This window comes from Streptomyces ardesiacus, assembly GCF_003112575.1.
GTDB lineage: Bacteria > Actinomycetota > Actinomycetes > Streptomycetales > Streptomycetaceae > Streptomyces > Streptomyces ardesiacus.
The window spans coordinates 166216-222302 of sequence record NZ_BEWC01000010.1; the positions used below are offsets into that span (position 1 = coordinate 166216).

At 72.8% G+C, this 56087-nt stretch carries 53 protein-coding genes (2 of these 53 only partly in view); 24 read left to right on the top strand and 29 right to left on the bottom strand.

The genetic code is table 11. The features are described 5' to 3' along the window. Positions 1–365: the 3' portion of a carbohydrate kinase family protein gene (locus tag Sdi02f_RS30695; protein WP_030404543.1), read on the top strand. Its footprint begins 544 nt before the window's first position; the window shows 365 of its 909 coding nt (coding positions 545–909); its start codon lies beyond the left edge, outside the window; the stop codon is at positions 363–365. Between the two features lie 69 nt (positions 366–434). Here Sdi02f_RS30695 and uvrA read toward each other — a convergent pair whose 3' ends face one another. Next, on the bottom strand, positions 435–3434 hold the full coding sequence (gene uvrA / locus Sdi02f_RS30700; protein ID WP_108934392.1) for an excinuclease ABC subunit UvrA: 3000 nt from the start codon (positions 3432–3434) through the stop codon (positions 435–437). A gap of 223 nt (positions 3435–3657) precedes the next feature. On the opposite strand from uvrA, the gene Sdi02f_RS30705 reads away from it, so the two are divergent. Further along, positions 3658–4344 carry a maleylpyruvate isomerase family mycothiol-dependent enzyme gene (locus Sdi02f_RS30705; RefSeq protein ID WP_108934393.1) on the top strand — a complete coding sequence of 229 codons (687 nt, stop codon included), beginning with the start codon at positions 3658–3660 and terminating at the stop codon, positions 4342–4344. 53 nt (positions 4345–4397) lie between these two features. Then, entirely contained in the window at positions 4398–5054 is a 657-nt protein-coding gene (locus Sdi02f_RS30710) for an MBL fold metallo-hydrolase (RefSeq protein WP_031083811.1), read from the top strand. Between the two features lie 312 nt (positions 5055–5366). On the opposite strand, the gene aroQ is transcribed toward Sdi02f_RS30710, so the two are convergent. Continuing rightward, positions 5367–5840, bottom strand: a complete 474-nt coding sequence (gene aroQ, locus Sdi02f_RS30715) for a type II 3-dehydroquinate dehydratase (protein WP_030404539.1) — start codon at positions 5838–5840, stop codon at positions 5367–5369. A 105-nt stretch (positions 5841–5945) separates the two neighbouring features. Here aroQ and Sdi02f_RS30720 point away from each other — a divergent pair, with 105 nt between their 5' ends. Then, positions 5946–6992 carry a S66 family peptidase gene (locus Sdi02f_RS30720; RefSeq protein WP_108934394.1) on the top strand — a complete coding sequence of 349 codons (1047 nt, stop codon included), beginning with the start codon at positions 5946–5948 and terminating at the stop codon, positions 6990–6992. A gap of 11 nt (positions 6993–7003) precedes the next feature. On the opposite strand, the gene Sdi02f_RS30725 is transcribed toward Sdi02f_RS30720, so the two are convergent. The 6 genes from Sdi02f_RS30725 to Sdi02f_RS30750 all read right to left on the bottom strand — a co-directional run bounded on the left by Sdi02f_RS30725 (position 7004) and on the right by Sdi02f_RS30750 (position 15486). Next, positions 7004–8104, bottom strand: a complete 1101-nt coding sequence (locus tag Sdi02f_RS30725; protein WP_030404537.1) for a calcium:cation antiporter — start codon at positions 8102–8104, stop codon at positions 7004–7006. A 146-nt stretch (positions 8105–8250) separates the two neighbouring features. Continuing rightward, positions 8251–9252 carry a TerC family protein gene (locus Sdi02f_RS30730; RefSeq protein WP_030404536.1) on the bottom strand — a complete coding sequence of 334 codons (1002 nt, stop codon included), beginning with the start codon at positions 9250–9252 and terminating at the stop codon, positions 8251–8253. Positions 9253–9501: 249 nt separating this feature from the next. Beyond that, entirely contained in the window at positions 9502–11538 is a 2037-nt protein-coding gene (locus Sdi02f_RS30735; protein ID WP_108934395.1) for a TerD family protein, read from the bottom strand. 166 nt (positions 11539–11704) lie between these two features. Continuing rightward, positions 11705–12283 (bottom strand): TerD family protein, encoded by a 579-nt coding sequence (locus Sdi02f_RS30740; protein WP_030404534.1) that lies wholly within the window; start codon positions 12281–12283, stop codon positions 11705–11707. A gap of 142 nt (positions 12284–12425) precedes the next feature. Beyond that, complete coding sequence (gene uvrB / locus Sdi02f_RS30745) at positions 12426–14567, bottom strand: excinuclease ABC subunit UvrB (protein WP_108934396.1); 2142 nt, start codon at positions 14565–14567, stop codon at positions 12426–12428. A 40-nt stretch (positions 14568–14607) separates the two neighbouring features. Beyond that, a complete protein-coding gene (locus tag Sdi02f_RS30750; RefSeq protein WP_030404532.1) occupies positions 14608–15486 on the bottom strand; it encodes an MHYT domain-containing protein in 879 nt (292 codons plus the stop codon). Between the two features lie 290 nt (positions 15487–15776). Here Sdi02f_RS30750 and Sdi02f_RS30755 point away from each other — a divergent pair, with 290 nt between their 5' ends. Beyond that, on the top strand, positions 15777–16646 hold the full coding sequence (locus tag Sdi02f_RS30755; protein ID WP_030404531.1) for a glycerophosphodiester phosphodiesterase: 870 nt from the start codon (positions 15777–15779) through the stop codon (positions 16644–16646). A 38-nt stretch (positions 16647–16684) separates the two neighbouring features. After that, positions 16685–17239: a methylated-DNA--[protein]-cysteine S-methyltransferase gene (locus Sdi02f_RS30760; protein WP_031083798.1), complete on the top strand. Its 555-nt coding sequence runs from the start codon at positions 16685–16687 to the stop codon at positions 17237–17239. 35 nt (positions 17240–17274) lie between these two features. On the opposite strand, the gene Sdi02f_RS30765 is transcribed toward Sdi02f_RS30760, so the two are convergent. Beyond that, positions 17275–17703, bottom strand: a complete 429-nt coding sequence (locus tag Sdi02f_RS30765; protein WP_030404529.1) for a VOC family protein — start codon at positions 17701–17703, stop codon at positions 17275–17277. 135 nt (positions 17704–17838) lie between these two features. Here Sdi02f_RS30765 and Sdi02f_RS30770 point away from each other — a divergent pair, with 135 nt between their 5' ends. Together Sdi02f_RS30770 and Sdi02f_RS30775 are read left to right on the top strand one after the other, a co-directional pair. Beyond that, positions 17839–18747, top strand: a complete 909-nt coding sequence (locus Sdi02f_RS30770) for a pseudouridine-5'-phosphate glycosidase (protein WP_167458281.1) — start codon at positions 17839–17841, stop codon at positions 18745–18747. Continuing rightward, positions 18744–19682 carry a carbohydrate kinase family protein gene (locus Sdi02f_RS30775; RefSeq protein ID WP_108934398.1) on the top strand — a complete coding sequence of 313 codons (939 nt, stop codon included), beginning with the start codon at positions 18744–18746 and terminating at the stop codon, positions 19680–19682. The genes Sdi02f_RS30770 and Sdi02f_RS30775 overlap by 4 nt, the downstream gene beginning before the upstream one ends. Positions 19683–19688: 6 nt before the next feature. Here Sdi02f_RS30775 and Sdi02f_RS30780 read toward each other — a convergent pair whose 3' ends face one another. Further along, positions 19689–20483, bottom strand: coding sequence for a methyltransferase domain-containing protein (locus Sdi02f_RS30780; RefSeq protein ID WP_108934399.1), 795 nt, complete (start codon positions 20481–20483; stop codon positions 19689–19691). 64 nt (positions 20484–20547) lie between these two features. Then, positions 20548–21180: a nucleoside/nucleotide kinase family protein gene (locus Sdi02f_RS30785; RefSeq protein ID WP_108934400.1), complete on the bottom strand. Its 633-nt coding sequence runs from the start codon at positions 21178–21180 to the stop codon at positions 20548–20550. A 192-nt stretch (positions 21181–21372) separates the two neighbouring features. Between Sdi02f_RS30785 and Sdi02f_RS30790 the strand changes: the two genes are divergently transcribed. Beyond that, positions 21373–21849, top strand: a complete 477-nt coding sequence (locus Sdi02f_RS30790) for an anthrone oxygenase family protein (protein WP_031083790.1) — start codon at positions 21373–21375, stop codon at positions 21847–21849. Between the two features lie 68 nt (positions 21850–21917). Here the strand turns inward: Sdi02f_RS30790 and Sdi02f_RS30795 are convergent, their stop codons facing one another. From Sdi02f_RS30795 to Sdi02f_RS30805, 3 genes are all read right to left on the bottom strand, one after another. Next, positions 21918–22724, bottom strand: coding sequence for an SAM-dependent methyltransferase (locus Sdi02f_RS30795; RefSeq protein ID WP_030404523.1), 807 nt, complete (start codon positions 22722–22724; stop codon positions 21918–21920). A gap of 93 nt (positions 22725–22817) precedes the next feature. Beyond that, positions 22818–23093: a DUF397 domain-containing protein gene (locus Sdi02f_RS30800; RefSeq protein ID WP_030404522.1), complete on the bottom strand. Its 276-nt coding sequence runs from the start codon at positions 23091–23093 to the stop codon at positions 22818–22820. After that, entirely contained in the window at positions 23094–23954 is an 861-nt protein-coding gene (locus Sdi02f_RS30805; RefSeq protein WP_031185795.1) for a Sco1979 family transcriptional regulator, read from the bottom strand. 268 nt (positions 23955–24222) lie between these two features. Between Sdi02f_RS30805 and Sdi02f_RS30810 the strand changes: the two genes are divergently transcribed. Together Sdi02f_RS30810 and Sdi02f_RS30815 are read left to right on the top strand one after the other, a co-directional pair. After that, positions 24223–24873 (top strand): ATP-binding protein, encoded by a 651-nt coding sequence (locus tag Sdi02f_RS30810; RefSeq protein WP_030404520.1) that lies wholly within the window; start codon positions 24223–24225, stop codon positions 24871–24873. After that, positions 24864–25304 (top strand): hypothetical protein, encoded by a 441-nt coding sequence (locus tag Sdi02f_RS30815; RefSeq protein WP_037800069.1) that lies wholly within the window; start codon positions 24864–24866, stop codon positions 25302–25304. Before Sdi02f_RS30810 ends, Sdi02f_RS30815 begins: the two co-directional genes overlap by 10 nt. A 17-nt stretch (positions 25305–25321) precedes the next feature. Here Sdi02f_RS30815 and Sdi02f_RS30820 read toward each other — a convergent pair whose 3' ends face one another. From Sdi02f_RS30820 to Sdi02f_RS30835, 4 genes are all read right to left on the bottom strand, one after another. Continuing rightward, a complete protein-coding gene (locus Sdi02f_RS30820) occupies positions 25322–25507 on the bottom strand; it encodes a DUF8839 family protein (protein WP_030404518.1) in 186 nt (61 codons plus the stop codon). 143 nt (positions 25508–25650) lie between these two features. Beyond that, a complete protein-coding gene (locus tag Sdi02f_RS30825; RefSeq protein ID WP_031185793.1) occupies positions 25651–26352 on the bottom strand; it encodes a DUF899 domain-containing protein in 702 nt (233 codons plus the stop codon). Positions 26353–26516: 164 nt separating this feature from the next. Next, complete coding sequence (locus Sdi02f_RS30830; RefSeq protein WP_167458289.1) at positions 26517–28286, bottom strand: FUSC family protein; 1770 nt, start codon at positions 28284–28286, stop codon at positions 26517–26519. A 277-nt stretch (positions 28287–28563) separates the two neighbouring features. Continuing rightward, on the bottom strand, positions 28564–29346 hold the full coding sequence (locus tag Sdi02f_RS30835) for a nucleotidyltransferase domain-containing protein (protein ID WP_030404515.1): 783 nt from the start codon (positions 29344–29346) through the stop codon (positions 28564–28566). Positions 29347–29495: 149 nt separating this feature from the next. On the opposite strand from Sdi02f_RS30835, the gene Sdi02f_RS30840 reads away from it, so the two are divergent. Continuing rightward, positions 29496–29909 (top strand): RidA family protein, encoded by a 414-nt coding sequence (locus Sdi02f_RS30840; protein ID WP_030404514.1) that lies wholly within the window; start codon positions 29496–29498, stop codon positions 29907–29909. Positions 29910–29918: 9 nt separating this feature from the next. Here Sdi02f_RS30840 and pip read toward each other — a convergent pair whose 3' ends face one another. Beyond that, positions 29919–30890, bottom strand: a complete 972-nt coding sequence (pip, locus tag Sdi02f_RS30845; protein ID WP_031185791.1) for a prolyl aminopeptidase — start codon at positions 30888–30890, stop codon at positions 29919–29921. A 39-nt stretch (positions 30891–30929) separates the two neighbouring features. Further along, on the bottom strand, positions 30930–31643 hold the full coding sequence (locus tag Sdi02f_RS30850; protein WP_031083780.1) for a uracil-DNA glycosylase: 714 nt from the start codon (positions 31641–31643) through the stop codon (positions 30930–30932). 79 nt (positions 31644–31722) lie between these two features. Here Sdi02f_RS30850 and Sdi02f_RS30855 point away from each other — a divergent pair, with 79 nt between their 5' ends. Next, a complete protein-coding gene (locus Sdi02f_RS30855; protein ID WP_030404511.1) occupies positions 31723–32262 on the top strand; it encodes an RNA-binding S4 domain-containing protein in 540 nt (179 codons plus the stop codon). Between the two features lie 42 nt (positions 32263–32304). Here the strand turns inward: Sdi02f_RS30855 and Sdi02f_RS30860 are convergent, their stop codons facing one another. Both Sdi02f_RS30860 and Sdi02f_RS30865 read right to left on the bottom strand, forming a co-directional pair. Next, positions 32305–32742, bottom strand: coding sequence for a DoxX family protein (locus tag Sdi02f_RS30860; protein ID WP_108934402.1), 438 nt, complete (start codon positions 32740–32742; stop codon positions 32305–32307). A gap of 139 nt (positions 32743–32881) precedes the next feature. Beyond that, on the bottom strand, positions 32882–33568 hold the full coding sequence (locus Sdi02f_RS30865) for a class I SAM-dependent methyltransferase (protein ID WP_053671381.1): 687 nt from the start codon (positions 33566–33568) through the stop codon (positions 32882–32884). Positions 33569–33741: 173 nt separating this feature from the next. Between Sdi02f_RS30865 and Sdi02f_RS30870 the strand changes: the two genes are divergently transcribed. Then, positions 33742–33999, top strand: a complete 258-nt coding sequence (locus Sdi02f_RS30870) for a DUF6343 family protein (protein ID WP_030404508.1) — start codon at positions 33742–33744, stop codon at positions 33997–33999. A 115-nt stretch (positions 34000–34114) separates the two neighbouring features. On the opposite strand, the gene Sdi02f_RS30875 is transcribed toward Sdi02f_RS30870, so the two are convergent. The 4 genes from Sdi02f_RS30875 to rpsA form a co-directional block, all read right to left on the bottom strand. Further along, positions 34115–34495 (bottom strand): tetratricopeptide repeat protein, encoded by a 381-nt coding sequence (locus Sdi02f_RS30875; RefSeq protein WP_030404507.1) that lies wholly within the window; start codon positions 34493–34495, stop codon positions 34115–34117. 49 nt (positions 34496–34544) lie between these two features. Beyond that, complete coding sequence (gene coaE / locus Sdi02f_RS30880) at positions 34545–35159, bottom strand: dephospho-CoA kinase (protein WP_030404506.1); 615 nt, start codon at positions 35157–35159, stop codon at positions 34545–34547. A 32-nt stretch (positions 35160–35191) separates the two neighbouring features. After that, complete coding sequence (locus tag Sdi02f_RS30885; protein WP_030404505.1) at positions 35192–36130, bottom strand: PAC2 family protein; 939 nt, start codon at positions 36128–36130, stop codon at positions 35192–35194. A gap of 157 nt (positions 36131–36287) precedes the next feature. Next, the gene (rpsA, locus tag Sdi02f_RS30890) at positions 36288–37796 is read right to left on the bottom strand and encodes a 30S ribosomal protein S1 (protein ID WP_030404504.1); all 1509 of its coding nucleotides are present in this window, start codon (positions 37794–37796) and stop codon (positions 36288–36290) included. A 226-nt stretch (positions 37797–38022) separates the two neighbouring features. Here rpsA and Sdi02f_RS30900 point away from each other — a divergent pair, with 226 nt between their 5' ends. Together Sdi02f_RS30900 and Sdi02f_RS30905 are read left to right on the top strand one after the other, a co-directional pair. Beyond that, positions 38023–39018 (top strand): class I SAM-dependent methyltransferase, encoded by a 996-nt coding sequence (locus Sdi02f_RS30900; protein ID WP_438363751.1) that lies wholly within the window; start codon positions 38023–38025, stop codon positions 39016–39018. Positions 39019–39093: 75 nt separating this feature from the next. Next, on the top strand, positions 39094–41874 hold the full coding sequence (locus Sdi02f_RS30905; RefSeq protein WP_108934405.1) for an ATP-dependent RNA helicase: 2781 nt from the start codon (positions 39094–39096) through the stop codon (positions 41872–41874). 46 nt (positions 41875–41920) lie between these two features. Here Sdi02f_RS30905 and Sdi02f_RS30910 read toward each other — a convergent pair whose 3' ends face one another. The 3 genes from Sdi02f_RS30910 to polA form a co-directional block, all read right to left on the bottom strand. Next, positions 41921–43729, bottom strand: coding sequence for a lytic transglycosylase domain-containing protein (locus Sdi02f_RS30910; RefSeq protein ID WP_108934406.1), 1809 nt, complete (start codon positions 43727–43729; stop codon positions 41921–41923). Between the two features lie 256 nt (positions 43730–43985). Continuing rightward, positions 43986–44372, bottom strand: a complete 387-nt coding sequence (locus Sdi02f_RS30915) for a hypothetical protein (protein ID WP_174843420.1) — start codon at positions 44370–44372, stop codon at positions 43986–43988. A gap of 268 nt (positions 44373–44640) precedes the next feature. Beyond that, positions 44641–47364 (bottom strand): DNA polymerase I, encoded by a 2724-nt coding sequence (polA, locus tag Sdi02f_RS30920; RefSeq protein ID WP_030402244.1) that lies wholly within the window; start codon positions 47362–47364, stop codon positions 44641–44643. Positions 47365–47555: 191 nt separating this feature from the next. Here polA and Sdi02f_RS30925 point away from each other — a divergent pair, with 191 nt between their 5' ends. The 8 genes from Sdi02f_RS30925 to Sdi02f_RS30955 form a co-directional block, all read left to right on the top strand. Then, complete coding sequence (locus tag Sdi02f_RS30925) at positions 47556–49835, top strand: FdhF/YdeP family oxidoreductase (protein ID WP_030402243.1); 2280 nt, start codon at positions 47556–47558, stop codon at positions 49833–49835. Between the two features lie 91 nt (positions 49836–49926). Next, a complete protein-coding gene (locus Sdi02f_RS30930; RefSeq protein WP_031185528.1) occupies positions 49927–50415 on the top strand; it encodes a PaaI family thioesterase in 489 nt (162 codons plus the stop codon). A 90-nt stretch (positions 50416–50505) separates the two neighbouring features. Further along, a complete protein-coding gene (locus tag Sdi02f_RS35715; protein ID WP_159107671.1) occupies positions 50506–50682 on the top strand; it encodes a hypothetical protein in 177 nt (58 codons plus the stop codon). Further along, positions 50679–51275, top strand: a complete 597-nt coding sequence (locus Sdi02f_RS30935) for a hypothetical protein (protein WP_030402241.1) — start codon at positions 50679–50681, stop codon at positions 51273–51275. The genes Sdi02f_RS35715 and Sdi02f_RS30935 overlap by 4 nt, the downstream gene beginning before the upstream one ends. Positions 51276–51562: 287 nt before the next feature. Then, positions 51563–52798 carry a branched-chain amino acid ABC transporter substrate-binding protein gene (locus Sdi02f_RS30940; protein ID WP_030402240.1) on the top strand — a complete coding sequence of 412 codons (1236 nt, stop codon included), beginning with the start codon at positions 51563–51565 and terminating at the stop codon, positions 52796–52798. Positions 52799–52912: 114 nt separating this feature from the next. Further along, a complete protein-coding gene (locus tag Sdi02f_RS30945; RefSeq protein ID WP_030402239.1) occupies positions 52913–53845 on the top strand; it encodes a branched-chain amino acid ABC transporter permease in 933 nt (310 codons plus the stop codon). A 5-nt stretch (positions 53846–53850) separates the two neighbouring features. After that, positions 53851–55677 carry a branched-chain amino acid ABC transporter permease gene (locus tag Sdi02f_RS30950; protein WP_030402238.1) on the top strand — a complete coding sequence of 609 codons (1827 nt, stop codon included), beginning with the start codon at positions 53851–53853 and terminating at the stop codon, positions 55675–55677. 5 nt (positions 55678–55682) lie between these two features. Further along, positions 55683–56087, top strand: the start of a protein-coding gene (locus Sdi02f_RS30955) for an ABC transporter ATP-binding protein (RefSeq protein WP_030402237.1). The gene runs 507 nt beyond the window's last position; only the first 405 of its 912 coding nucleotides appear in the window; its start codon is at positions 55683–55685; its stop codon lies beyond the right edge, outside the window.

Sequence of the window (56087 nt, forward strand, 5' to 3'; positions counted from 1 at the left end):
TGAAGCTGTCCGCCGAGGACGCCGAGTGGCTCGGCGGCACACCCCGGGAGTGGCTCGCGGCGGGCCCGGCCGCGGTCGTGGTGACCCGGGGCGGCGACGGCCTGACGGCGTTCACCCGCGACGGGGGCGCGTACTCGGTGCCGGGCGAGCGCGTCGAGGTGGTGGACACGATCGGTGCGGGCGACACGGTGAACGCGGCCCTGCTGCACGGCCTCGCGGCACGGGGCGCCCTCGACGAGGCGGCCTTGACCGCTCTGGGGCCGGAGGGCTGGTCGGGGCTGCTGGGCTTCGCCGCCCGCGCGGCTGCGGTCACCTGCTCGCGCGCGGGCGCGGAACCGCCGTACGCCCGCGAAGTCGCCCTCTGAGGACGTCGCGGGGCGGCACCGCCACCGGCGGCCGGGTGCGGGGGTCGCACGCAGCCGCCGGGCGCGGTCTCAGGCCTTGCTCGTCCGCGTGGTCTTCTTCGCGGCGGGCGTGGCGGCCTTCTTGGCTGTCTTGGCTGCCTTGGTGACGGTCTTCTTGGCGGTGGCCTTGGCCGCTACCGTCTTCGCCGCCTTGCGCGGCCGGGTCACCGGGGCCGCGTCGCTGACCCGGTCGGCGCCGAGGACGTCCCGCAGGAACTTGCCGGTGTGGCTGGCGGGAACGCCCGCGACCTGCTCGGGCGTGCCCTCGGCGACCACCAGGCCACCGCCGGCGCCGCCCTCGGGGCCCATGTCGACGACCCAGTCGGCGGTCTTGATCACGTCGAGGTTGTGCTCGATGACGATGACCGTGTTGCCCTTGTCGACGAGGCCGCCGAGGACCGTCAGCAGCTTGCTGATGTCCTCGAAGTGCAGACCGGTGGTCGGCTCGTCCAGGACGTAGACCGTGCGTCCGGTGGAGCGGCGCTGGAGCTCGCTGGCGAGCTTGACGCGCTGGGCCTCGCCGCCGGACAGGGTGGTCGCGGACTGGCCGAGCCGGACGTAGCCGAGGCCGACGTCCTTCAGGGTCTTCATGTGCCGGGCGATGGCGGGGACCGCCTCGAAGAAGTCGGTGGCCTCCTCGATCGGCATGTTCAGCACGTCGGCGATGGACTTGCCCTTGTAGTGGACCTCCAGGGTCTCCCGGTTGTACCGGGCACCGTGGCAGACCTCGCACGGGACATAGACGTCCGGGAGGAAGTTCATCTCGATCTTGATCGTGCCGTCACCCGCGCAGTTCTCGCAGCGGCCGCCCTTGACGTTGAAGGAGAACCGCCCGGGCAGGTAGCCGCGGACCTTCGCCTCCGTCGTCTCGGCGAACAGCTTGCGGATGTGGTCGAAGACGCCGGTGTACGTCGCCGGGTTCGACCGCGGGGTGCGGCCGATGGGCGACTGGTCGACGTGGACGACCTTGTCGACGAGGTCGTCGCCGTCCACGCGCGTGTGCCGCCCCGGGACGTTGCGCGCGCCGTTCAGCTCGCGGGCCAGGTGGGTGTACAGGATGTCGTTGACCAGGGTCGACTTGCCGGAACCCGAGACGCCGGTGACGGCGGTGAAGACGCCCAGCGGGAAGGACACGTCGATGTCCTGGAGGTTGTTCTCCCGGGCGCCGTGCACGGTGAGCCGGCGGGAGGGGTCCTGCGGGCGCCGGACGTCGGGCAGCGGGATGGCCTTGCGCCCGGACAGGTACAGCCCGGTCTGCGACTCGGCGTTGTCGAGCAGCTCCTTGAGGGAGCCGCTGTGCACCACCTTGCCGCCGTGCTCACCGGCGCCGGGGCCGATGTCGACGATCCAGTCGGCGACCTTGATGGTGTCCTCGTCGTGCTCGACGACGATGAGGGTGTTGCCCATGTCGCGCAGCCGGACGAGGGTCTCGATCAGCCGGTGGTTGTCGCGCTGGTGCAGGCCGATGGACGGCTCGTCGAGGACGTAGAGCACGCCGACGAGTCCGGAGCCGATCTGGGTGGCCAGGCGGATGCGCTGGGCCTCGCCGCCGGAGAGCGTGCCGGCCGCGCGGTTCAGCGAGAGGTAGTCCAGGCCGACGTCGACCAGGAACCGCAGCCGCTCGTTGACCTCCTTCAGCACGCGCTCGGCGATCTTCTTGTCGCGGGCGTTGAGCTTCAGCTCGCCCAGGAAGTCGGCGCAGTCGCTGATGGACATCGCCGAGACCTCGGCGATCGACTTGTCCATGACGGTGACCGCGAGGACGAGGGGCTTGAGGCGGGTGCCCTCGCAGGTGGGGCAGGGCACCTCGCGCATGTAGCCCTCGAAGCGCTCACGGCTGGAGTCGCTCTCGGCCTCGCTGTGCCGGCGCTTGACGAAGGGGATGGCGCCCTCGAAGGCCGTGGTGTACCGGCGCTCGCGTCCGTACCGGTTGCGGTAGCGGACCTCGACCTGGGTCTTGTGGCCGTTCAGCAGGGCCTTGCGGGCGCGCAGCGGCAGTCCCGCGAAGGGGATGTCCGTGCGGAAGCCGAGCGCGTCGGCGAGGGCACCGATGAGACGGCCGAAGTAGTCCTTGGTGTGCCCGTGCGACCAGGGGTGGATGGCGCCCTCGTCGAGGGACTTGTCCTCGTCGGGGACGATCAGCTCCGGGTCGACCTCCATGCGCGTGCCGATGCCGGAGCAGTCGGGGCAGGCGCCGAAGGGCGAGTTGAAGGAGAAGGAGCGGGGCTCCAGCTCCTCGAAGGACAGGTCGTCGTACGGGCAGTACAGGTGCTCGGAGTACATGCGCTCGCGCTCGGGGTCGTCCTCGGGGAGGTCGACGAAGTCGAGCACGACCATGCCGCCGGACAGGCCGAGCGCGGTCTCCACGGAGTCGGTCAGGCGCCGCTTGGCGGAGTCCTTCACCGTGAGGCGGTCGACGACCACCTCGATGGTGTGCTTCTCCTGCTTCTTCAGCGTGGGCGGCTGGGAGAGCTGGACGGTCTCGCCGTCCACCCGCGCGCGGGAGTAGCCCTTGGTCTGGAGGTCGGCGAAGAGGTCGACGAACTCGCCCTTGCGCTCGCGCACCAGCGGCGACAGCACCTGGAAGCGGCTGCCCTCGGGCAGCTCCAGGACCTTGTCGACGATGGCCTGCGGCGACTGGCGCGAGATCGGCCGTCCGCACTCGGGACAGTGCGGCTTGCCGATGCGCGCGAAGAGCAGGCGCAGGTAGTCGTAGACCTCCGTGATGGTGCCGACGGTGGAGCGCGGGTTGCGCGAGGTCGACTTCTGGTCGATGGAGACCGCCGGGGAGAGGCCCTCGATGAAGTCGACGTCCGGCTTGTCCATCTGGCCGAGGAACTGCCGGGCGTAGGAGGAGAGCGACTCCACGTAGCGCCGCTGGCCCTCGGCGAAGATGGTGTCGAAGGCCAGGGAGGACTTGCCCGACCCGGACAGGCCTGTGAAGACGATGAGCGAGTCACGAGGCAGGTCGAGCGAGACGTTCTTCAGGTTGTGCTCGCGCGCGCCACGGACGATGAGACGGTCGGCCACGCCGGTCCGCACCTTTCTTGAGAGAAGTGACAGGGGCGGGGCCCCCGTCTTTCTCAGACTAGGGGGAGCCACTGACAACGCCGATCGGATTCACCAGTTGTCAACAAACCCCGACTTCCCAGCATGCCCGACGCCGCAACCGACCTTATAGCACGCGCATTCGAATTACGGGGGTCGCTCACCACCTTCACCCGAAGGTGTGGTGAGGTCTAAGGTCGGCGGCATGATGGATCACGCGCTTGACCTGGCGTCTGTACGTGACGCGACCGAGCGGCTGCTCACCGGGGTCGGGAAACTGGACAACGCGTCCGTGACGGAGTCGTCACGGCTTCCCGGCTGGAGCCGCGGTCACGTCCTCGCCCACCTCGCCCGGAACGCCGACGCCCTCGTGAACGTCCTCGAAGGACGCCGCATGTACGTCTCCGGCGAGGCCCGCGACGCCGACATCGAGCGGGACGCCCCGCGTCCCCTGGCGGCCCAGCTCGCGGACGTGCGCGAGAGCGCGGCCCGCTTCCAGGAGACGGGAGCGGCGCCCGCGGACTGGTCCCGCACGGTGGCGCTGCGCAACGGGGTCACCGACTCGGCCTCCCGGGTGCCGTTCCGCCGGTGGGCCGAGGTGGAGCTGCACCACGTGGACCTGGGCATCGGGTACGAGCTGGAGGATCTTCCGGCGGAGTTCACCGAGCGGGAGACCGGCTTCCTGGCCGCACGGTTCGCCGGGAACCCCGACGTGCCTCCCACCCGGCTGACGGACGGCACGCGCGCGTGGCGCACGGGGCGGGAGGCCGAGACCCCCGAGGTGACCGTCACCGGCCCCCCGGCCGACCTGCTCGGCTGGCTCGCCGGCCGGCGTGCGGGCGCCGCGCTCACGGTGGAGGGCGGCCCGCTGCCGACGCTGCCGCCCCTGTAGGCACCCGGGCCGGGACGGCCGGCCGGGGGCCTCGCGGCGCTAGGCTGGCCCGCATGACGTACAGCGGAGAGGTGACGGTCGGCGGGCCCGCCGACGTGCACGAGCTCAAGGACCTGATGATCACCAAGGTCGCGGTCGGCCCGATGAACAACAACGCCTATCTGCTGCGGTGCCGGGCCACCGACGAGCAACTGCTGATCGACGCCGCCAACGACGCGCACACGCTCCTCGGCACGATCGGTGACGACGGCATCGCCTCCGTCGTCACCACCCACCGCCACGGCGACCACTGGCAGGCGCTCGCCGAGGTCGTCGCGGCCACCGGCGCCCGCACCCACGCCGGCCGGTACGACGCGGAGGGCATCCCGGTGCCGACCGACGTCCTGGTGGACGACGGCGACACGGTCCGGGTGGGGCAGGTGGAACTCACCGCCCGCCATCTGGTCGGCCACACACCGGGTTCCGTCGTCCTGGTCTACGACGACCCGCACGGGCATCCCCACCTGTTCACCGGGGACTGTCTCTTCCCGGGCGGTGTGGGCAACACCCACAAGGACCCGAAGGCCTTCGCGAGCCTGATCCACGACGTGGAGACCAAGATCTTCGACGTGCTCCCGGACGAGACGTGGGTCTATCCCGGGCACGGCGCCGACACGACGCTCGGCGCCGAGCGGCCGCACCTGCCGGAGTGGCGGGCGCGCGGCTGGTGACGGGCGGGCGCGCCGTCCGGCGACGGGCGGGCGCACAGTCCGGCGACGGGCGGGCGCACAGTCCGGCGACGGGCAGGCGACGGGCGGGCGCACAGTCCGGCGACGGGCGCGGGGACGCAGGGGTGCGCCCGCGCCCTCGGGCCCGTACGCACCCCGTGTGAAACGTTCGCACGCATCCGCGGGCCGCACGCGCTCCCGCCGGGGCGGTGCGGCGCGGTCGACTGGTGGCAGCCCCGCGCAGGACCGACGGCTCCTGGGCGGCACGGGCCGCCGGCCTCCCCACCCCCGCCCCCGGCCGGCGGCCCCGGCGACTCAGGCCCTGGCCGAGCCCGCCCCGGCCAGGGCCGCGACCCGCTCCACGCCGAACACGTAGCCCTGCACCCCGCAGCCCGCGACGACCCCGTCGGCGCGCTGGGAGACGTAGGAGTGGTGCCGGAACGGCTCGCGCTGGTGGATGTTGGAGATGTGGACCTCGACCACCGGCAGCCCGTCGCAGGTGTTGAGCGCGTCCAGGATGGCGACGGACGTGTGCGAGTAGGCGGCGGGGTTGATCACGATTCCGCAGTGGGTCAGCCGGGCCTCGTGGATCCAGTCGACCAGCTCGCCCTCGTGGTTGGACTGCCGGAAGTCCACGGTCCCGCCGTGCGCGGCCGCCGCCTTGACGCACAGTGCCTCGACGTCGGCGAGGGTGTCGGAGCCGTAGATCTCCGGTTGACGCTGGCCGAGCAGGTTCAGGTTGGGGCCGTTGAGGATCATGATCGGGGCGTCGGCGAGGGTGCGGGGCACGGTTCCTCCGGTCCGTGAGGGGTGCGGCGGGCCTTGGTACGACCGCCGCTCGGTCCCCGGTTTATCACGGTGCGCCGAGGTCCCCGCGGGCCGTACGCTCCCCGCATGACGGTGATCGCGTACCCGCCCAAGCCGTCCCCCGGCGACCGCGTCGCGGTGGTGTCCCCCGCGTCCGGACTGCCGGGACTGCTCCCGCTCCCCTACGAGCTGGGCCTGCGGCGGCTGCGCGAGGTGTACGGTCTCGAGCCGGTCGAATACCCCGCCACCCGGAAGACGGGCTCGACGCCCGCCGAGCGGGCCGCCGACCTGCACGCGGCCTTCGCGGACCCGGACATCAAGGCGGTGTTCGCCACGATCGGCGGCGACGACCAGATCACCGTGCTGCCGCTGCGCGACCGGGAGCTGATCCGGGCCAGCCCGAAGCCGTTCTTCGGCTTCAGCGACAACACCAACCTCCTCGCCTACCTGCGCAACACGGGGATCGTCGGCTACCACGGCGGGAGCGTGATGGTGGAGCTGGGACGCCCCGGCGCCCTGCACCCGCAGACCGCCGACTCCCTGCGCGCGGCGCTGTTCACCCCGGGCCCGTACGAGCTGCGGCCCGCCGAGCACTGGAACGACGTCGACCGTGACTGGGCCGACCCCGCGACCTTCGAGACCGAGCCCCGGATGCGCCCCGGGGCGGGCTGGTCCTGGGAGAACGCCGGCCGGGTGGCCGAGGGACGTGCGTGGGGCGGCTGCCTGGAGATCCTCGCCTGGCTGCTGATGGCCGACCGCGAGATCGCCCGCGATCCGGCGGAGTACGACGGTGACGTGCTGTTCCTGGAGACGTCGGAGGAGCTGCCGGCCGCGGAGGACGTCTTCCACATCCTGCGCAACATGGGCGAGCGCGGGCTCCTCGGCCGCTTCTCGGCGCTGCTGATGGGCCGCCCGAAGACGTGGTCCTTCCAGCGCCCCAACAGTCCCGAGGAGGCTGCCCGGTACGCGGCGGAGCAGCGCGCGGCGGTCCTGCGCGCGATGCGCGCCTACGCGCCCGACACCATGATCGTCTTCGACGTGGACCTCGGCCACACCGATCCGCAGGTGGTCGTGCCGTACGGGGGCACGGTGCGGGTCGACGGACCCGCCCGGCGCATCACCGTGACCTACTGACTGCGCCCCGCTCACGGATTGACGGCCAGCTCCAGGTACGCCGCGAACAGCACGAGGTGGACGCCTCCCTGCAACGGCGTGGCCCGGCCCGGCACCACCGTCAGGGAGGCCACGACCACGGTCAGGGCGAGCAGCACCATGTGGATGGAGCTGAGGCCCAGGACCAGCGGCCCGGAGAGCCACACGGAGGCCAGGGCGACGGCGGGGATGGTCAGGCCGATGCTGGCCATGGCCGAGCCGAGTGCGAGGTTCAGGCTGGTCTGCACCCGGTCGCGGCGTGCGGAACGCACCGCGGCGATGGTCTCGGGGAGCAGGACCAGCAGCGCGATGACGACGCCGACGACGGCGTGGTGGAGTCCGGCCGCCTCCACCCCGCTCTCGATGGTCGGCGACACGCCCTTGGCGAGGCCCACGACCCCGACCAGGGACAGGCCCAGCAGGGCGAGGCTGATCAGGGCCGTGCGGGCGGACGGGGCGTGGGCGTGCTCCTCTGCCGTGATCACCTCGCCCTGCCGGGTGATCGGCAGGAAGTAGTCGCGGTGCCGCACGGTCAGGGTCGCGATGAACAGGCCGTACAGGACGAGCGAGGACAGCGCCGCGAAGGTCAACTGCACGGAGGAGAACTCCGGGCCGGGCGCGCTGGTGGTGAACGTCGGCAGGACCAGGCTGAGGGTGGCCAGGGTCGCCACCGTGGCGAGGGCGGCGCCGGTGCCCTCCGGGTTGAAGACCGCGATGCCGTGGCGCAGGGAGGCGACCAGGAGGCTGAGGCCCACGACCCCGTTGCAGGTGATCATGACGGCCGCGAAGACGGTGTCCCGGGCCAGGGTCGCGCTCTTGTCGCCGCCGTCCGCCATCAGGGTCACGATGAGCGCGACCTCGATGACCGTGACGGCGATGGCGAGGACGAGGGAGCCGAAAGGCTCGCCGACGCGGTGGGCGACCACCTCGGCATGGTGCACGGCGGCCAGGACGGAGGCCGCCAGGACGATCGTGAGCAGCGCGACGACCACGCCGGGCAGCGAACGGCCCCAGGTGAGAACGAGCAGCACGACCGCGAGCACGGGCGTGACGGTCGTCCACTGTGCGAGGAGCGCCCTGGGACCGGTGACCATGCGGTGATCGTCGCAGAGGGCGACGGGGCCCGCACTCCGGGTCTCCGGGCCTCTCGGCCCCCGGTTGCGCCGGGCAGGCCGGGGCGCCGGGAACGCGCGGAGCGGCGAACGGCTCGTCGCCGCTCGCCGCTCCCCGGCCGGGTGCGTCAGGCCTCGACGCTGTCCTTCGACGCGTCGCCGCTCTCGGCGGCCGCCGCTTCCGCCTCGGCCTGCTTCTTCGAGGCACGGAGGCTGGTGATCGTGGTGACGACCAGGACACCGCAGATCACGCCGAGCGAGACCGGAATGCTGATCTCCGGGACGTGGACGCCGGACTCGTGCAGGGCGTGCAGCACCAGCTTCACGCCGATGAAGCCCAGGATCACGGACAGGCCGTAGGACAGGTGCACCAGCTTCCTCAGCAGACCGCCGATGAGGAAGTAGAGCTGCCTGAGGCCCATCAGGGCGAACGCGTTGGCCGTGAACACGATGTACGGGTCCTGCGTCAGACCGAAGATCGCCGGGATGGAGTCGAGCGCGAACAGCACGTCGGTGGTGCCGATCGCCAGCATCACGACCAGCATCGGGGTCATGACCCGCTTGCCGTTCTCCTCGATCCACAGCTTGGTGCCGTGGTACCGGTCGGCGACGCCGAAGCGGCGCTCGGCGGCCTTCAGGAGCTTGTTCTCCTCGAACTCCTCGTCCTCCTCGTCGGCCCGTGCCTCCTGGATGAGCTTCCAGGCGGTGTAGATGAGGAAGGCGCCGAAGATGTAGAAGACCCAGGCGAAGCTGGCGAGGATCGCGGCACCCGCGGCGATGAAGACGGCCCTGAGGACCAGGGCGATGAGGACACCGATGAGCAGGACCCGCTGCTGGTACTGCGAGGGCACCGCGAACTTCGCCATGATCAGGACGAAGACGAAGAGGTTGTCCACGCTCAGCGACTTCTCGGTGATGAAGCCCGCGAAGAACTCGCCGGCGGGCTGCCCCCCGCCGAACAGGAACAGGCCGAGCCCGAAGAGGCCCGCCAGGGCGATCCAGACGCCGGTCCAGATGCCGGCTTCCTTGATCGATACGTCGTGCGGCTTGCGGCCGATGAAGAAATCGACCGCGATGAGGGCCGCGAGGCCCACGATGGTCAGGACCCACAGGGTCGGGGAAACTTCCACTACGCCTCCGGCAGTACGTCACACGGCAGATGTCAGCGTCGTCGCTGCCGGAGGTCTCTTCCACCCGGTCCGGGACGCGTGATGCGCTCGGACCACGGGCCGACGCCCCGGGATCTGGCCTGATCCGTATTGACGGGTACGCCGCAGCAGACAGGGAGTACTCCCCTCCGTACGGACGACAGTACCCCAATCACCAAGAGAAGGTAAAGAGATTTGCAAATTAAGCTCAAAAGCCCAGCTCGGTGGCGGTCACCGGCCCCATGAACGGCGGGCGGCGGCGACCTGCGCGAGGACCTGTTCGAGGACCTGGCTGCCGGGCGGCACGAGCGGCGGCTCGTAGGTCCAGGCGTGCCCGACCCACGGGTCGGCGAGGTGGTCGTCGGCCACCGGCGTCAGCCGCAGCAGCGAGCGCCACAGCGGGTCGAGCAGCGGCCCGAACCCGGCGGACTCCTCGCGGTCGGCGACCATCATCAGGTGGACCCCGACGGCGGGACCCTCGTCGGCGAGGTAGCGCAGCTGGTTGACGGCCCGGTCGTCGAAGCCGTGCGGGAAGTCGTTGACGATCAGCAGGTGCTGCGAGGTGTCGAGGCCGGGCGGCAGCGCGTCGGGCGCACCCCCGCGCAACGCCATCTGCACCAGGTCGACGCGCTGGGTGAGCCGGGCCAGCACGTCCGCCGCCCCGGCGGCGCCCTGGGCGGGCGGCGCGGCGAGCACCCCGCCGCGCACCAGTGGTGCCAGTGCCTGCGCCCCCGATCCGGCCGGGTCGATGACGTGCACGGTGAACTCGCCCGCCGGGTAGACGGCGAGCAGCCGGGCCGCGTGGGCGACGGCCGTCTCCAGTCCCGCGTGCCGCATCTCGTGGGAGTCGGCGGGCAGACCGTCGAGCGAGGCGGCGCGTCCGCAGTCGATCCACAGGCCCCGTTCGAGCGGCAGCCGGACCAGCATCGGAATGCGGACGCGGTCGGCCTCGGGCAGATGGAGATCCCCCAGCCGCAGGGCCATCGGGATCTCCATGGGGACGCGGTAGGCGTGCCAGACGGGGTTGTCCCAGCGCGCGAACGCGGCGGGCAGGGCGGGCTCGACGACCTCGGCCTCCGCGACGAGCTGGGCGACGTCCCGGTCCAGGACCTCCCTGGCCTGGGCCACCAACTGGCCGTGCCGGGCGCGTGCGGCCTCGCGGGCGGCGTCGCCCTGTCCGCCGATCCGGTTGCGCGGGTCGGACAGGGCCTGGTCGAGTTCCTTCTCCATCCGGGAGTCGGCGAAGTCGACGGCGCTGCGGTAGGCGGCCGTCGTGCGCGCCAGGTCCTCGAACATGCCCCACACCTGGTTGTAGAGCCGCTCCTCCATGGACCAGCCGGTGGCGTCACCGGCGACGGGCCGGGCGGGCTGCCCCGGCTCGGCGGGCGGCGCGGCCGGCGGGGGCGGGGGCGGCGCCGCGGTCTGCCGGCGCGGGTGGGTGTAGTCGATGGGGCCGGCTCCGGCCGGCGCGGACGGCTGACCGGCGGTGACGGGCTCCCCCGGGCCGTCCGGGCCGCCCGGGCCGCCCGGGTACGGCTGCGGTGCCCCGCGCTGCCCCGGCGCCCCGGGCGTCTGCGGATTCGGAGCGTGAGCGCCCTGCGGGTCGTACGGGGAGCCCGGCGGTACGGCACCGTCGGGGCCGCCGGACCGGGGCGCGGAGCCGTGGTCCGGCCGGTGTGCCGGGGCGGCGGCCGGAGGTGCCGGTACCGAGCGGGCCAGTCCGCCGGCCACCGCCTCGTGGATGGTCCCCGCGAGCCGGTGGGCCTCGGGCAGCTTCTGGTCGGCGAAGAGCTCGGCGAGACCGCCCGCGTAGCCCTGGCCGACGGCGCGCACCTTCCAGGCGCCCTGGCGCCGGTACAGCTCCAGGGCGACGACGGCGGACTCGGCCTCCAGGCCGGTGATGGTGTAGCTGGCGACCTCGTCGCCGTCGAGGTGGGTGACGGCGACGAAGGGCGCGGCCACGGCCCCGAAGCGGGCCGGTCCCCGGCCGGCTTCGGGCAGGGCGAGCAGCACGCTGACGCGGTGCACGGCGTCGGGTACGGCGTCCAGGTCCACCGCGAGGCGGTGGTCGGCGGCGGCCTGCCGGGAGACCTCCAGGCCCGGCAGGGTGGGTGAGCCCGGGTGGGCCACCCCGTCGGCGCCGTGGAGGGTGCCGTTCTCGTCGCCGAATGTCGCCCCGGCCACGACCTGCGTGCCGGCCGAGACCCGGATCTCGAGCCGGGCCCCGGGAAGCGGGTGGTTCTGTCCCCGCGTCAGCTCGGCCGTCATCGCCCTGTCCCCCTGTGTCGTTCCTACGTCACCCGCGAGGCGTCACGCGGGCCTGGCCCCTCCCGCGGACGGGACGGGCCGGTTCGTGCCGGACTGCCGCGGGCGGCCCGCGGTGGTCCGGACTCCTGCGGATCGCGAGCCTGCGGCGGGACGCCGCGGACGGCCGCTACAGGACGGGCAGGATCGCCGGCATCAGGTCCTGGAAGGTGCGGCCGTTGGCCGGGGTCCCGATGGCGGTCATCGCCCAGCCCTGGCCCGCGCGGCTCACCTTGGCCATGATCTGCGCGGTGAAGGCCCCGCCGCCCGCCAGGGTGTAGCGGGCCAGCTCCTGGCCGTTGGTCTCGTCGACCAGGCGGCAGAAGGCGTTCTGGACCTCCTGGAAGGTCTGGCCGGTGAAGGAGTTGACCGTGAAGACGATCTGGTCGATGTGGACCGGAACGCGCTGCAGGTCGACGAGGATGGCCTCGTCGTCGCCGCCCTGGCCGACACCGCCGACGAGGTTGTCCCCGGTGTGGCGCACCGAGCCGTCGTCGCTCACCAGGTGACGGAAGAAGACGACGTCGACCGGCTGCTTGTCCGCGAAGAGGACCGCGGAGGCGTCCAGGTCGATCTCCCGGGTGCGCGAGCCGAACAGGCCGCGCCGGGGTGCCGCCTGCCAGCCGAGACCCATGCGCACCGACGTCAGGCTGCCGCCGTCGCCCTTTTGCAGACTGATGGCCTGACCCTTGGTCATGTTGACGGTCACGCGCTGATCCCCTCTCGAACTGTCCCCTGTTGCCGCGGCACCCGCGGTTGACCAGAACCCTACGCAGGGGCACCGACCGTGCCCCACCCCGGTCCGCGCTTTGTGTCGGTCTTGCAACACAGTGCGCTGCCCGGACGGGCCGTCAGGCCAGGCCCGCCTCCTTCATCTGGCGCAGTTCCTTCTTCATCTCGGAGACCTCGTCGCGCAGACGGGCGGCGATCTCGAACTGGAGGTCGGCCGCGGCGGCGCGCATCCGGTTGGTGAGGTCCTCGATCTGTGCGGCCAGCTCCGCCGCCGGGCGGTCGGTCACCGCCGTCGCCTTGGCCCGGCCCCTGGCCGTCCTGGTCCCGCCCGCCGTCGTCCGGCCGGCCGGCGCGGGCACGGGGGCCTTGGCGCCCTTGCCCTCCTTGGCCTGGCGGTAGCCCGAGCCGAGCAGCTGTTCGGTGTCGACGTCCTCGCGGGCGATCTGCGCGACGATGTCGTTGATCTTCTTGCGGAGCGGCTGGGGATCGATGCCGTTCGCCTTGTTGAACGCGATCTGCTTCTCGCGGCGGCGGTTGGTCTCGTCGATGGCCTTCTCCATCGCCGGCGTGATCTTGTCCGCGTACATGTGGACCTGGCCGGAGACGTTGCGCGCCGCGCGGCCGATGGTCTGGATCAGGGAGGTGCCGGAGCGCAGGAAGCCCTCCTTGTCGGCGTCGAGGATCGCCACCAGGGAGACCTCGGGCAGGTCGAGGCCCTCGCGCAGCAGGTTGATGCCGACCAGGACGTCGTACTCACCGGCGCGCAGCTCGCGCAGCAGCTCGACGCGGCGCAGGGTGTCGACGTCGCTGTGGAGGTAGCGGACCTGGATGCCGAGCTCCACGAAGTAGTCGGTGAGGTCCTCGGCCATCTTCTTGGTGAGGGTGGTGACCAGGACCCGCTCGTCCTTCTCGGTCCGGGTGCGGATCTCGTGCACCAGGTCGTCGATCTGGCCCTCGGTGGGCTTGACGACGACCTCCGGGTCGACGAGACCGGTGGGACGGATGATCTGCTCGACGGCACCGTCGGCGCGGGAGAGCTCGTAGGCGCCCGGGGTCGCCGACAGGTACACGGTCTGCCCGATGCGCTCCTGGAACTCCTCCCACTTCAGCGGGCGGTTGTCGAGCGCGGAGGGCAGCCGGAAGCCGTGGTCGACCAGGGTCCGCTTGCGGGAGGCGTCGCCCTCGTACATGGCGCCGATCTGGGGCACGGTGACGTGGGACTCGTCGATGACGAGCAGGAAGTCGTCCGGGAAGTAGTCGAGGAGGGTGTTCGGCGGGGAGCCGGGCGAGCGGCCGTCGAAGTGCATCGAGTAGTTCTCCACGCCGGAGCAGGAGCCGATCTGGCGGAGCATCTCGATGTCGTACGTGGTGCGCATCCGCAGCCGCTGGGCCTCCAGGAGCTTGCCCTGCTTCTCCAGCTCCGTCAGGCGCTCGGCCAGTTCCTTCTCGATGTCGTTGACCGCCCGCTCCAGGCGCTCGGGGCCGGCGACGTAGTGGGAGGCCGGGAACACGTAGAGCTGCTGGTCGTCGCTGATGATCTCGCCGGTGACGGGGTGGAGCGTGGACAGGGCCTCGATCTCGTCGCCGAACATCTCGATGCGGACGGCCAGCTCCTCGTAGACCGGGAAGATCTCGATGGTGTCGCCGCGCACCCGGAAGGTGCCGCGGGTGAAGGCCATGTCGTTGCGCGTGTACTGGATGTCGACGAAGCGGCGCAGCAGCTCGTCCCGGTCGTGCTCCTCGCCGACCCGCAGCGGGACCATGCGGTCCACGTACTCCTGCGGGGTGCCGAGGCCGTAGATGCAGGACACGGAGGCGACCACGACGACGTCGCGGCGGGTGAGCAGCGAGTTGGTGGCGGAGTGGCGCAGGCGCTCCACCTCCTCGTTGATCGAGGAGTCCTTCTCGATGTAGGTGTCCGACTGCGGGACGTACGCCTCGGGCTGGTAGTAGTCGTAGTACGAGACGAAGTACTCGACGGCGTTGTTCGGCAGCAGCTCGCGGAACTCGTTCGCCAACTGGGCGGCCAGCGTCTTGTTCGGCGCCATCACCAGGGTGGGGCGCTGGATCTTCTCGATCATCCACGCGGTGGTGGCGGACTTGCCGGTGCCGGTGGCGCCGAGCAGGACGACGTCCTTCTCGCCTGCCTGGACGCGCCGGGCCAGCTCGGCGATGGCCGCCGGCTGGTCGCCGCTGGGCTGGTAGGGGCTGACGACCTCGAAGGGCGCCACCGTGCGTTCGATCTGGGAAACGGGCCGCATGGGTTCCACCGTACGACCCCGCACTGACAACGGGCTCCGGTCAGCGGTTCTGCGGGGTGCGGGAGGCGCGGCGGGCCGGGGGGCGGCGGGTGCGGCGGGCGGGGTGGTGTGCCGGGTGCCGGATCGCGCGCGGGACCTCGGTGTGGGCGGGGATGCCCGGTTTCCGCTCGGCGGGGACCTCCGCGGGCCGCCCCATGATCATCAGCGGGTCGAACAGGACGACGACGCCGGCGAGGACGAGGAAGGCGAGCGGGCCGATCAGCATCGGGGCGAGCAGTTCGGCGGACGATCCGCCGACGGAGGGCTCGGCCGTGCCGGTGAGGTGGACCTGGACGGCGGCCATGCCCGTGTAGTGCATGCCGGTGACGGCCAGGCCCATGACCAGGGCGGCGCCCACGCTCCACAGGAAGCCCCGGACCTGTCCGGCCGCCCACAGGGCGGCGGTGGCGGCGGCCATGGCTATGACGACGGACGCGGCCACGGTGAACGTGTTGTACGTCAGCTGTCCGTCCAGGTGCATCCCGGCCATTCCCAGGTAGTGCATCGAGGCGATGCCCAGGCCGGTGAGGGTGCCGCCGGTGAACAGCGCCGTCCCGCGGGCGCCCCGGTAGCCGACGATGAAGATCCCCACGCCGACCATCACGACGGCGACGGCCAGGCTGGCGAAGGTCATCGGCACGTCGTAGCGGATCGGGGTGTGCTCGATGGTGAAGCCCATCATCGCGACGAAGTGCATGGTCCAGATGCCGGAGCCGATCGCCGCCGAGCCGAGGGCGAGCCATCCCGGGCGCCAGGAGCGGGTGACCAGCATGGCCCTGGCGGTGCAGCGCAGGCCCAGGGCGCCGCCGAGGCAGGCCATGAGGTAGGCCACCACCGGTGTGACGAGTCCGTAGCTGAATCCGTCGACCGTGCTGTGCATGTGCGGCTGCCTTTCCGCCGTCTCGCGCCCCGGTGGTGTGCCGGTTCCTTCTGCATGTGCGCCCCTCCCAGAACCGCGCGAACGATCGGGGTCGAGGCAGAGAGTATGACTTCCACCGGAATGGTCGAACGATTCTCCGGCAAAGAATCACGCTCTCGCCCCAGTTGTGCCGCCCACGTGAGCGTAGTTGAGCAACTCCATTCAGCCTGTGGCCACTCCGCACCCCTCCTCCGTTGACGCTCTGGTGCCACAGTGGTGCTGTCCGTGATCGTTCGATGCGAGGAGTACGCATGCACGTACGCGCAGTTGCCGTCGCGACCACCGCTCTTCTCGGGGTCGCCCTCACGGCTCCCCTCTCGCACGCCCGGGCCGACGGGGCGGGCGACGACGGGCCCACGGTCGTCGCCCACCGGGGTGCCTCCGGGTATGCGCCCGAGAACACGCTGGCCGCCGTCGACCGGGCCGCCGAGCTGGGCATCCGCTGGGTGGAGAACGACGTCCAGCGCACCCGTGACGGCGAACTCGTCGTCGTCCACGACGAGAGCCTGGCCCGGACGACCGACGTGGAGGAGGTCTTCCCGGACCGGTCGCCCTGGAAGGTGAAGGACTTCACCGCCGCGGAGATCGCGCGGCTGGACGCGGGAAGCTGGTTCGGGCCCGAGTACGCGGGCGCGCGCGTGCCGACGCTGGAGCAGTACCTGAACCGCCTGGACCGCAACCACCAGAAGCTGCTGCTGGAGCTGAAGAGCCCCGGCCTGTACCCGGGCATCGAGCAGCAGACCCTCAAGGTCCTCGCCAACGAGGGCTGGCTCGACCGGCCGCACGTGGCGGGGCGGCTGGTCGTGCAGAGCTTCGACGCCGACAGCATCCGGACGGTCCACGCCCTCAAGCCCGCGGTCAAGACCGGGTTCCTCGGCACTCCGGCCGTCTCGGAACTGCCGGCGTACGCGGAGTTCGCCGACCAGATCAACCCGTCGCACAGCACCCTCTCGATGAGCTACGTGTCCTCGGTGCACGCGTTCACGGGCCCCCACGGCAGGCCGCTCGAGGTGCTCACCTGGACGGTGAACGACGCGGAGACGGCACGCCGGGTCGCCGGGTACGAGGTCGACGGCGTCATCAGCAACAAGCCCGACGTGGTACGGGACGCCCTGGACTGACCCGGGCGTTGTCGGTGGCGGCCCGTACCGTGGGGCGCATGGACAGCCTCGGGCAGAGCGAGCAGCGGGTCGTGTGGACCGTCGTCGGCAGCGACATCGGTCCGCTGCTGCTGGCCGCCACCGGCGACGGTCTGGTCAACGTCGTGTTCCACGCCACCGGCGCCGTGCGCGACCGGGCGCTGGACGGGCTCGCGGCCCGGCTGGGCACGCGGCCCGTCGAGGCGCCCGGCTCCCCGCTGCTGAGCGAGGCGGTACGCCAGCTGGAGGCGTACTTCGCGGGTCTCGCCCGCGACTTCGACCTGCCGTTGGACTGGTCGCTGGTCACGGGCTTCAACCGGCGGGTGCTGCGCGAACTGGCCTCCGGCGTGCCCTACGGCTCGGTCGTCGGCTACGGCGAGCTGGCCCGCCGGGTGGACCGGCCGGGCGCCGCCCAGGCGGTGGGCATGGCCATGGGGGCCAATCCGCTGCCGGTCGTCGTGCCGTGCCACCGGGTCGTGGAGAGCGACGGCGGCATCGGCGGGTTCGGCGGCGGAGTGGCCACCAAGCGGCGGCTGCTCGCGCTGGAGGGGGTGCTGCCCGAGCCGCTGTTCTGACGGGCGGCACCGGCCGGGTGGTCGGACGCGGGCCGCTACGCGTAGTGCCGGGCCTCGATGACGTTGCCGTCCGGGTCGCCGAAGTAGAAGCTCCGCTCGGCCGGGCCGCGGGCGCCGTAGGAGTCGTAGGAGAGCTCCGAGACCGGGACGGACTGCTCCTGCAGGCGGGCGCGCAGGGCGTCGAAGCCGGAGGCGGACAGGGACACGCAGATGTGGTTGACGGGGTGCCCCGCGGCGGCGTCGGCGCCGGGGAGTACGCGCATGCGGGCCGCCATGGAGTGCGGTGCGAGGTCGAGGATGGTCGTGTCGTCGATGCGCACGGAGGGGAAGCTCACGCTCCCCGCGGCGTACTCGGCCAGACGCAGGGGCTCGAAGCCCAGGTTCTTCTCGTAGAAACCGGCCGCGGCCACCGGGTCGCGTACCCACAGGACGACGTGGTCGAGGCGTGCCGTGTTGTCTGCCATGGCTCCAGGCTCGGCCCCCGGCCCCGGGGCCCGCAACGGCTTTGTTCCGGCCCCGGCGGGTTTGGCCGGGCCCCCGGCCCGCCAGGGATGAGGGAGAGCGGAGCCGAGGGAGACCGTCGGACGGGAGGCAGGCGCGTGAAGCTGGTGGTGTCGGAAGAGGTGCGGGAGGCGCTCGGCGCGCGTCGCCCGGTGGTGGCCCTGGAGTCCACGATCATCGCGCACGGCCTGCCGCGCCCGCGCAATCTCCTGGTCGCCCGGGAGCTGGAGGAGGCGGTGCGGCAGGAGGGCGCGGTACCGGCGACGATCGCCGTGCTGGACGGCCGGCCGCACGTCGGCCTGGACAAGGAGCAGCTGGAGCGGGTCGCCACCGAGGACGGCATCCGCAAGCTGGGCCACCGGGACCTGCCGCTCGCGGTGGCCCGTGCGGCGAGCGGGGCGACCACCGTGTCGGCGACCGCCCTGCTGGCGGCCCTGGCGGGCGTGAGGGTCTTCGCGACGGGCGGGCTGGGCGGTGTCCACCGGGAGTGGACGGTGACGCAGGACGAGTCGGCCGACCTGGGCCTGCTGGCCCGCACCCGGATCACGGTCGTCTGCGCGGGCGTGAAGTCGATCCTGGACGTCCCGGCGACCCTGCAGCGGCTGGAGACGCTGGGCGTCGCGGTGGCCGGCTACCGCACGGACCGCTTCCCCGGCTTCTACCTGTCCGACTCGGGCCACCCGGTGGACTGGACCCTGGACGACCCCGAGCAGGTCGCGGCGGTCATGCGGGCGCAGGACACCCTGGACGGGCCGCCGTCCGCGCTCGTGGTCGCCAACCCCGTTCCCGAGGCGGAGCAGCTCGATCCCGCGCTCCACGCGCGCGTGCTCGCCGACGCGCTGCACGCGTGCGAGGCGGAGGGGATCACCGGTCAGGCGGTCACACCGTTCCTCCTGGAACGCCTGGTGCGGCTCACCGACGGCGCCTCGCTGAACGCCAACCTGGCGGCGGTGCGGGGGAACGTGCGGCTGGCGGCCAGGATCGCGGCGGCCCGGGCCGGGGCATGAGCACCGCCCCGGACGGTGCGCTGCTGGTCGTCGGGGACGTGGTCACGGACGTCGTCGCCCGGCACCGGGGACCGCTGGCCGCGGGGACGGACACCGCAGCCTCGATCCGGCGGCTGCCCGGCGGGGCGGGGGCCAACGTGGCCTGCTGGGCGGCGTCCGCGGGCTGCGCGGACGTGCGGCTGCTGGGCAGGGTGGGCACCGACGCGTCGGCGTGGCACGAGCGGGAGCTGACGGCGTGCGGGGTGCGCCCGCTCCTCGTCGTCGACGCGGCGGCGCCGACGGGGACGGTGATCTGCCTCGTCGACACCGGGGACTCGGCCGAGCGGACGTTCCTGACGGACAGCGGGGCGTCGTTGCTGATCGGGCCGGACGACTGGTCGGACGCGCTGCTGGACGGCGTGGGCCGGCTGCACCTGTCGGGCTATCTGCTCTTCTCGGAGCCGGGCCGGGCCCTGGTGCCGGTCGTCCTGGCGGCGGCCCGCGCGCGGGGGGTGCCGGTCAGTCTTGACCCCGCGTCGGCCGGATTCCTCACCGAACTGGGCGTCGGCCGCTTCCTCGGCCTGGTCGAGGGCGTGGACGTGCTGCTGCCCAGCCGGGACGAGGCGTGTCTGCTCACCGGCCTGCCCGACGCGGCGGACGCGGCCGCGAAGCTCAGCCGGCACGTTCCGCTGGTGGTGGCCAAGCAAGGGGCGCAGGGGGCACTGGTGGCGCGCTCCGGCACCGTGAGCGCACGGGTCCCCGCCGTGACGGCGTCGCCGCGGGACAGTACGGGCGCCGGTGACGCCTTCACCGGCGCCTTCCTCGCCGCACTGCTCGGCGGCGCGGAGCCCGAGGAGGCGGCGGCCGCCGGGTGCCGGGCGGGGGCCCGGGCGGTCGAAGGGGTGGGCGGGCGACCTCCGCGTACGGGGGCCGGCCGGCGCGCGGACGACGGGTAGCCGCGGTCACGCCTTGCGGCCCCACGCCGAGATCATCGGCGCCGTCGCGAGGTCCATGTCCCCGGACGCGACGTTCGCGAGGTGGCGGTCGATGTCGTCGTGGGAGGCCACCCCCGCGGAGACCAGCTCGTCGCGGATGTGCCGTACGGTCGCGGACTCCAGGGCGGCGCACGCGGGCGAGGCGACCGGGAAGTAGGCGTCGGCCTCCACCCGGCGCAGGCCGGCCTCCCTGAGCAGCCGGGGCAGCCGGCGGCCGTAGGACAGGTCGGCGCCGCGCTGGGAGAGCAGGTGGCGGAAGCCGTGCCGGAGCCTGTTCGCCAACTGCTGCTCGGGGCCGTGCTCGTCGGGGCAGAGCAGCGGCTGGAGCGCCGGGTCGGCGTCCTCGACCAGGAGGCGCCCTCCCGGCCGCAGGGCGCCGATCATGGACCGCAACGCGCGCTCCCGGTCGGGGATGTGGACGAGGACGAGGCGGGCGTGCACGAGGTCGAAGCCGTCCCCCGGGGGTTCCTCCGCGCCGACGTCGTGCACCCGGACCTCGACCGGAGGCCGCCCGGCCGGGGCGACCCGCGAGGTGTCGATGTCGGTCGCGAGGACCCTGCCGGTCGGTCCCACCCGCTTGGCCAGCCACGACACCACCGAGGTGCCTCCGGCCCCGACCTCCCAGCAGCGCCACCCGGGGCCGACGCCGAGGGCCTGGAGGTGGCGGAACGTGGTGGGGTCGAAGAGCGTGGCGAAGGCGTCGAAGCGCTCCGCAGCCTCGGCCCGGCCGTTGTCGAGGAGGTATCCGTCGGTTCGCGTCATGCTGCGATCATCCCAGTTGTCCGGCTTGCCCGAAGGCGACGCTCCGGCGGCGGGGCCCCGCGGGTCAGCCGTTCCAGGCGGGCCGGCGCGGGTCGTCGGCGCGCACCAGGACGTCGGCGGTGCCGGACGGGTCGGTCTCCTCGTCGTAGCGCTCGAAGGCGGGCAGGGTCCAGTGCTCGGGCTCGGGGGTGCGGCGGCGCAGTGCGCCGGGGGTGAGGACGAGGTGGACGCTCAGGTCCAGGGGGAACCAGTGGCGCAGCAGGAAGGGACCGTGGAGCAGCAGCACGCCGCCGGGAGCCAGCCGGGCGTGCGGGCTGCGGGTGGCGCGGTCGGTGACCGGGTCCCGCAGGTCGGGCAGGACCCGCCCGTCGCCGCCGGGTCCGAGGGGGTCGAAGACCTCGCGCCACAGGGCACCGATGTCGTACCAGCCGTTGTAGTAGGACTCGACGTCCTGGTGCCCGTACTCCAGACGGAGCGAGGCGGGCCGAAGGAAGCCCTCCGTCCCCACCGCGAGGGAGGGCCGGCCACGTACCCGCAGTGCCTCACCGATCCGTTCGGCGAGGTCGCCGGGGCGGGCGGCCGGGGCGCCGTCGAGGGCGACGCGTGTCCAGGCACTGCCGTCGGCGGGTTCCAGGTCGAGCAGGCGCTCGGCGAGCCGGTCGCCGAGCCGGTCCCAGGTGATCGCTTCCAGTCGCACCCGCCCATGATGCGTCACCCGGCGGGCCGCCTGCCGAGCCCGGCGTGCGGACGGTCGCCGCCCGGCCTCCTGGACGCTCGCGCATGACTCCGCGGCGCTCGGCCATGGTCACCGGGCCGGTGCGGAGGTTGACTTGGGGCGATCGGCGGCCGGGGGGCCGGCGGACGCGCGACGGGTGGGAGTGGGCAGGACATGACCGACGGACCGTACTTCGTACTGACGGTGCTGGGTGTGCTCGGGACCGGTGTGACGGCGGGCGTCTTCTGCGCCTTCTCCACCTTCGTGATGCGGGGGCTCGCCGCGCTGCCGCCCGCGCAGGGCGTCGCCGCGATGAACGCGATCAACACGGCCGCGGTGCGGCCGGCCTTCATGTCGGTGTTCCTGGGGACGGCGGTGCTGTCCGCGGTGATCGCGGTGGTGACGGTGGTGCGGTGGCCCGAGGGGGCGGTGGAACTGCTGCTCGGCAGCGCGCTGTACCTGGTCGGGGCGTTCGGGGTCACGGCGGCGGCCAACGTGCCGCGCAACGCGGCGCTGCTCCGGCTGGACGCGGGCTCCGCGCAGGCGGCCGGAGGCTGGAGCGCGTACGTGCGGGAGTGGACGGCCTGGAACCACGTCCGCGCCGTCGCCTCGGCCGCCGCGGCGGTGGCGTACGTGCTGGCCCTCGCCTGAGGCGGCCCACGACGGCCGGCGCGGCGGCTGGGCGGCTCGGCGGTGCGGCGGCTCGGCGGTGCGGCGGGTCAGGGCTTGCGGGCCACCGCCCCGTAGCCCGGGATGACGCCGTCCTCCTGGCCGGGGACCGGCTCGCCCAGTTCGGGGTGCCACCGGTGCGGCACCTCGACGCCGGGTGCGACCAGGTCGAGGCCGGTGAAGAAGCGGGTGAACTCCTCGCGCGAGCGCAGGGCCAGGGTGACCCCGGCGGCCCGGAGCCGGTCGGTGGCCGCCCGCGACTCCTCGGGCGTGAAGTCGGCCGTCGCGTGGCTCATCACCAGGTGGCTGCCGGAGGGCAGCGCGTCGAGCAGGCGGCGGACCAGGTCGTGCGCCCCGTCCTCGTCGGGGACGAAGTGCAGCAGCGCGATCAGGGAGAGCGCGACGGGCCGGTCGAAGTCCAGGATCTTCCTGGCGCCCTCCAGGACGGCGTCCGGGTCCCGGACGTCGGCCTGGAGGTACTCCGTCTCCCCTTCGGGCGTGCCGCGCAGCAGGGCCGCCGCGTGGGCCAGCACGATGGGGTCGTTGTCGCAGTAGACGACGCGGGCGTCGGGAACGGTCTCCTGGGCGACCTGATGAAGGTTGGGCTCGGTCGGTATGCCGGTGCCCACGTCCAGGAACTGCCGGATGCCCTGGCCTGCCAGCCACCGGGTGGCACGGTGCATGAAGGCGCGGTTGACCCGCGCCATCACCGGCACCCTCGGGTCGAGGGCGAGCATCTGCCGGCCCATCGCCTCGTCGACCGGGTAGTTGTCCTTTCCGCCGAGATACCAGTCGTACATCCGCGCGGGGTGCGGCTTGCTCGTGTCGATCTCGGTGGTGGGGTGTTGCCCGGTCATGACGCACTCCCAGGTGTCGAGCTTCTCGTCGCGATGGGTGGTCGACTCAGTGCCAAACAGCTTAAAAACAACAATCAAACGGAGGTGCGTGGTTCAGGACAGAAGGAAGTCCGCCTCACCCGCCTTCGCGCCTTCGATGAACGCCGTCATCTCGGCCGAGGTGTAGATCAGCGCCGGCCCGTCGGGGTCGGTGGACTGCCGTACCGCGATCCGGCCGTCGGCCAGCTTCATCGCCTCCAGGCAGTTGCCTCCGTTTCCGCCGCTCCACGGCTTGTGCCAGCCCTCGCTGCCCAGCTCACGGGCGGGCATGCCGTTGTAGATCCGCTGGCCGCGGGTCAGGGGCGGGCGCTGGGGTGTGATGCGGTTCATTCACAGCTCCTTGCGGAGATCCCGGAGGATCTCCTTCGTGCGATGTGCCGTGGCGGCCTGCGCCGCCATGCGGTCCATGACCTCGAGGTGGGTCGCCACCTCTGCGCGCGCGTCCAGGTAGACGGCGCCGGTCAGGTACTCGCTGTAGACCATGTCCGGGAGTTCCGGCATGGCGAATCGGAACAGCACGAAGGGCCCGTACGTACCGGGGTGCGGCCCGCCCGCGAACGGGGCGATCTGCAGCGTCACGTGGGGCAGCTTCGTGGCCTCGAGCAACTTGTCGATCTGGGCGCGCATCACCTCCGGGCCCCCGACGGGGCGGCGCAGCGCGGTCTCGTCCATCACGACCCACAGCCGGGGCGCGTCCTTGCGGGTGAGCAGTTCCTGGCGCCGCATGCGCAGGTCCACGTGGCGCTCGATGTCGTCGGGCCTGGTCTGCCCGACGGCACCCGAGCGCAGCACCCCGCGCGCGTAGTCCTCGGTCTGCAGCACTCCGGGGACGAAGTGGGGCTCGTAGGACCGGATCAGGGAGGCGGCGCCCTCGAGGCTGACGTACAGCGAGAACCAGCCGGGCAGGATGTCGTGGAAGCGCTGCCACCACCCCGGCTTGTTGGCGTCCTCGGCGAGCTGGACGAAGGCGTCGGCCTCCTCGTCCCCGACGCCGTAGGCCTTCAGCAGGAGCTGGAGGTACGGGATCTTGAGGGCGACCTCGGCCATTTCCATGCGGCGCACCGTCGCGGGGGCGACGCGCAGGATGCGGGCGGCCTCCTCGCGCTTGAGACCGGCACGTTCCCGCAGGTCCAGCAGGCGCCGGCCGAGTACGACCTGGCCGACCGTCGGCGCGGACCGCGGCTCGCTCACCGCCCACCTCCTGAAGAGTCCCGAAAGAGTCCTTGCGTCCCTGTTCCGTTGTCCGGGGACTGCCCCGGCGAGCCCGGCGTGCCCTGGTGCGGACAGCCCGGCGGCGCCATTCGAAGGCTTGTTCGAATGGCTGGGGGCCTTTCGAACAGCCTCAAGTGGCGCCGCTCGACGTGCTGTTGCGAGCAGTGTGCCACGGCCGTCCAGAACGTCACACAGCACTCTGCATTTTTCAGAGTGACACTTGCCAAGTGTTCACGGCGGGGCGATAGTGGCAAGCGTGATTCCGTCCGCGCCCTTAGGAACAGACGCCGCCGTGGGCTCCCTGGGCCTCGGTGCCGCCATGGGAGCCGGCCCCTCGGGAGCCACCGCCGCCGAGCGCCGGTTCCGCTTCGAGCTGGCCGCCCATCCGGGCTCTCCCTCGCAGGCCAGACGCCTGACTCGGGCCCGGCTGAGCGGCTGGGCGGTGTGCGAGGACACCTGCGACACCGCGGCCCTGGTCGTCTCCGAGCTGGTCACCAACGCGATCGTGCACACGGCGAGCAGACACATAGTGTGCGAGCTGCACGACGCCGACGACCTGGTCCGCATAGCCGTGCGCGACGAGGGCTGCGCCCCCGGCCAGCCCCATCCCTCGGCCGATCAGCAGCCGGAGGACGAGCACGGCAGGGGCCTGATCCTCGTCGACGCCCTGTGCGAGGCCTGGGGCGCCCACGAACACGGCCTGGGACTGCTGGTCTGGGCGGAACTGCCCCGCCGGGCCGGAGCATCGCCCGCCCCCGTGGAGCCCCGCGACGACCTGGGCTGGGGCGCCCGGCCCAAGCCCGGCCCCGCGGATCCCCCGCAGGACGGGGACGAGGCGGAGTCCCGCCTTCGCAAGAGCCCAGAGACACGCCGCGGAACGGGGACCGAATGGCTATGAGGGCAGCGTCCGGCATCCGACCGCTCGGCCTGGACACGATGGTCCGTCTCCAGCGCGGACGCCACACCGTCACCACGCCCGGGAGGCTGCCGGTGCCGGAGGGCATGACGGCCCCGCTGGGGTGCGACGCGGTGGCGGTCCCCTCGTTCCTCGCCCAGCAGGTGCTGCCCCGGCTGCCGCGCGTGGGGTGCGTCTACGCCGATGAGACGCACTGGTGGTGGATCGTTCCGTCCGACTCCGACTACGCCCTGGAGTGGCCGGCACCCGCGCGCTACGCCACCGGCGCGGTCGTGCCGGGTCCCGGGGTCGTCCCGGATCTGCTGCACCGCTCGGACGGCACGGTCCCCTACACGCCGCCCATCCCGCTGTACCTGGCGCTGTGCCGGCTGACCAACACGACGCCCACCTGGTCGCGGACGCTCAGCGCGTAGCCGCCGGGCGGCGCGGGTCAGGCCGCCGCGTCACCGGCGGCGTCACCGCGGCCCACGACGACCAGGAACATGTCCGAGGCGAGGTCCATGACGACCTCGGCGGGCAGGCCTTCCAGACGTCGCGCCTGGGCGAACTCCTCCGCCGGCCAGGATCCCCGCGGTCCGCCTGCGGGAAAGCGTTCGAGCACCGTTCGCCCGTTCACTCCGCACCTCCATGTAGCGCTGTACTCCTAGAGTTAAACGCCAACCATGGAGCGAATGCCTCGCCCGGTGAGGCGACTGAGACACAGGTGACACCCGTTCACCGCAAAGTGTGAGCGACGCCTCGGCCGTCCGGCCGTTTTCGCTACCGTGCGTGCCAGTCCTCGTACTCGTCGTGATACCGGACGCTCCCGCTGCTCACCGGAGCCCCGAGGGCCGACGCGCGCCCCTCGGGTTTCTCCCACGGCTCCCGGCGGCCGAGCGCCGTCAGGTCGAGCAGACTGGTGGCCGAGCCGAGCCCGTCCAGGCCGCGGTCGTACGTCGAGTAGGTGTGGAAGACCCGCTCGCGGTCCCGCAGGAAGCAGCTCAGCCCCGGCCGCTCCACCAGCTCGCCCTCGCGTTCGAGGGTCGCCTCGAAGTCGGTGTTGAAGTCGCTGACGAACGACGAGTACCAGGGCAGCGTCCAGCCCATCCGCGCCTTGAACGGCAGAATCCTCGGATACGGCGCCCGGGAGACGGCCGCGAACGCCGTACCGCGGGCCCTGAGGTGCGCGAGGTGGCCGATCTGGTCCAGGAAGGCCGAGCAGCCTCGGCAGCCGGCCTCCCACTCGGGCGCGAACATGAAGTGGTGGACGACGAGCTGGTCCCGGCCCTCGAAGAGGTCGAGCAGCGTCGCCTTGCCGTCACCGCCCTCGAACACGTACTCCTTGTCGACCTCCACCATGGGCAGCCCGCGCCGCTCGGCATTGAGGGCGTCACGCGCGCGGGTGGCCGCCTTCTCCTTGGCCAGCAGGGCCTCGCGCGCCGCGCGCCAGTCCGCGCGGGTGACGATCTCGGGCAGCGACATGACTCCAGCCTCCTGTGCGACGTGCGACGTGCGACATGCGTCGCGCTGCGGTCCGACGGCCGACGGTCCGCAGCGGTCGGACCGTCCGGGTGGTGACCGGCACACGGAGCGGAACTCATCGCTGTCCGGCAAGATTTTTTCAGGGGGCCGCTGAACAGGTTCGTTCAGGAGTCGTACGCCCGGACCGGCCGCCCGCGCCGCTCGGCGAGTTCGTCCCGCAACGCGGCGAGCCGTTCGGTGTGGCGGGGGGTGAGCCGTCCGGCGTCGTCGAGGTGCACCGCGCACGCGGTGGTGGTGTCGACGAGCCGTTCGAGGACCGCGGCGACCTCGTCGACGCCTGCGGAGTGCCGGGCGAGGGCGGGTAGTTCGGCGGCGGCCCGGGCGAGGGCGGCGCGGGCCTCGGCGAGCGTGCGGTAGGCCTCGCGGCGCAGCGTCCACCGGGTGGCGCGGTCGTCGGACTCGCTCAGTACGTGGGTGAGGTAGGCCCGCGCGGCGGCGTCGGCGGCCTCGACCCCCGCCCGGACACCGGCGCCCCGCCGGCCCGGCACCGGCAGGTGTCCGACCACCAGCACGATTGCGCAGGCCAGCAGCGTCTCCCCGATGCGGCCCGCGGAGGCCGCCGGTTCGCCGCCGGCCATGACCAGGGCGAGGACGAGGACGGTGACGACGGTGGTCTGGGCGGCGAAGTGCCGCGCGGCGACCGGCACCAGCGCGCCGCAGACGGCGACGAGGACGACGAGCCCTTCCGGACGGGGCAGGACGGCCGCGAGCGCGGCGAACAGCAGCGCCCCGACGACGGTCCCCGCCGCCCGGCACAGCACCCGGGACACGAGCGGGCCGAGGTCGGGCTTGACGAGGAAGACGGCGGTGGCGGGCAGCCAGTACCAGTGCTGGTGGGAGCCGTACCAGTGACCGTGGTGCAGCGCCTGGGCGACGGCGGCACTGACACCGAAGCACAGTCCGGCCCGCAGCCCGTACTCCCGCCCGCCCGGGCCGAGCACCGCCCGGGCCGCGGAGCGGGGCGACCGCTTCCGGACGTGCAGATCCGTTGCGCCGCCCCGGTCGAAGGCGTCCGCGGCGTGCAGCAGGGCGTCGTCCAGGGCGCGCAGCGCGGGGTCGGTCCGGCTGGGCGCGGGCAGCGGCCCGGCGGGGCGGTTGCCGCGGACGGCCGCCGCGAGCCGCCGGGGTCCTTCGGCGGCCCGCACGGGCACGGCCTGCTCCGCCCACGCGAGCGCGGTCGCGGCCTCGCCGAGGGGCAGGGCGGCGGCGTACTGGGCGTGCAGCCGCCGTTCGGCCGCGGTCGGGACACGGCGCCGCAGCCGGGGCCCGGCGAGCGCGTCCTGCGCGTGGTCGAGAGCGGCGGTGAGCGCGGCCCGCCGGGCGACGGCGTCCCCGGTGCCGGCCGCGTCGAGCAGCGCGGCGACCGCCTCGTAGACGCCGGCGACGGCCGCCCGCTCCCCGTCGAAGCGGAAGTCGAGGCGGAGGTCACCGGCGAGAGAGGCGGGCGTGGGCAGGACCAGCCGCAGCAGGAGCAGCCACCCGGCCCCGGCGAGGAAGGCCGGCACGCTCTGCCACCCGGGACCGGGCAGCGGCATCCCGGCGCCCAGGGCACCGCCGACCAGCACCTGGGTCCCGGCCGCCGACGCCACCGGCCCCACGGCACTGACTCCCCCGGCGACCAGCCCCAGCGCGGTCAGCACCAGGGTGAGCGCCACGGCACCCAGATGCAGCCCGGCATACGTCCCGGCGAGCAGCCCGGCCGCCCCCGCGAGCGCGGGTACGCCGATCCGTCGCACGGAGGTACGGCGGCTGCCCGGACGGTCGTTGATGCCGGCCAGCATGGCGGCGATCGCGGCGACGACTCCGAGGGAGGTCCGCCCGGCGACCATGGCCGCGACCAGCAGCGGCCCGCCGGCCAGCGCACCCCGGACCACCGCGTTCCACGGCACGGGACCGCGCTGGGCGTTCAGGGCGTGGGCGAGCCAGGGCGGCAGGGCGTGGGAGGCACGGCGGGCGGGGGTGCTGAACACGGGGTGCGGGGCTCCTGTCGTCCGGTCGAGGGCGGTGGTGAGCCTTCGGACGACGGTGGCCGGGCCGAGTGTCGGACCAAGGGTAGGCAGCGTTCTTGGCGCGAGGGAGACAGCCGTGTTTCCTGCCGGTGACGATCCCCGTGGCACGGTGGCCGTCGCCCGCGCCGCGGGGCGCTCGGGCTCACCCGTGCCGGGCCGACTCCACGGCTCGGGCGAGCAGCGCCTCGCAGTCGTCGACCGCACGCGCCAGGGTCCGCGGCTCCGGCGTCAGGGACGCGACCACCGCGTCGATTCCGTCCAGCCCGGCCCGCGCGACCATCCCCTTCTCGTTGGTGACCCACTCCCCCCGCGCCGCCAGGACCGCGTGCGCCGTCTGGGTCGTGGCGAGGGCGAGCGCGCCGGCGACCTGGGTGAGGGCGCCCTTGGGGGCGTGGCCGGCCTTGGCGTAGGCGAGGGTGGCGGTGGCGGCGCCGTACCAGCGGTCGGGGGCGGTGGTGCGCAGGGCGTCCGGGTAGGCGGGGCGGGGCAGGTCGCCGCGCAGCACCTCGTTGATCGCCAGTTCGGCGACCACGAGGTACGTGGGGATGCCCGCCAGGTGGAACATCAGCGGTTCCACGCCGAAGCGGCCCGCCCGGGCCTGCGCCACCTCGTGCTCGACCGCGTCGAGGTCGCGGTAGTGCACGTCGACCCCGCGCCCGTCGATCGTCAGCCAGGCGCCCCCGTTGAACACGCCGCCGCCCCACGCGCCGATCTCCGAGACCTCCCCCTCCCAGCCCACGGCCCGGAGGTCGTCCGGGTCGAAGGCGCCGCGGTAGTAGACCGCCAGGTCCCAGTCGCTGTCCGGTCCGTGCGTGCCCCGGGCGCGGGAGCCGCCGAGGGTGACCGCGCGGACGGCGGGGAGGGCGGCGAGCCGGTCGGCGGTGGTGTCGAGGAAGGCCTCGTCCGTGAGGGTGGGGGTGGGCACTGGTGCGGGCTCCTGACGGTGCGTGCGTGAGAGGGCGACGCCGAGGAGGCTAGAACGGCCGGGGCGGGACCGCGAGCGTAATTCGGGTGCGTGGTGCGGGCGGGGGACGGATGATCCGAGGGTCGTCCGTCCGCCCTCCAGGAGTCCACGTGATCCAGCGCGTCACCGTGCCCGGTCTCTTTCCGCCGCCCGCCTACTCCCATGCCTCCGTCGTCGAGGCCGGCACCAGGATCGCCTTTCTCGCCGGGTCCGTCCCGCTCGACGCCGAGGGGCGTCTGGTCGGGGAGGGCGATCCGGTCCGGCAGGCGGAGCAGGTGATCGCGAACCTCACCGAGCAGCTGCGTGCCGTGGGCAGCGCTCCGGAGCACGTGCTGTCCACCGACGTGTACGTCGTGAGCACCGGGACCGCCGCGCTGTCCGCGGTCTGGGACGTCGTCGAGTCCTCCGGGCTCAGCACGGGGCCGCACTCCTCGACGCTGCTCGGGGTGAGCTGCCTCGGGTATCCGGGTCAGCTGGTGGAGATCACCGCGACCGCGGCCGTGCCCGAGGGGGACCGTCCCTGAGCCGGGCCTTCATCCCCCGGTGCCGCCGCGCGCGTACCTGTCCGTCGCCGCGATGAGCGCCTCGTCGCCGGCCGTCCCGGCGTCGTGACCGGCCTCGTCCACGACCACCAGGTCGCTCTCCGGCCAGGCGTGGTGGAGCCGCCACACGATGCCGAGGAGGTTGCCGAAGTCGAGGCTGCCCTGGACCAGGGTGCCCGGGATGCCCTTCAGGAGGTGCGCGTCCCTGAGGACCACGCCTTCGTCGTTGCCTTCGCCCAGGAAGTGGTCGTTGCCCCAGTAGTGCGTGACGGTACGGGCGAAACCCCTGCGGAACTCGGGGTCCTGGAACCGGGCGACCGATCCGGGCGGTGCCGGGATCGTCGCCGTCTCCCAGTCGGTCCAGGCGCGCGCGGCCCGCTCCCGCACCGCCGGGTCCGGTGACTCCAGCAGGCGGTTGTACGCGGCCGCGAGGTTGCCGTCGCGTTCCTGCGGGGGCAGCTCGGCGACGAACCGCTCGTGGGCCTCCGGGAAGATCTTCCCCAACCCGCGGGTCAGCAGGGCCACTTCGGCGTTGGATCCGGTGGCGACCCCGGTCAGCACCAGCTCGGTCACCACCCCGGGGTGCGTCTGCGCGTACCGCAGCCCCAGGACCGAGCCCCACGACACGCCCCACACCAGCCACCGCTCGATGCCCAGGTGGGTCCGCAGCCGCTCCAGGTCGGCCATGAGGTGGGCGGTCGTGTTGACGCTCATGTCGGTGCCGTGGGCACTCGCGCGGGGCCGCGAACGCCCGGCGCCGCGCTGGTCGAGCAGGACGATGCGGTAGGCGGCGGGGTCGAAGTACCGCCGCAGGCCGGGGCTCGCGCGGCCGCCGGGTCCGCCGTGCAGCACCAGCGCGGGCTTGCCGCGCGGATTTCCGCAGGTCTCCCAGTACACGTGGTTGCCGTCGCCGACGTCGAGCATGCCGTGGTCGTAGGGTTCGGTCTCCGGATACAGGCCCATCGGAGCACCGTAGCCGCCTCGGGCGGCGGGCGGGACCGGCTACCGGGTCCTCAGGCCCGCCGTCCCCGCCGCCGTGCGCAGCACCTCGCGCAGCATCTCGGGAGTGAGCCTGCCGGTGAAGGTGTTGCGCTGGCTGACGTGGAAGCAGCCGAAGAGGCTCAGGTCCGGACCGTCGGGAGCGCCCAGCGTCACCTGTGCGCCGTGTGCGAAGGCCGGGCGGGGGCGGGGCACGGTCCAGCCCGCCCCGGTGAACGCGGGCAGCGCGGCCTGCCAGCCGAAGGCGCCGAGGACGACCACCGCCCGCAGCGTCGGCCGCAGCAGCTCCAGTTCCCGCACGAGCCAGGCACGGCAGGTGTCCCGTTCGGCGGGGGTGGGCTTGTTGGCGGGCGGGGCGCAGTGCACCGGGGAAGTGATGCGCACGCCGTACAGTTCCAGGCCGTCGTCCGCGCGGACGGCGGTGGGCTGCGAGGCCAGGCCCACGTCGTACAGCGCCCGGTACAGGACGTCCCCGGAACGGTCGCCGGTGAACATCCGGCCGGTGCGGTTGCCGCCGTGGGCCGCGGGGGCGAGGCCGAGGATCAGCAGCCGCGCGTCCGGCGGGCCGAACCCGGGCACCGGCCTGCCCCAGTACGTCCAGTCGGCGAAGGCCGCCCGCTTGGTACGGGCCACCTCCTCCCGCCACTCCACCAGTCTCGGGCAGGCCCGGCAGCCCGCGATGCGCCGGTCGAGTACGGGAAGGCCGCCGTTGTCCATGCGTCCACCGTAAGACCGCCACCGCCGGGCCGGGGAAATCGCGGCCCGTGCCACGGTGCCGGGCGGTTAAGGTCGAGGCATGGCTTCCGAGCATGACGAGGGCGGGAGTGGCCCGGTGGCCGCCCCGCAGGACGGTGCCGCTCCCGCCGCCGGGGCGGCGGACCCGAAGACCGCCGCGGCGATCGCCGCCGCCGAGGCGGCCCGGCCGCAGAACGGCGAGAGCGTCCGCGTGGACAGCTGGATCTGGGCCGTCCGCCTGATCAAGACCCGCTCCCTGGGCGCCACCGCCTGCCGCGGCGGCCATGTCCGGGTGAACGGCGAGCGGGTGAAGCCCGCCCACGCGCTCCGCGTCGGCGACGAGGTGCGCCTGCGCCACGAGGGCCGCGAACGCGTCGTCGTCGTGAAACGGCTGATCCGCAAGCGCGTCGGCGCCCCGGTCGCCGTCCAGTGCTACGTCGACAACTCCCCGCCGCCCCCGCCCCGCGAGGCCGTCGCACCGGCCGGCCTCCGCGACCGGGGCACCGGCCGCCCGACCAAGCGCGACCGCCGCGAGATGGAGCGGCTGCGTGGGCTGGAGGGCCTGAGCAGCTCCCGGAGGGACGCCGGGAACAGGCCCTGAGCCGCGGGGCCCGAGCCCGTCCGTGGCACGGGACCCGCACGGTCAGCCGCGTCGGCCCCGGGCCCGCACCAGGCGGCGCAGCTCCTCGTTGTGCCCGCGGCGGGCCCGGGCGACGGCGAGGAGCGGCACCATCAGGATGAGCGGGGTCGCCGCGTTCTCACCGCCGAAGCAGGTGAGCTGGACGACGAAGGCGCCCACCATCAGCGCGCTCAGCGCCGTCGCCGCCACCGACTGCAGCACCGGGACCAGCAGGGCGACCGCTCCCGCCAGTTCGAGGACGCCGATCGTGTACATGCCCGCGTCGCCCCAGCCCATCTCGGCGAAGATGCCGGACGCCGAGGAGTGCGCGACCAGCTTGGGGAGAGCGCTCGCGACGGCGAAGAACACCGCGAGGAGCACCTGCACCACACGCAGCGCGGTACGGAGTCCACGGCCGCGGGCCGCGGCGGTGGGGGTGGGGGAAGCGGTGGTGTCGGACATGGAGGTCTCCCGAGGCGAGTGGTCCGTGCTGCTGTCGCGGACATGGACCCCTCGCCGCACCGGAACTCATCGCCGGCCCGGCCCCTTCCCACGGTGCTGCCCCTGCCACTGCCGTGCCGTGGCCCCCTTGCGCTCGCCGCTATGTCCGCCGCACGGGCACCGCCCTCACCCACGTCCCGTCGTCGGTGAGGTACCGGTCCACCGCGAGGCCGGCCTCCCCCAGTGCCTCTTCGAACTGCTCCTCGGTCAGCGGCCGGGCCCGGAAGGTCTGCGTCCAGACCGCGTCCGGGAACTCGTACTCCGCGCGGACCGCGTTGACGCCGTCGCCCACCGGGTCGGCCGACAGGATCCGGACGGTGAAGCCGCTGGGGTCCACCCGCTCGCGCGGGAGGTTCGTGTGGTAGTCCGCCCCCTCTCTCTGGATCAGTACGCAGCCGTCCTCCGCGACGTGCCGGGCGCAGGTGCGCAGCAGTGCGCGCCGCACCTCGACGTCCCCGGAGTGCACGAGGAACGACGCCAGCATCACCGCGTCGAAGCGCTCGTCGAGGTCGAGGTCCTCGATCGGGCTGCACACGGTGCGCGCCCCGCGCACGTGCTCCAGCATCTCGGCGGACTCGTCCACCGCGGTGACGGTGAAGCCCCGCTCCAGCAGGGGGTGGGTCATGCGTCCCACGCCACTGCCCAGCTCCAGAATCCGCGCGCCGCCGGGCACGGCCGCGGCGACGATGTCCGGCTCGTCTCCAGCGGGCAGCCGTGCGTAGAGCTCGACCGCGCAGCCGTCCGGGGTGATGGCCCCGGGGCCCGTGCCCTGGTGTCCCTCTCGCATTTTCAGCTCCATGCCCGTCCAACGGCCCGCGCCCGCACGCCCGTTCCCCTCCGCCCTCGGTTCACCCGACCGAGTGAACGGGTCCGGTGTCGGGGCCGCGGCAAAACCGGCCGCACGCCTCGGTTTCCCCGCGCCGCCCATCGGAGTACGTTCGTGGGAGGAGTGGTGAACCGATGCGTACGGGCAGTGAACCGACCACCGCGCGCAGTGCGCTGCGGGCGCGCTTCTGGCTGAGCCTGTGGGGGCTGGTCTGGGCGGTCTTCGGCACGGCCGCCTTCGCGCTCACGGGGCGGTTCGGGTGGGCGCTCGCCTGCGGTGTGCTGTGGCTCGTCGCCACGGTCGACCTGACCGTGATCCTCCGGCACATCCGCCAGGGCCCGCACTACCAGCCGGGCCGGGACGTCCCGCCGTATCCGCCGCCGAAGCACTGACGCACCCGCCGAAGCACTGACGCACCGGAGAACGGACGCGGACCCCGCGGCGGCCGCTCCGGCGCGCCGAGCGACGACCGTCAGGAGTCGAACCCGGCGCGCCGGAGCGACGACCTCAGGAGTCGAACCGCGCCTGCTGCAGGTACTCCGGGTTCGGGTCCAGCGCCGCCGCGAGCCGGAAGTGGCGCCGTGCCTGGTCGGGACAGCCCCGGCGCTCGTAGGTGCGGGCGAGGGCGAAGTGGGCGAAGGCGTTGTCCGGCTCGCGCTCCAGCACGATAGTGAACTCCAGCTCGGCCGGTCTCAGCTGTGCCGCCGCGAAGAAGGCACGCGCGCGCAGCATCCGCGCGGCGGTGTTCTCGGGGTGGGCGCCGATGACCCCGTCGAGCAGCTTCACCGCGCCGCGCGGATCCCGCGCCGCGAGCAGGTGCTCGGCGGCACGGAAGTCGATGACGTCCGTCTCCGGAGTCCGTCCGGTCGGACCGCTTGTCTCGGGCACGGCTGCATCCTTCCCTCGCTGGAAGGGATCAACGCACGCGCCGGGGCCGCTATTCCGCGGGCCGTCGCGTGCGCGCCCTGCGCACCAGGCCGTCCCACAGCTCCTCCACGCGGCGCCGCAGCTCCTCCAGCGGCACGTCGTTGTCGACGACCACGTCCGCGATCTCCCGGCGCTGCTCACGGGTGGCCTGCGCGGCCATGCGGGCCCGTGCGTCCTGCTCGCTCATGCCCCGCAGCCGGACCAGCCGGTCGAGCCGGGTGGCGGGGTCGGCGTCCACGACGACCACGACGTCGTAGAGCGGTGCCAGGCCGTTCTCGGTGAGCAGGGGCACGTCGTGGACGACGACGGCGTCCTCGGCGGCGGCCTCTTCGAGGGCCCGGGAGCGCTCACCGACCAAGGGGTGCACGATGCCGTTCAGGACGGCCAGTCGGTCCGGGTCGGAGAAGACGATCGAGCCCAGTTTCGGCCGGTCCAGAGTGCCGTCCGCGGCGAGGACCTCCTCGCCGAAGGCCTCCACGACCGCGGCGAGCCCCGGCGTCCCGGGGGCGACGACCTCGCGCGCGATCCGGTCGGCGTCGACGAGGACCGCCCCGTGCTCGACGAGCAGCCGGGACACCTCGCTCTTTCCGGCGCCGATGCCGCCGGTCAAGCCCACTTTCAGCATGAGCGGAAGCTTAGAGGGTGGCGGTCACGGCGTCAGTTGTCGCCCTCCCGCTCCGCCAGGAACCGCTCGAACTCGCGGCCGATCTCGTCCGCGGAGGGGATCTCGACGGGCTCCGCGAGCATGTTGCCGCGGGTCTCGGCGCCCGCCGCCGCGTCGTACTGGTGCTCCAGGCCCTGGACGAGGCCGGTCAGCTCCTCGTCGCCCTCCTGGATCTGCCGGTCGATCTCCGTCTGGGTGCGGTGGGCGTCGGTGCGCAGCGAGTGCGCGATGCCCGGCAGGACCAGGCCGGTGGCCGCGGTGATCGCCTCCAGCACGGTCAGCGCGGCGTCCGGGTACGGGGAGCGCGCGACGTAGTGCGGGACGTGCGCGGCGACGCCGAGGACGTCGTGGCCGGCCTGCGCGAGCCGGTACTCGACGAGCGCCTCCGCGCTGCCGGGGACCTGCGCCTCCTCGAAGGGGCTGCGGTGGCCCGGCACGAGGTCGGTGCGGGTGCCGTGCGGGGTGATGCCGACGGGCCGGGTGTGCGGGACGCCCATGGGGATGCCGTGGAAGCTCACCGCCAGGCGGACACCGAGCCGTTCCACGATCTGGCGCACGGCGGCGGCGAAGCGTTCCCACTCGACGTCCGGCTCGGGGCCCGAGAGGATCAGGAAGGGCGCTCCGGTGGCGTCCTGGGCGAGCCGCACCTCGATGGTGGGCTCCTCGTAGTCCGTCCAGGTGTCGCGCTTGAAGGTCAGCAGCGGACGGCGGGCCCGGTAGTCCACGAGCCGGTCGTGGTCGAAGCGGGCGACGACCTGGTGGGGCAGCGAGTCGAGCACCTGGTCGACGATCTGGTCGCCGGTCTCGCCGGCGTCGATGTAACCGTCGAAGTGGTACAGCATGACCAGGCCGGCCGACTCCTGGGCGAGTGCCATGTCGACGACGGCGAGCCCCTTCGGCTCCCAGGTGTACAAGTCCTGCGGATCAAGCACGGTGACCGCTCCCCTCCTCGTGTTCGTCAGTGACAACGTCCGTACGGGGCAGGGCATTCCCGGCGGGGAACACCGAAGGGGCCGCACCTCGGAAGGTGCGGCCCCTCGGTCAACCGCTGTGCCTCAGCCGCTGTGTGTCAGCGGCCGGTGTCCGGCTTCAGCTCTGGCCGCCGGCCAGCTTCTCGCGCAGCGCGGCCAGCGCCTCGTCCGACGCCAGGGCGCCGGAGTTGTCGCCACCCTCGGAGGAGTACGAGCCGCCGCCACCGCCACCGGACGCGGCCTGGGCCGCACCCGCGGTGTCGACGCCCTCGGCCGCGGCCTTCTCGTCCGCCTCGCGGGACTTGATGACCTGCGCCTGGTGCTGCTCGAAGCGCTGCTGGGCCTCGGCGTACTGCGTCTCCCAGGCCTCGCGCTGGGTCTCGTAGCCCTCGAGCCAGTCGTTGGTCTCGGGGTCGAAGCCCTCGGGGTAGATGTAGTTGCCCTGGTCGTCGTAGGACGCGGCCATGCCGTACAGGGTCGGGTCGAACTCGACCGCGGTCGGGTCGGCACCGAAGGCCTCGTTGGCCTGCTTCAGCGAGAGGCTGATGCGACGGCGCTCGAGGTCGATGTCGATGACCTTGACGAAGATCTCGTCGTTGACCTGGACGACCTGCTCCGGGATCTCCACGTGGCGCTCGGCCAGCTCGGAGATGTGGACCAGACCCTCGATGCCCTCGTCCACGCGGACGAACGCACCGAACGGCACCAGCTTCGTGACCTTGCCGGGCACGACCTGGCCGATCTGGTGGGTGCGGGCGAACTGCTGCCACGGGTCTTCCTGGGTCGCCTTCAGCGACAGGGAGACGCGCTCGCGGTCCATGTCGACGTCGAGGACCTCGACGGTGACCTCCTGGCCGACCTCGACGACCTCGGACGGGTGGTCGATGTGCTTCCAGGACAGCTCGGAGACGTGGACCAGACCGTCGACGCCACCCAGGTCCACGAAGGCACCGAAGTTGACGATCGAGGAGACGACGCCGGAACGGACCTGACCCTTCTGCAGGGTGGTGAGGAACGTCTGGCGGACCTCGGACTGGGTCTGCTCCAGCCAGGCGCGGCGGGACAGGACCACGTTGTTGCGGTTCTTGTCCAGCTCGATGATCTTCGCCTCGAGCTCCTTGCCCACGTAGGGCTGGAGGTCGCGGACGCGGCGCATCTCGACCAGGGAGGCCGGGAGGAAGCCGCGGAGGCCGATGTCGAGGATGAGACCACCCTTGACGACCTCGATGACGGTACCGGTGACGATGCCGTCCTCTTCCTTGATCTTCTCGATGGTGCCCCAGGCACGCTCGTACTGGGCGCGCTTCTTCGAGAGGATCAGGCGGCCTTCCTTGTCCTCCTTCTGGAGGACCAGGGCCTCGATCTCGTCACCGACGGCGACGACCTCGTTGGGGTCGACGTCGTGCTTGATCGAGAGCTCGCGGCTCGGGATGACACCTTCGGTCTTGTAACCGATGTCGAGCAGGACCTCGTCCCGGTCGACCTTCACGATGACGCCGTCGACGATGTCGCCGTCGTTGAAGTACTTGATCGTCTCGTCGATCGCGGCGAGGAAGGCTTCCTCGTTACCGATGTCGTTGACCGCAACCTGCGGGGTGGTGGCGGTGGTCTCGGTGCTGCTCGTCATGTGGGAAAGGGCTCCGGTACGGACATTGAAGTCGTAGGTACTGCTTGCGCCGGGAGCCCGTTTCGCTCTGAAGAAGCCGGACAGCCAAGGAAGCGTCACCGAAATCCACTGGTGATGCCTCGAGAACCGAGGGGACATACAACAGATGCGAGCGCGACCTGCTACGTCTGAGGTGCGCAGGCCCGCAGCGCAACTTGTAGCATACGGGGGCAGCCGGGCAGGGTCAATGCACGAAGCCGCACACCCGGGGCGGATCGTCGCATACCCGGCACAGAAGCCGCTCCCGAGGCCGCACGGACCCCTGAACGCCTCGTGGGTGACCACGCGGGGGCGGGCGGCACGGAAGAGCCCGCAGACTAGTACGAGGGAGCCGGTCATCCAAGAGCCCGTAACGTCCGAGGCCGCATCCGGGGCCGTCGGAGCCGAAGACTCCGAGCCCGAGGCCACCCGGCGTGCCGCCGGTGTCACGGAGAGTTCCCGCGCCAACCGCGGCTGGTGGGACCGGAACGCGGACGAGTACCAGACCGAGCACGGCACCTTCCTCGGCGACGACCGCTTCGTGTGGTGCCCCGAGGGCCTGAACGAGGTGGAGGCCGAGCTGCTCGGCCCGCCGGAGGACCTCAAGGGCAAGGACGTCCTGGAGATCGGCGCCGGCGCCGCCCAGTGCTCGCGCTGGCTGACCGCCCAGGGGGCCCGTCCGGTGGCCCTGGACCTCTCCCACCGCCAGCTCCAGCACGCGCTGCGCATCGGCGGCTCGATCCCCCTGGTGTGCGCCGACGCGTCGGTGCTGCCCTTCGCGGACGGCTCGTTCGACCTGGCGTGCTCGGCGTACGGGGCGCTGCCGTTCGTCGCCGACCCGCGGCTGGTGCTGCGGGAGGTGCGCCGGGTGCTGCGGCCCGGGGGCCGCTTCGTCTTCTCGGTCACGCACCCGCTGCGCTGGGCGTTCCCGGACGAGCCCGGTCCCGAGGGGCTGTCGGTGTCCGCGTCGTACTTCGACCGCACGCCGTACGTCGAGCAGGACGAGGAGGGCCTCGCGGTGTACGTCGAGCACCACAGGACGCTCGGTGACCGCGTGCGGGACGTGGTGACGTCGGGGTTCCGGCTGGTGGACCTCGTGGAGCCGGAGTGGCCGGACTGGAACACCTCGGAGTGGGGCGGCTGGTCGCCGCTGCGCGGACATCTGATCCCGGGGACGGCGATCTTCGTCTGCGAGCGCGACTGAGGCCCTGCGGTACTGCGCCGGGGCGGGTCCACGCGCGCGTGCGGGGCGGTTTCGCGGACGTACGACACTGGGGGCGTGATCCGTTACGACGCCCTGGACGCGCTGCCCGTGCGCGGCGCCCTGCCCGCGCTGCACGACGCCCTGGAGGGGCACGGCACGGCGGTGCTGGTCGCGCCGCCCGGCACCGGCAAGACGACGCTGGTGCCGCTGGCACTGGCCGGTCTGCTGGACGGGTCGGACGCTCCCGCGCGGCGCGTGGTCGTGGCCGAGCCGCGGCGGATCGCGGCGCGGGCGGCGGCGCGGCGGATGGCGTGGCTGCTCGGTGAGCGGCCGGGCGGACGGGTCGGGTACACGGTGCGCGGTGAGCGGGTCGTAGGGCCCCGCGCGCGCGTGGAGGTCGTCACGACCGGTGTGCTGCTGCAGCGCCTCCAGCGGGACCAGGAGCTGACGGGCGTCGACGCGGTGGTGCTGGACGAGTGCCACGAGCGGCATCTGGACGCGGACACGGCGGCGGCGTTCCTGTGGGACGTGCGGCAGGCCCTGCGGCCGGAGCTGCGGCTGGTGGCCGCGTCGGCCACGACCGACGCGCAGGGCTGGTCCCGGCTGCTGGGCGGCGCGCCGGTCGTCGGGGCGACGGGGGTGTCGTACCCCGTCGAGGTCGTGTGGGCGCCCCCGGCGCGTCCGGTGCGGCCGCCGCACGGGATGCGGGTGGATCCGGCCCTGCTGGCCCACGTGGCGTCGGTGGTGCGCCGGGCGCTGGCCGAGCGGGACGGGGACGTGCTGTGTTTCCTGCCGGGGGTCGGCGAGATCTCCCGTGTCGCCGGGCAGTTGGGGGCGCCCGGGGACGTCGACGTGCTCCAGGTGCACGGGCGGGCGCCCGCCGCCGTGCAGGACGCGGTGCTGGCGCCCGGGGCACGGCGCAGGGTGGTGCTGGCGACCTCGGTGGCCGAGTCGTCGCTGACGGTTCCGGGCGTGCGGGTGGTCGTGGACGCGGGCCTGGCGCGGGAGCCGCGGGTGGACCACGCGCGCGGGCTGAGCGCGCTGACGACGGTACGGGCCTCGCGGGCGGCGGCGCGGCAGCGTGCGGGCCGGGCCGGCCGTGAGGCGCCTGGGGTGGTGTACCGCTGCTGGGCGGAGGCGGAGGACGCGCGTCTGCCGCGGTTCCCGGCACCGGAGATCAAGGTGGCCGACCTGACGGCGTTCGCGCTGCAGGCGGCCTGCTGGGGCGATCCGGACGCGTCCGGTCTCGCCCTGCTCGATCCGCCGCCGGGCGGGGCGATGACGGCCGCCCGGTCCGTACTGGCGGCGGTGGGCGCGGTGGACGCGGCCGGCCGCGCGACGGAACGCGGCGCACGCCTGGCCCGCCTCGGGCTGCATCCCCGGCTGGGCCGGGCGCTCCTGGACGCGCAGGAGCTGAGTGCGGAGGTGTCGCGCCGCTCCGGTCCGCGGACGGCGGCAGCACCTCGGGGCGCCGGTGCGGGGCCCGCGGGCGGGAGTGCCGCGGCGGCCGGCGGTTCGGCCGTGCGGCACCCGGAGGGCGGCACCGCGCGGGCGGCCGGTGCGGACGCCCGCGGGGTGGGCGGGTCCCGCAGGCTCCCCTCCGGGGCCGGCGGCTCCGAAGCGGGGGCGTCCGGCCCGGCCGGGGACCGGACGCGCGGCTGCGGAACGGATGGCTCCAGGGGTGCGGGGACCGAGGTGGTCGCCGAAGTGGTGGGGCTGTTGAGCGAGGAGGCGCCGAGGGAGTACGGGGACGATCTTCCGGGGGCGCTGCGGGCGGCCCGGCGGGGCGGGGACGCGTACCGGGCGCGGTGGCGGGCCGAGGTGCGGCGGCTGCGGGGCGCTCTGGAGGGCTCCTCCGGCGGGCACGGGCAGGCGCGGGCCGGGGACGACGCGCTGGCGGGGATGGTGGCCGCTCTGGCGTTTCCCGAGCGGGTGGCCAGGAAGGACGGCGGTTCGTACCTGATGGTGTCCGGCACCCGGGCGGAGCTGTCGGAGGCGTCCGCGCTGCGCGGGGCGCGATGGATCGCCGTCGCCGTGGCCGACCGGCCCGTGGGCAGGGGCCACGCGCGCGTGCAGCTCGGCGCGGTCGTCGACGAGGACGTCGCGCGGCTCGCGGCGGGGGCGCTGCTGACGGAGCGGGACGAGGTGCACTGGGCCGACGGCGACGTGGTGGCCCGGCGTGTCGAACGGCTCGGGGCGGTGGAGCTGACGGTGCGGCCGCTCGCCGACGCCGACCCCGGTCTCGTACGGGGCGCGCTGCTGGAGGGGTTGCGGCGGGAGGGGTTCGGGCTGCTGCGCCGGTCGGCCGGTTTCGACCTGCTGCGCAAGCGGCTCGCGTTCCTGCGGCGGCACCTCGGAGAGCCCTGGCCCGACGTCGCCGACGAGGCGCTCCTCGATCGCGTGGACACGTGGCTGGAGCCGGAGTTGAGCCGGGCCCGGCGGCGGGCGGACCTGGGCCGGATCGACGCGTCGGAGGCACTGGCGCGGCTGCTGCCCTGGGCCTCCGGGGAGGCGGCGCGGCTCGACGAGCTGGCCCCGGAGCGGATCACCGTCCCCAGCGGGTCCCGGATCCGGGTCGACTACGACGACCCCGAACAGCCCGTCCTCGCGGTGAAGTTGCAGGAGATGTTCGGGCTCCAGCGGTCACCGGAGGTCGCGGGGGTGCCGCTCCTGGTGCACCTCCTCTCCCCCGCCGGGCGCCCCGCCGCGGTCACCGCCGACCTGGCCTCCTTCTGGCGGGACGGGTACCGGGGCGTACGCGCGGAGCTGCGCGGCCGGTACCCGAAGCACCCGTGGCCGGAGGACCCCGCCACCGCGGAGCCCACCCGGCACACCAAGGCCCGGCCGGGCGGGTGACCGCGGCCCGCCGGGGCGCCCCGGCCCCCGCCGGGCGGACCCGCGGTCACGCCTCCGGTTCGGCGGAGGGGCTGCCGGACGGCGCGGTGGAGGGGCCCGGCGTCGGTTCGGCCGCCTCGGCCACCTTCAGGGTGATGTCGAGGGTGGCGCCGCCCGCCGTGGTCAGGCGCAGGACGTACGTGCCCTCGGCGTCGTCGGCGTACAGCTTCGGGAGCTCCAGCAGGCCCTTGGCGTCGGTCCTGCGGCCGGTGAGGGTGCGGACGGGGTTGCCGTCGGCGTCCTTGAAGTAGGGGCCCTTGTCGTTCTCGGCCGGGTCGGCGTCGGACGTGATGAGGGTGGCGGTGACGGCCACCTTGTCCGCGACGGCGCCCTTGAGCGTGGCCTTCACCTCGACCGGGTCGGCGAACTCGCCGCCCGGCGTGCACGTCAGCTCGGTGTCGGTGGTGCGGGTGAGGGTGTCGGCGACGCGCTCGGTGACGGTGGCCCTGTAGTCGAGGCCGGGGACCGTACGGCCGATCACGGTGGCGCGGACGGTGAACGCTCCGGTCTGCTCGCCCGCCACCAGCGCGGGCGCGACGGCCACACCGGAGGCGTTGGTGGTGACCGCGGCGACCTTCTCGCCACCGGTGAAGGCGGCGTCCGTGTCGCCCAGGACGGTGAAGCGGACGCGGACCTTGCCGACGGCTTCCCCGTCCTCGGTCTCGGCGCGGGTGCTGATCCTCTGGGCGAAGGTGTCGCCCGCGGTCGCGGTGAGGCCCGTGGTGCCGGCGTTCTCCAGGTGGTGCACGGTGTCGGTGGGCGTCGGCGTCCCGGTCGGCGGCGCCGGGACCGTCGGCGGCTTGGTGCTCGGGTTGCCGGGGCTGGTGGGGTTGCCCGGTGTCGACGGCTTGCCCGGTGCCGACGGCTTGCCCGGTGCCGACGGCTTGCCCGGGGACTGGTCCGGGCCGGGCGTCGCCGTGCCCGGGGTCCTGGACCCGCTGCTCGCTCCCGTGCGGCCGGGCGAGGGGCCGACGCCCGTGAAGGGGTCGTCGCTGCGGCCCACCGGGAGGCTGCCGGTGCCGTCCGGGATCTCGTGGGTGCCCCTGCGGTAGTGCTCCAGCCACGACAGGACCGTGTTGAGGTAGTCCTGCGAGTTGTTGTAGCTGAGGATCGCGCGGTTGAGGTCGGCCTGGTCGGACAGGTCCCAGTCGAAGCGGCACAGGTAGTGGCCGGCGGCGAGCGCGGCGTCGTAGACGTTGTTGGGGTCCTTCTTGCCGTCGCCGTTGCCGTCGCGCCCCGCCCACGCCCAGGTGGACGGGATGAACTGCATGGGGCCGACGGCGTTGTCGTAGCTGCTGTTGCCGTCGTAGACGCCGTTGTCGGTGTCCTTGATGAGCGCGAAGCCGTTGCCGTCGAGCTGCGGGCCGATGATCCTGCCGATCGTGGTGCCGTTGGCGTCGACGCGGCCGCCGCGGGCCTGACCGGACTCCACCTTGCCGATGGCGGCGAGCAGTTGCCACGGCAGGTTGCAGCCGGGCTTGGCACGGCGCAGCTCCGACTCGGCCTTCTTGTAGGCGTCGAGGACGGTCGCGGGAATGCCTGCCTCGGACGCGCCCGGGGAGGTGGGAGTGCCCGTGGTGGGGGCGGGACTGGGGCTGTTGAGCGGCGGCAGGTCGGTGTAGTACGGCGAGTTGCCGGTGGCACTCTCGGCGGCGGGCGCGTCGGACGACGGCACGTTGTCGGCGGCGGTCTGTCTGCCGTTGCCGTCGGCCGTGACGTCGGGGGCCTGGGACGCGGACAGGGCCGCGACCGCGACCGCCGCGACGGTGGTGGTGACCGCCGCCTTGCGGAGCCTCCTGTCGAAATGCGCCGCCATAGAGTGAACCCCTCCCCCGGACGCCCGCGCGTCCTGCTCCGTCCGTCTTCTGCTGTCGTGCTCGCCCGTGGTACCCGCTGTGTCCGTCCTGTTGTGACGATCGTGGGGCACCGACGGTTGCACCGCACTCCTCCGAGCACGGTGTTCGTCAGTTCGACCGTACGGTGCCGCAGGCGACCCTACGACAACTTGCTTTGCACGGGCACCCGTTCGTGCCCGATATTCACCGGTTGGCCATATGGTCCGCGGACGGTGCTCAGTACGGGGCCGGACCGCCGCGTCGCGCGCCCAGGGCGTCGCCGGTCGCGACGAACACGGTGACGGTACGGGTGGGGCGCGGGCGCGGCACCAGGGTGAGGGCGAGGGCGAGGTAGCCGCGGAGCAGGTCGGCCCACCGGTGCCGGGCGGGGGCGTCCCGCGGGGCGGTGGCCGCGCCGGCCGCGGTCGTCGCGGGGGCAGGGCGGGCACGTCTGCGGCGGAGGTCCTTCGCGGTGCGGCGCAGGACCGTGGTGAGGGTGGAGGGGGTGCGGCCGGTACTTGCGCCCGGTGCGCAGACCGGGACCGGGAGGTGTGGCACGCGGGCGGGTCCGTCGGTGCGTGCCCGTGCCGGTGTCGTCCGGTGGTGGAGCATGCGTATACCCATGCCCGCATCCTGGGGGGCGTGCGGGGGCGGGGCGTTTCCTCGGGGGCCACCGGAGTGACGGGGACGGGCGGGCGGGTGGAACCGGGCGCCGTCCGGCGTGGGCGGGCGGGGCGAGTGCCCCGCCCCGGCGTCGTCCGGTCCCGGCGCAGCGGTGGGCCGAGGCGCGCACGCGGCCCGGTGCGGCGGGGTACCCCTGCGCCCGCCCTCCCCCACTCCCGGCTTCGATCGGGCGGGGCCCCCGTCGCCCCGGCGGCCCGCGGCTGCGGGGCTAGTGGGCTGCCGACTCCCAGTCGTCGCCCGCGCCCACCGAGACGCCCAGGGGGACCCTGAGCCGCACCGCGTCGGCCATTTCGCGGCGGACCAGTTCTTCCGCCGCCGCACGCTCGCCCGGGGCGATCTCCAGGACGATTTCGTCGTGGACCTGGAGGAGCATGCGGGACCGGAGGCCGGCCTCGCTCAGCGCCCGGTCCACGTTGAGCATGGCGATCTTGACGATGTCGGCCGCCGTGCCCTGGATCGGCGCGTTCAGGGCCATGCGCTCGGCCGCCTCGCGGCGCTGGCGGTTGTCGCTGTTGAGGTCGGGCAGGTAGCGGCGGCGGCCGAAGAGGGTGGCCGTGTAGCCGGTGGCCCGTGCCTCGTCGACGACGCGGCGCAGGTAGTCGCGTACACCGCCGAAGCGCTCGAAGTAGGCGTCCATCAGGCCGCGGGCCTCGGCCGCCTCGATGTTGAGCTGCTGGGAGAGGCCGAACGCGGACAGGCCGTACGCCAGGCCGTAGGACATGGCCTTGATCTTGCGGCGCATCTCCGCGTCCACGGCCGACTGCTCGACGGAGAAGACCTGGGCCGCCGCGGTGGTGTGCAGGTCCTCGCCGGAGGTGAACGCCTCGATCAGGCCCGCGTCCTCGGAGAGGTGGGCCATCACCCGCAGTTCGATCTGGCTGTAGTCGGCCGTCATCAGGGACTCGAAGCCCTCGCCGACCACGAAGCCGCGGCGGATGGCGCGGCCCTCGTCGGTGCGGACCGGGATGTTCTGCAGGTTCGGGTCCGTGGAGGAGAGGCGGCCGGTCGCGGCGACGGTCTGGTTGAACGTGGTGTGGATGCGGCCGTCCGCGGCGATCGTCTTGATCAGGCCCTCCACCGTGACGCGCAGCTTGGCCTGCTCGCGGTGGCGCAGCATGATCACCGGCAGCTCGTTGTCCGTCTGGGCGGCGAGCCAGGCCAGGGCGTCGGCGTCGGTGGTGTAGCCGGTCTTGGTCTTCTTGGTCTTGGGCAGGTTCAGCTCGCCGAAGAGGACCTCCTGGAGCTGCTTGGGCGAGCCCAGGTTGAACTCCCGGCCGGCCGCCGCGTGGGCCTCCTTCACCGCCTGCTGGACGGCGCCCGCGAACATCTGCTCCATGGCCTGGAGGTGCTCCCGGTCGGCCGCGATGCCGTGCCGCTCCATGCGGGCGAGCAGGGCGGACGTGGGCAGCTCCATGTCGCGCAGCAGGTCGGCGGCGCCGACGTCCGCGAGGCGGCCCTCGAAGGCCTCGCCGAGGTCGAGGATGGCGCGGGCCTGCACCATCAGCGCCTCGGCCTCGGCGCCCTCGTCCGCGCCGAAGGCGAGCTGCCCGTCGGCCGCGGCGGCGGGGGCCAGCTCGCGGTGCAGGTACTCCAGGGACAGCGCGTCCAGGTCGAAGGAGCGGCGGCCCGGCTTGACCAGGTAGGCGGCCAGCGCCGTGTCCATGCCCACGCCGGCGAGGCTCCAGCCGTGCTCGGCGAAGACGCGCATCGCCCCCTTGGCGTTGTGCAGGACCTTCGGCCGGTCCGGGTCGGAGAGCCAGGCCCGGAACGCCGTGTCGTCGGCCTCGTCGGTCTCCGTCGGGTCGAACCAGGCGGCCTTCCCGTCGGCCGCCGCCAGCGCGACCTCGGTGACCGATCCGGTGCCCAGCGCCCAGGTGTCGACCGTGGCCACGCCGAGCGGCTGCTGCCCGTGCTCGGCGAGCCAGCCGGCCAGCTCGCCCGTGCCCAGCACCGTGCCGTCCAGCTCCACGCCGTCCGCGACCACCGGGGCGGCCTCGGCCTCCGCGGCACCCGGGTCGACGGCGTAGAGCCGCTCGCGCAGGGACGGGTTGCGGATCTCCAGGGTGTCCAGGATCATCGCGACGCCCTTGCGGTCGTACGCGGTCCGCTCCAGGTCGGTGACGGTCCTCGGCAGCTCGACCCGGCGCTCCAGCTCGGTGAGCCGGCGGTTGAGCTTGACGGACTCCAGGTGGTCGCGGAGGTTCTGCCCGGCCTTGCCCTTGACCTCGTCGACGCGCTCGACCAGCTCCGCGAAGGAACCGAACTGGTTGATCCACTTGGCGGCCGTCTTCTCGCCGACGCCGGGGATGCCGGGCAGGTTGTCGGACGGGTCGCCGCGCAGCGCCGCGAAGTCCGGGTACTGGGCGGGGGTCAGTCCGTACTTCTCGAAGACCTTCTCCGGGGTGAAGCGGGTCAGCTCGGAGACGCCCTTGGTCGGGTACAGCACCGTGGTGTGCTCGCTGACGAGCTGGAAGGAGTCCCGGTCGCCGGTGACGATCAGGACGTCGAAGCCCTCGGCCTCGGCCTGGGTGGCCAGGGTGGCGATGACGTCGTCCGCCTCGAAGCCCTCGACGGCGAAGCGGGGAACGTGCATGGAGTCGAGCAGCTCGCCGATCAGCTCGACCTGCCCCTTGAACTCGTCCGGGGTCTTGGAGCGGTTCGCCTTGTACTCGGTGAACTCCTCGGAGCGCCAGGTCTTGCGGGAGACGTCGAACGCCACCGCGAAGTGCGTGGGCGCCTCGTCACGCAGGGTGTTGGCCAGCATCGACGCGAAGCCGTAGATCGCGTTGGTCGGCTGGCCCGTCGCGGTCGTGAAGTTCTCCGCGGGCAGCGCGAAGAACGCGCGGTACGCCAGCGAGTGCCCGTCCATGAGCATCAGCCGCGGTCGGCCGCCGGAGGTGCTGTCGGTCTTCTTCGATGCTGTCTTCGCCACGACACCGATCCTGCCACGTGCCACTGACACTCGGCCCCGCCCTCGCCGTTCCGCGCCGGGCGCCCGACGGCGCCGCCGCGGGTTCCGCAAGCTTTGCTCACCACCTCCGCCCCTCCCGGACGGCCTCGGCGCGGGCGGGGCGTGCGAGGATCGGAGACGTACTTCACAACGCGTAAGCGAAGGAGCGCGCGATGGCGAGCAAGCCGCCCCAGGGGGATCCGGTTCAGGACGCGCCGCAGGTCTCGGAACCCAAGCACGCGGCGGCGGGCATCCCCGCCATCGGCCACACCCTGCGGATCGCGCAGCGGCAGATGGGTGTGAGGCGGACGGCGCTGACGCTGCTGAGCGTCAACCAGAAGGACGGCTTCGACTGCCCGGGCTGCGCCTGGCCGGAGGGCGACCACCGGCACAAGGCGGAGTTCTGCGAGAACGGCGCGAAGGCCGTGGCCGAGGAGGCCACCCTGCGCCGGGTCACCCCGGAGTTCTTCGCCGCGCACCCCGTGGCCGACCTCGCGACCCGCAGCGGCTACTGGCTGGGCCAGCAGGGCCGGCTGACGCACCCGGTGTACCTGCCCGAGGGCGGCGAGCACTACGAGCCGGTCACCTGGGAGCGTGCCTTCGACATCGTCGCGGAGGAGATCGCCGCGCTGGACTCGCCCGACGAGGCCGTCTTCTACACCTCGGGGCGCACCAGCAACGAGGCGGCGTTCCTCTACCAGCTCTTCGCCCGCGAGCTGGGCACCAACAACCTGCCGGACTGCTCCAACATGTGCCACGAGTCGTCCGGCTCGGCCCTGTCCGAGACCATCGGCGTCGGCAAGGGCAGCGTCCTGCTGGAGGACCTGTACGAGTCCGACCTGATCATCGTGGCCGGCCAGAACCCGGGCACCAACCACCCGCGGATGCTCTCCGCCCTGGAGAAGGCCAAGGCGAACGGCGCGCGGATCATCAGCGTCAATCCGCTGCCCGAGGCCGGTCTCGAGCGCTTCAAGAACCCGCAGACGCCCAAGGGGCTCACCGCCGGCGCCTCGCTCACCGACCTGTTCCTGCAGATCCGCCTCGGCGGCGACCAGGCCCTGTTCCGGCTCCTCAACAAGCTGATCCTGGAGACCGAGGGCGCGGTCGACGAGGCGTTCGTCGAGGAACACACGCACGGCTACGAGGAGTTCGCCGCGGCGGCCCGCGCCGCCGACTGGGACCGGACGCTCGCGGCGACCGGTCTGTCGCGCGCGGAGATCGAGGAGGCGCTGCGCATGGTGCTCGCCTCGAAGCGCACCATCGTGTGCTGGGCGATGGGCCTGACCCAGCACAAGCACTCGGTGCCGACCATCCGCGAAGTGGTCAACTTCCTTCTGCTGCGCGGCAACATCGGGCGCCCCGGTGCGGGCGTGTGCCCCGTGCGCGGCCACTCCAACGTGCAGGGCGACCGCACGATGGGCATCTTCGAGCGGCCCGCGCCCGCGTTCCTGGACGCCCTGGAGAAGGAGTTCGGCTTCGCCCCGCCGCGCGAGCACGGCTACGACGTCGTCCGGGCCATCCGCGCGCTGCGCGACGGCGAGGCGAAGGTCTTCTTCGCCATGGGCGGGAACTTCGTCTCCGCCTCGCCCGACACGGAGGTCACCGAGGCGGCCATGCGCCGCGCGCGGCTCACCGTGCACGTGTCGACGAAGCTGAACCGCTCGCACGCGGTCACGGGCGCGCGGGCGCTGATCCTGCCGACGCTGGGCCGCACCGAGCGCGATCTGCAGGGCGGCGGCGAGCAGTTCGTGACCGTGGAGGACTCCATGGGCATGGTGCACGCCTCCCGCGGCAGGCTGGAGCCCGCGAGCCGTCACCTGCTGTCCGAGCCGGCGATCGTGTGCCGGCTGGCGCGCCGGGTGCTGGGCGAGGACAGCCGCACGCCGTGGGAGGAGTTCGAGAAGGACTACGCGACGATCCGGGACCGCATCGGGCGGGTCGTGCCGGGCTTCGAGGACTTCAACGCGCGCGTGGCGCGTCCCGGCGGCTTCGCCCTCCCGCACGCCCCGCGCGACGAGCGCCGCTTCCCGACGGCCACCGGCAAGGCCAACTTCACCGCCGCGCCGGTCGAGTTCCCCGAGCTGCCCGAGGGCCGGCTGCTGCTGCAGACGCTGCGCTCGCACGACCAGTACAACACCACGATCTACGGCCTGGACGACCGTTACCGGGGCATCAGGAACGGCCGCCGGGTCGTCCTGGTCAACCCCGAGGACGCCCGGAAGCTGGACGTCGCGGACGGCGCGTACGTCGACCTGGTGAGCGAGTGGCGGGACGGGGTGGAGCGGCGGGCGCCCGGTTTCCGCGTCGTGCACTACCCGACGGCCCGGGGCTGCGCGGCGGCGTACTACCCGGAGACCAACGTCCTGGTGCCGCTGGACGCCACCGCGGACACCAGCAACACCCCGGCCAGCAAGTCCGTGGTCGTCCGTCTGGAACAATCGGCGACCGACTGAGCGTTTGCTCAGCGACGTGGCCGGCCGGTCACGCCGGCCGTGGCGGCCGGCCGGCGGGCCCACCGACGGATCGAGGAAACGGAGCCGGCCCATGGGCGAGCAGCAGCAGGTGCAGTTCCCGCAGGAGGTCATCGACGAGTACGCCGCGCTCGGCGTCGACCTGCCCGCGCTGTTCTCCGCCGGTCATCTGGGCACCCGCATGGGCGTCCAGATCGTCGAGGCGTCGGCGGACCGGGTCGTCGGCACCATGCCGGTGGAGGGCAACACCCAGCCGTACGGGCTCCTGCACGGCGGCGCCTCGGCCGTGCTGGCCGAGACGCTCGGGTCGGTCGGCTCGATGCTGCACGGCGGCGCCTCGAAGATCGCCGTTGGCGTCGACCTGAACTGCACCCACCACCGCGGCGTCCGCTCCGGCCTGGTCACCGGGGTGGCCACGCCGGTGCACCGGGGCCGCTCCACGGCGACGTACGAGGTCGTGATCAGCGACGAGCAGGACCGCCGGGTGTGCACGGCCCGGCTGACCTGCCTGCTGCGGGACGTGAACCCCGGCGACGCGGCCCCGGCGCCCGCGGCGGGCTGAGCGCCCCGCGCCGGGCGCCCCACGCCGGGCGCCCGGCATCGCGCGTGCAGGACGCTGGACGGCGGCGCGCCCTGCGGCGACCATCAGTCGATGGGACCCTCGAACCGGCAGTACGGCGTCCTGCGGGAGGCCGTGGACGCGGCACGGGCCGCAGGGCGAGGCCAAGGCGCCTGCGCGGCCGTGCAGTTGACGGGCGCCCAGGCGTGGCGGTCGGGCGCCGAAGGCCGGCGCGACGGCGCTTCCGGCCACAACCCGCGGCAGTCGTGAGCGGCATCGGCCCCGTCGAGCCGGGCGAGGACACCCGCGTCCGGGAGGCACCGCCGCCCCGGCCGCGCGGCCGCCTCGCCCGGGCCTTCGCACGCCACCGCAGGGCCGTCCTCGTCTGCGGCGCCGCCCTCCTCGCCCTGGCGGGCGGGGGATACCTGTACGCGAGCCGGCCGCAGCCGAGCCCCCCTCCCCCGCCGCCCTACCCGTCCCAGGCGATCGACCTCGTCTACGGGGCCCCCGCGACCGGCTCCCCGGAGCCCGCGGCCGGCGCCTTCACCTTCGTGGTGCTGCTGAGCGTGCGCTCGGGACCGCCCGTCACCGTGACCCGGCTGACCCAGCCCTACGACGGCCTGTCGGTGACCACCTCCCCCGCGGCACCTTTCCAGACAAATTCGCATTCCGCCCGCAAGATCATCGTGACCCTCCGGGTGACGGAATGTGAGAAAGCGCCCCGGAATCCCGGACTCCCTTTCCTGGATGTAACACTGCGTAATGCGCGCGCAATAGAGGCCCACAGTTTCATCCTGGGCACGCGCTATGCGCGCGACCTCTCCAAGGCCCTCGAAGCCGCCTGCGGCAGGGATTCCAGGTAATCACCAAAACGCCCCAGACGCCTGAACACGCCCGGTCGGTCCTGCGAGTTCTCAGCATACGGACAGGGCGAATCGGCCTGAATTCAGCCCTTCTTCCCCGCCAGTACCGCTCTGCAATACCAAGTGTCATAACAAGAGAGTCACAGCCTGAGTCAGACCCTCCTCCACCTTCCCTGCACACGCTTAGAGTCACGGCCAGTCACCGCGCCGTCGGATTGTCATTTCGGCCTCGCGCTCGACTCGACCGCCTCCACGGGGAAGCGGCCGTGCCAGGGAAAGGACTGATCGTGCGTCAACGTTCGCTCATCGCCATCACCGCCGCTCTGGCGGCGGGAGCGCTCACCCTCACCGCCTGCGGCTCGCGCGACGACGACGGCGGCTCCGACTCCGGCAACGGCGGCGGTGGCACCACCGTCGTCATCGGCGTCGACGCCCCGCTGACCGGCGACCTGTCCGCGCTCGGCCTCGGCATCAAGAACTCGGTGGACCTGGCGGCGAAGACCGCCAACAAGGAGAAGCACGTCGAGGGCATCACCTTCAAGGTCGAAGCCCTCGACGACCAGGGCCAGGCCTCCGTCGGCCAGCAGAACGCCACCAAGCTCGTCGCCAACAAGGACGTGCTCGGTGTCGTCGGCCCGCTGAACTCCTCCGTCGGCGAGTCCATGCAGAAGGTCTTCGACACCGCCAAGCTGGTCGAGGTCTCGCCCGCCAACACCAACCCGGCCCTCAGCCAGGGCGTGGACTGGCAGACCAAGAAGGTCCGGCCGTACAAGTCGTACTTCCGCACCGCGACCACGGACGCCATCCAGGGCCCGTTCGCCGCGCAGTACGTCTACAACGACGCCAAGAAGAAGAAGGTCTTCGTCATCGACGACAAGAAGACCTACGGCGCCGGCCTGGCCGCCACCTTCACCGAGGAGTTCAAGAAGCTCGGCGGCAAGGTCGTCGGCACCGAGCACATCAACCCCGAGAGCAAGGACTTCAGCGCGGTCGCCACCAAGGTCAAGAACGCGGGCGCCGACGTCGTCTACTACGGCGGCGAGTACCCGCAGGCCGGCCCGCTGAGCAAGCAGATCAAGGAAGCCGGCGCCAAGATCCCGCTGGTCGGCGGCGACGGCATCTACAGTGCCGACTTCATCAAGCTGTCGGGTGCCGCGGGCACCGGCGACCTCGCCACCTCGGTCGGCGCGCCCGTCGAGGAGCTCCCCTCCGCCAAGGAGTTCGTCGCCAACTACAAGAACGCCGGCTACAAGGAGGCCTACGAGGCCTACGGCGGCTACTCCTACGACTCGGCGTGGGCGATCATCGAGGCCGTCAAGAAGGTCGTCGAGGACAACGACGGCAAGCTTCCCGACGACGCCCGCGCCAAGGTCGTCGACGCGATGCAGAACGTCTCCTTCGACGGAGTGACCGGCAAGGTCTCCTTCGACGAATTCGGTGACGCCACCAACAAGCAGCTCACCGTGTACTCCGTCAAGGACGGGGCGTGGGGCACCGTGAAGTCCGGCACCTTCACCGGCTGATCACCGCCCGCACCACTCCCAAGAGCCGCGCGGGGCGCTGTTCCACTGGCGCCCCGCGCGGACTCGCATCCGGCCCCATCCGTCGAACATTGCGAAAGTCTCGGAGGACATGCGGTGAACGAACTGCCGCAGCAGCTGGTCAACGGCCTGCTACTGGGATCCATGTACGGCCTGGTCGCCATCGGCTACACAATGGTCTACGGCATTGTCCAGCTCATCAACTTCGCCCACGGCGAGATCTTCATGGTCGGCGCCTTCGGCGCCCTCACCGTACATCTGTACGTCTTGCCCGACGGCACCTCCATCTGGGTGGCGCTGCCCCTGATGCTGCTCGGCGCCGTGATCGTCTCGGTCCTGGTCGCCATCGGAGCGGAACGGTTCGCCTACCGCCCGCTGCGCGGCGCGCCCCGCCTGGCCCCGCTCATCACCGCCATCGGTCTCTCCCTGGCGCTCCAGCAGGCCGTCTGGGCCTTCTACCCCGAGGCGAAGTCCAAGCTGCCCTTCCCGCAGATCGAGGGCGGCCCCTTCAGCATCGGCAGCGCCACGCTGCAGACCGGCGACATCTTCCTGCTGATCGCCGCGCCCCTCAGCATGGCCTTCCTCGCCTACTTCGTGATGCGCACCCGCACCGGACGCGGCATGCAGGCCACCGCGCAGGACCCCGACACCGCGAAGCTGATGGGCGTCAACACCGACCGCATCATCGTGGTCGCCTTCGCCCTCGGTGCCGTCTTCGCCGCCGTCGGAGGTGTCGCCAGCGGCCTCAAGTACGGCCAGATCGACTTCAAGATGGGCTTCATCCTCGGCCTCAAGGCCTTCACCGCGGCGGTCCTCGGCGGCATCGGCAACATCTACGGCGCCATGATCGGCGGGGTGGTCCTCGGCGTGGTCGAGACGCTGGCCACCGCCTACATCGCCGACATCCCCGGCCTGGACAAGTTCGGCAGCCAGTCCTGGGCCGAGGTCTGGGCCTTCATCCTCCTCATCCTCGTGCTGTTGTTCAGGCCACAGGGCCTGCTCGGCGAACGCGTTGCGGACAGGGCGTGACACCGATGACCACACAGACTCCCCCTTCCACCGCCCCGGCCGCCCCCGCCACGGACACGCCCACCGGCCTCATCGGCATACCCGCGCACCTCGGCCGCGCCCTCGCCACCGGCGGCAGCGCCCTCGCCGTCGTCTCCACGTTCCTCGCGTGGACCTGGACCGCCGAGTTCCCCGGCGACCTCACCGTCTACGGCTACCCCGGCGGACTCCAGGTCCTCGTCCTCGTGGGCGGCGCGCTCGCCACCCTGCTCGGACTCTCGTCCTACGGCGTCAGGGGACTGGGCTGGCTCACCCCGGCCGGCGGCGACGCCGCCCTCAAGTACGCCACGCTCGGCACCTTCGCCACCGCCTGGTACACCGTCCTCGCCATCAGCTTCGACCTGGGCGGCCTGGTCAACCTGGAGCCCGGCGGCTACGTCGTCGCGGCGGCCACGCTGATCGCCCTCGTCGGCGCCCTCGCGCTTCCCTTCGAGCGGCCGGAACCCGACCCGTTCGACCCGGACGACACCGGCTGGGAGCGGTTCAAGCACGAGAGCGGCCACCGCTGGGCCACCGTGCGGGCGGCCTTCACCTCGCACAGCCCCGGCCCCGTGCGCGCCCTGCCGTCCTACGTCGAGATCCTGATCATCGTCGCGGTCCTGGCGCTCGCCCTGGTGGTCTTCACCTACGGCATCGGCACCGAGTACGACGAGCTCTTCGTCGGGTTCCTGATCACCGCCGGCTTCGGGTTCAGCGCCCTCAACCGCTCCGGCCTGATCGCCCACGCCTCGCAGATCACCGCGCGGCACCAGAACATCACCGTCTGCGGTGCCTTCGTCGCGGCGGCCTGCTTCCCCTTCACGCAGACCGACGACCAGTACGCCACCCTCGGCGTCTACATCCTCATCTTCGCCACGGTCGCCCTCGGTCTGAACATCGTCGTCGGCCTCGCCGGCCTGCTCGACCTCGGCTACGTCGCCTTCCTCGGCGTCGGCGCCTACGCGGCCGCCCTCGTCTCCGGCTCGCCCAGCTCGCCGCTCGGCGTCCACTTCCCGTTCTGGGCCGCCGTGCTCGTCGGGGCCGTGGCCTCCCTGATCTTCGGTGTGCTCATCGGCGCCCCGACCCTGCGGCTGCGCGGCGACTACCTCGCCATCGTCACCCTCGGCTTCGGTGAGATCTTCCGCATCGCGGTCAACAACACGGACGGCACCTCGGGTCCGGACATCACCAACGGCTCCAACGGCATCGCGTCCATCCCGGACCTGAACATCCTCGGCTTCGACCTCGGCATCCAGCACGACATCGCCGGGTTCACCATCGGCCGGTTCGCGAACTACTTCTTCCTGATGCTCGTCATCACGGCCGTGGTCGTCCTCGTCTTCCGGCGCAGCGGCGACTCCCGCATCGGCCGTGCCTGGGTCGCCATCCGCGAGGACGAGACCGCGGCGCTCGCCATGGGCATCAACGGCTTCCGCGTCAAGCTCATCGCCTTCGCCGTCGGCGCCACCCTCGCCGGTCTCGCGGGGACCGTCCAGGCGCACGTCACCTACACCGTGACCCCCGAGCAGTACCTGTTCGCCGGCACCACCCCGCCCAACTCCGCCTTCCTGCTCGCCGCGGTCGTCCTCGGCGGCATGGGCACCATCGCCGGACCCCTCATCGGTGCCGCGCTGCTCTTCCTGATCCCCAACAAGCTCCAGTTCCTCGGCGACTACCAGCTCCTCGCCTTCGGTCTCGCGCTGGTCCTGCTGATGCGCTTCCGGCCCGAGGGACTCATCCCCAACCGGCGCCGCAAGCTGGAGTTCCACGAAGAGGCCGACGCGCCCACAGTCCTGAGCAAGACAGGGGCCTGACCACCATGACCACCGACACCACCACCAAGGACACCTCCCCGGGCGCCTCCGCCCCCGGCACCACCGTCCTCGACGCACGCGGCGTCACCATGCGCTTCGGCGGTCTCACCGCCGTCCGCGACGTCGACCTCACCGTCAGCAGCGGCGAGATCGTCGGGCTCATCGGCCCCAACGGCGCCGGCAAGACGACCTTCTTCAACTGCCTCACCGGTCTCTACATCCCGACCGAGGGCGAGGTCCGCTACAAGGGCCAGGTCCTGCCGCCCAAGTCCTTCAAGGTCACCGCGGCCGGCATCGCCCGGACGTTCCAGAACATCCGGCTCTTCGGCAACATGACCGTTCTGGAGAACGTCCTCGTCGGCCGTCACACCCGCACCAAGGAGGGCTTCTGGTCGGCCGTCCTGCGCGGC

Coding starts and splice junctions, on each gene's coding strand:
- Sdi02f_RS30705 (WP_108934393.1), top strand. CDS start 3,658: ATGATGGATCACGCGCTTGACCTGGCGTCTGTACGTGACGCGACCGAG.
- Sdi02f_RS30710 (WP_031083811.1), top strand. CDS start 4,398: ATGACGTACAGCGGAGAGGTGACGGTCGGCGGGCCCGCCGACGTGCAC.
- Sdi02f_RS30720 (WP_108934394.1), top strand. CDS start 5,946: ATGACGGTGATCGCGTACCCGCCCAAGCCGTCCCCCGGCGACCGCGTC.
- Sdi02f_RS30725 (WP_030404537.1), bottom strand. CDS start 8,104: ATGGTCACCGGTCCCAGGGCGCTCCTCGCACAGTGGACGACCGTCACG.
- Sdi02f_RS30735 (WP_108934395.1), bottom strand. CDS start 11,538: ATGACGGCCGAGCTGACGCGGGGACAGAACCACCCGCTTCCCGGGGCC.
- uvrB (WP_108934396.1), bottom strand. CDS start 14,567: ATGCGGCCCGTTTCCCAGATCGAACGCACGGTGGCGCCCTTCGAGGTC.
- Sdi02f_RS30750 (WP_030404532.1), bottom strand. CDS start 15,486: ATGCACAGCACGGTCGACGGATTCAGCTACGGACTCGTCACACCGGTG.
- Sdi02f_RS30755 (WP_030404531.1), top strand. CDS start 15,777: ATGCACGTACGCGCAGTTGCCGTCGCGACCACCGCTCTTCTCGGGGTC.
- Sdi02f_RS30760 (WP_031083798.1), top strand. CDS start 16,685: ATGGACAGCCTCGGGCAGAGCGAGCAGCGGGTCGTGTGGACCGTCGTC.
- Sdi02f_RS30765 (WP_030404529.1), bottom strand. CDS start 17,703: ATGGCAGACAACACGGCACGCCTCGACCACGTCGTCCTGTGGGTACGC.
- Sdi02f_RS30775 (WP_108934398.1), top strand. CDS start 18,744: ATGAGCACCGCCCCGGACGGTGCGCTGCTGGTCGTCGGGGACGTGGTC.
- Sdi02f_RS30780 (WP_108934399.1), bottom strand. CDS start 20,483: ATGACGCGAACCGACGGATACCTCCTCGACAACGGCCGGGCCGAGGCT.
- Sdi02f_RS30790 (WP_031083790.1), top strand. CDS start 21,373: ATGACCGACGGACCGTACTTCGTACTGACGGTGCTGGGTGTGCTCGGG.
- Sdi02f_RS30795 (WP_030404523.1), bottom strand. CDS start 22,724: ATGACCGGGCAACACCCCACCACCGAGATCGACACGAGCAAGCCGCAC.
- Sdi02f_RS30800 (WP_030404522.1), bottom strand. CDS start 23,093: ATGAACCGCATCACACCCCAGCGCCCGCCCCTGACCCGCGGCCAGCGG.
- Sdi02f_RS30815 (WP_037800069.1), top strand. CDS start 24,864: ATGGCTATGAGGGCAGCGTCCGGCATCCGACCGCTCGGCCTGGACACG.
- Sdi02f_RS30825 (WP_031185793.1), bottom strand. CDS start 26,352: ATGTCGCTGCCCGAGATCGTCACCCGCGCGGACTGGCGCGCGGCGCGC.
- pip (WP_031185791.1), bottom strand. CDS start 30,890: ATGGGCCTGTATCCGGAGACCGAACCCTACGACCACGGCATGCTCGAC.
- Sdi02f_RS30850 (WP_031083780.1), bottom strand. CDS start 31,643: ATGGACAACGGCGGCCTTCCCGTACTCGACCGGCGCATCGCGGGCTGC.
- Sdi02f_RS30855 (WP_030404511.1), top strand. CDS start 31,723: ATGGCTTCCGAGCATGACGAGGGCGGGAGTGGCCCGGTGGCCGCCCCG.
- Sdi02f_RS30860 (WP_108934402.1), bottom strand. CDS start 32,742: ATGTCCGACACCACCGCTTCCCCCACCCCCACCGCCGCGGCCCGCGGC.
- Sdi02f_RS30865 (WP_053671381.1), bottom strand. CDS start 33,568: ATGCGAGAGGGACACCAGGGCACGGGCCCCGGGGCCATCACCCCGGAC.
- Sdi02f_RS30870 (WP_030404508.1), top strand. CDS start 33,742: ATGCGTACGGGCAGTGAACCGACCACCGCGCGCAGTGCGCTGCGGGCG.
- coaE (WP_030404506.1), bottom strand. CDS start 35,159: ATGCTGAAAGTGGGCTTGACCGGCGGCATCGGCGCCGGAAAGAGCGAG.
- rpsA (WP_030404504.1), bottom strand. CDS start 37,796: ATGACGAGCAGCACCGAGACCACCGCCACCACCCCGCAGGTTGCGGTC.
- Sdi02f_RS30900 (WP_438363751.1), top strand. CDS start 38,023: ATGCACGAAGCCGCACACCCGGGGCGGATCGTCGCATACCCGGCACAG.
- Sdi02f_RS30910 (WP_108934406.1), bottom strand. CDS start 43,729: ATGGCGGCGCATTTCGACAGGAGGCTCCGCAAGGCGGCGGTCACCACC.
- Sdi02f_RS30915 (WP_174843420.1), bottom strand. CDS start 44,372: ATGGGTATACGCATGCTCCACCACCGGACGACACCGGCACGGGCACGC.
- Sdi02f_RS30925 (WP_030402243.1), top strand. CDS start 47,556: ATGGCGAGCAAGCCGCCCCAGGGGGATCCGGTTCAGGACGCGCCGCAG.
- Sdi02f_RS30930 (WP_031185528.1), top strand. CDS start 49,927: ATGGGCGAGCAGCAGCAGGTGCAGTTCCCGCAGGAGGTCATCGACGAG.
- Sdi02f_RS35715 (WP_159107671.1), top strand. CDS start 50,506: ATGGGACCCTCGAACCGGCAGTACGGCGTCCTGCGGGAGGCCGTGGAC.
- Sdi02f_RS30950 (WP_030402238.1), top strand. CDS start 53,851: ATGACCACACAGACTCCCCCTTCCACCGCCCCGGCCGCCCCCGCCACG.